The organism is Acinetobacter sp. UBA6571, from assembly GCF_002434085.1.
Taxonomy (GTDB): domain Bacteria; phylum Pseudomonadota; class Gammaproteobacteria; order Pseudomonadales; family Moraxellaceae; genus Acinetobacter; species Acinetobacter radioresistens.
Genome location: NZ_DJJJ01000052.1, coordinates 1 through 41967, shown reverse-complemented (window position 1 = coordinate 41967; position 41967 = coordinate 1). Strand labels below are relative to the sequence as shown.

At 39.1% G+C, this 41967-nt stretch carries 31 protein-coding genes and 1 pseudogene; 11 read left to right on the top strand and 21 right to left on the bottom strand.

Annotated features, from left to right (window positions below):
- Positions 1-433: 433 nt before the first annotated feature.
- On the top strand, positions 434-1768 hold the full coding sequence (locus B3X18_RS09930; RefSeq protein ID WP_034675958.1) for a PepSY-associated TM helix domain-containing protein: 1335 nt from the start codon (positions 434-436) through the stop codon (positions 1766-1768).
- A 381-nt stretch (positions 1769-2149) separates the two neighbouring features.
- On the opposite strand, the gene B3X18_RS09925 is transcribed toward B3X18_RS09930, so the two are convergent.
- Positions 2150-2662: a hypothetical protein gene (locus tag B3X18_RS09925; protein WP_005026526.1), complete on the bottom strand. Its 513-nt coding sequence runs from the start codon at positions 2660-2662 to the stop codon at positions 2150-2152.
- Positions 2663-2997: 335 nt separating this feature from the next.
- On the opposite strand from B3X18_RS09925, the gene B3X18_RS09920 reads away from it, so the two are divergent.
- Together B3X18_RS09920 and B3X18_RS09915 are read left to right on the top strand one after the other, a co-directional pair.
- On the top strand, positions 2998-3297 hold the full coding sequence (locus B3X18_RS09920) for a hypothetical protein (protein ID WP_005026535.1): 300 nt from the start codon (positions 2998-3000) through the stop codon (positions 3295-3297).
- 323 nt (positions 3298-3620) lie between these two features.
- Positions 3621-5713 (top strand): annotated as a pseudogene (locus B3X18_RS09915) (TonB-dependent siderophore receptor).
- Positions 5714-6013: 300 nt separating this feature from the next.
- Here the strand turns inward: B3X18_RS09915 and B3X18_RS09910 are convergent.
- Complete coding sequence (locus B3X18_RS09910; RefSeq protein ID WP_005026543.1) at positions 6014-6607, bottom strand: DUF4142 domain-containing protein; 594 nt, start codon at positions 6605-6607, stop codon at positions 6014-6016.
- Positions 6608-7073: 466 nt separating this feature from the next.
- Positions 7074-7988, bottom strand: a complete 915-nt coding sequence (gcvA, locus tag B3X18_RS09905) for a transcriptional regulator GcvA (RefSeq protein ID WP_005019755.1) — start codon at positions 7986-7988, stop codon at positions 7074-7076.
- A gap of 292 nt (positions 7989-8280) precedes the next feature.
- On the opposite strand from gcvA, the gene B3X18_RS09900 reads away from it, so the two are divergent.
- Both B3X18_RS09900 and B3X18_RS09895 read left to right on the top strand, forming a co-directional pair.
- Complete coding sequence (locus B3X18_RS09900) at positions 8281-8964, top strand: cupin domain-containing protein (protein ID WP_005019753.1); 684 nt, start codon at positions 8281-8283, stop codon at positions 8962-8964.
- Positions 8965-9135: 171 nt separating this feature from the next.
- The gene (locus B3X18_RS09895; RefSeq protein WP_005026545.1) at positions 9136-10317 is read left to right on the top strand and encodes an MFS transporter; all 1182 of its coding nucleotides are present in this window, start codon (positions 9136-9138) and stop codon (positions 10315-10317) included.
- Positions 10318-11075: 758 nt separating this feature from the next.
- Here B3X18_RS09895 and aliA read toward each other — a convergent pair.
- The 4 genes from aliA to B3X18_RS09875 form a co-directional block, all read right to left on the bottom strand.
- Positions 11076-12710: a cyclohexanecarboxylate-CoA ligase gene (aliA, locus tag B3X18_RS09890; protein ID WP_034675953.1), complete on the bottom strand. Its 1635-nt coding sequence runs from the start codon at positions 12708-12710 to the stop codon at positions 11076-11078.
- Between the two features lie 54 nt (positions 12711-12764).
- Positions 12765-13922 carry a cyclohexanecarboxyl-CoA dehydrogenase gene (gene aliB, locus B3X18_RS09885; RefSeq protein ID WP_034670670.1) on the bottom strand — a complete coding sequence of 386 codons (1158 nt, stop codon included), beginning with the start codon at positions 13920-13922 and terminating at the stop codon, positions 12765-12767.
- A gap of 12 nt (positions 13923-13934) precedes the next feature.
- Positions 13935-14717, bottom strand: a complete 783-nt coding sequence (gene badI, locus B3X18_RS09880) for a 2-ketocyclohexanecarboxyl-CoA hydrolase (protein WP_286935491.1) — start codon at positions 14715-14717, stop codon at positions 13935-13937.
- 75 nt (positions 14718-14792) lie between these two features.
- Entirely contained in the window at positions 14793-15557 is a 765-nt protein-coding gene (locus tag B3X18_RS09875; protein ID WP_005019745.1) for a glucose 1-dehydrogenase, read from the bottom strand.
- A 502-nt stretch (positions 15558-16059) separates the two neighbouring features.
- Between B3X18_RS09875 and B3X18_RS09870 the strand changes: the two genes are divergently transcribed.
- Positions 16060-16542: a MarR family winged helix-turn-helix transcriptional regulator gene (locus tag B3X18_RS09870; RefSeq protein WP_005026554.1), complete on the top strand. Its 483-nt coding sequence runs from the start codon at positions 16060-16062 to the stop codon at positions 16540-16542.
- 96 nt (positions 16543-16638) lie between these two features.
- Here B3X18_RS09870 and B3X18_RS09865 read toward each other — a convergent pair whose 3' ends face one another.
- The 14 genes from B3X18_RS09865 to B3X18_RS09800 all read right to left on the bottom strand — a co-directional run bounded on the left by B3X18_RS09865 (position 16639) and on the right by B3X18_RS09800 (position 35259).
- Positions 16639-16992, bottom strand: coding sequence for a hypothetical protein (locus B3X18_RS09865; protein WP_005406411.1), 354 nt, complete (start codon positions 16990-16992; stop codon positions 16639-16641).
- Positions 16989-18506 carry a PepSY-associated TM helix domain-containing protein gene (locus B3X18_RS09860; RefSeq protein ID WP_005026558.1) on the bottom strand — a complete coding sequence of 506 codons (1518 nt, stop codon included), beginning with the start codon at positions 18504-18506 and terminating at the stop codon, positions 16989-16991. Before B3X18_RS09860 ends, B3X18_RS09865 begins: the two co-directional genes overlap by 4 nt.
- A gap of 11 nt (positions 18507-18517) precedes the next feature.
- Positions 18518-18790 carry a hypothetical protein gene (locus B3X18_RS09855; protein ID WP_005019738.1) on the bottom strand — a complete coding sequence of 91 codons (273 nt, stop codon included), beginning with the start codon at positions 18788-18790 and terminating at the stop codon, positions 18518-18520.
- 83 nt (positions 18791-18873) lie between these two features.
- The gene (locus tag B3X18_RS09850; protein ID WP_017401178.1) at positions 18874-21069 is read right to left on the bottom strand and encodes a TonB-dependent receptor; all 2196 of its coding nucleotides are present in this window, start codon (positions 21067-21069) and stop codon (positions 18874-18876) included.
- A 199-nt stretch (positions 21070-21268) separates the two neighbouring features.
- The gene (locus tag B3X18_RS09845) at positions 21269-21868 is read right to left on the bottom strand and encodes a GNAT family N-acetyltransferase (protein ID WP_005026562.1); all 600 of its coding nucleotides are present in this window, start codon (positions 21866-21868) and stop codon (positions 21269-21271) included.
- Positions 21868-22518 (bottom strand): RraA family protein, encoded by a 651-nt coding sequence (locus B3X18_RS09840; protein WP_005026564.1) that lies wholly within the window; start codon positions 22516-22518, stop codon positions 21868-21870. The genes B3X18_RS09845 and B3X18_RS09840 overlap by 1 nt, the downstream gene beginning before the upstream one ends.
- A 14-nt stretch (positions 22519-22532) precedes the next feature.
- Positions 22533-23297, bottom strand: coding sequence for a (2Fe-2S)-binding protein (locus B3X18_RS09835; protein WP_005026566.1), 765 nt, complete (start codon positions 23295-23297; stop codon positions 22533-22535).
- 41 nt (positions 23298-23338) lie between these two features.
- Positions 23339-25264 carry an IucA/IucC family protein gene (locus B3X18_RS09830; RefSeq protein ID WP_005026568.1) on the bottom strand — a complete coding sequence of 642 codons (1926 nt, stop codon included), beginning with the start codon at positions 25262-25264 and terminating at the stop codon, positions 23339-23341.
- Between the two features lie 11 nt (positions 25265-25275).
- A complete protein-coding gene (locus B3X18_RS09825) occupies positions 25276-27117 on the bottom strand; it encodes an IucA/IucC family protein (RefSeq protein WP_005026570.1) in 1842 nt (613 codons plus the stop codon).
- 22 nt (positions 27118-27139) lie between these two features.
- A complete protein-coding gene (locus B3X18_RS09820) occupies positions 27140-28576 on the bottom strand; it encodes an MFS transporter (RefSeq protein ID WP_005026572.1) in 1437 nt (478 codons plus the stop codon).
- Between the two features lie 13 nt (positions 28577-28589).
- Positions 28590-29996, bottom strand: a complete 1407-nt coding sequence (locus B3X18_RS09815; protein WP_005026573.1) for a lysine N(6)-hydroxylase/L-ornithine N(5)-oxygenase family protein — start codon at positions 29994-29996, stop codon at positions 28590-28592.
- Positions 29989-31779 carry an IucA/IucC family protein gene (locus B3X18_RS09810; protein ID WP_005026574.1) on the bottom strand — a complete coding sequence of 597 codons (1791 nt, stop codon included), beginning with the start codon at positions 31777-31779 and terminating at the stop codon, positions 29989-29991. The genes B3X18_RS09815 and B3X18_RS09810 overlap by 8 nt, the downstream gene beginning before the upstream one ends.
- A 546-nt stretch (positions 31780-32325) precedes the next feature.
- On the bottom strand, positions 32326-32718 hold the full coding sequence (gene cueR, locus B3X18_RS09805) for a Cu(I)-responsive transcriptional regulator (RefSeq protein WP_034670677.1): 393 nt from the start codon (positions 32716-32718) through the stop codon (positions 32326-32328).
- Between the two features lie 63 nt (positions 32719-32781).
- Complete coding sequence (locus B3X18_RS09800; protein WP_005026577.1) at positions 32782-35259, bottom strand: heavy metal translocating P-type ATPase; 2478 nt, start codon at positions 35257-35259, stop codon at positions 32782-32784.
- A 151-nt stretch (positions 35260-35410) separates the two neighbouring features.
- Here B3X18_RS09800 and B3X18_RS09795 point away from each other — a divergent pair, with 151 nt between their 5' ends.
- From B3X18_RS09795 to B3X18_RS09775, 5 genes are all read left to right on the top strand, one after another.
- Positions 35411-35605 (top strand): heavy-metal-associated domain-containing protein, encoded by a 195-nt coding sequence (locus B3X18_RS09795; RefSeq protein ID WP_005026579.1) that lies wholly within the window; start codon positions 35411-35413, stop codon positions 35603-35605.
- Between the two features lie 907 nt (positions 35606-36512).
- Positions 36513-39164, top strand: coding sequence for a DNA mismatch repair protein MutS (gene mutS / locus B3X18_RS09790; protein ID WP_017401174.1), 2652 nt, complete (start codon positions 36513-36515; stop codon positions 39162-39164).
- A 663-nt stretch (positions 39165-39827) separates the two neighbouring features.
- Positions 39828-40151 (top strand): ferredoxin FdxA, encoded by a 324-nt coding sequence (fdxA, locus tag B3X18_RS09785; RefSeq protein ID WP_005019709.1) that lies wholly within the window; start codon positions 39828-39830, stop codon positions 40149-40151.
- A 130-nt stretch (positions 40152-40281) separates the two neighbouring features.
- Positions 40282-40998 (top strand): D-Ala-D-Ala carboxypeptidase family metallohydrolase, encoded by a 717-nt coding sequence (locus B3X18_RS09780; RefSeq protein WP_005026581.1) that lies wholly within the window; start codon positions 40282-40284, stop codon positions 40996-40998.
- Between the two features lie 146 nt (positions 40999-41144).
- On the top strand, positions 41145-41813 hold the full coding sequence (locus B3X18_RS09775) for an O-methyltransferase (protein WP_005026590.1): 669 nt from the start codon (positions 41145-41147) through the stop codon (positions 41811-41813).
- The last annotated feature ends 154 nt before the right edge of the window (positions 41814-41967 follow it).

Here is a 41967-nt window from a genome sequence, read left to right as displayed (position 1 = left end):
AATGAGATTTTTAAATTCTTTTCCTACTAATAATTTTTTAATTTTCTGCATGTTATAGTGTAGGAACTTATATTTATTCTGATTTAATCATCGTACTTATGATTTAAATCATACATGTATATGGTTATATCTAAGCAGATAGAGGGCTGGTGCATGATTTAACGAGTTATAGCGTTATAATTTGAACTGGTAATTTTAGTAACATATAACAGAGCTTAATCATCATTAGAAAAAATTTTCAAAAATAACAGTTTGATTTAAGAATTTTGAATATTACTGAATTTTTTATATAAGCCTTTAACTATACTTCTATACATCATAGCTAGCATGATTTTATTCAAGTTTTATCGCATAAAGATTATATAATTTAATATTCTTCTAGTGCTCATTTTTTGAATATAATCTATTTTTAAAGTCATATGTTGAATACCAATTGTTAAAGCTGCTTCATAATCAATTAGGGATTTTAATTGCCCCTTTTATTTTTATTGCCTCTTTAACAGGGCTACTCTATGGCTTAACGCCCCAGCTTGAGAGCTTTATTTATAAAGAGCAGCTATCCGCACTACATAGCCCAAACCATAAAACTCAACCTCTTAGTCAACAGGTTGCAGCTGCCTCAACTGTTTTACCTCATGATGCAAAGATATTTGCAGTTCGAACACCGCAGACTTCTGAACATACCACACGCATTCTTTATCAGGTGCGCGACAACCCTGATACAGTTAAGGCAATATTTATAAATCCATATACATTAAAGATCCAAGGTGAACTTCCTGTTTACGGTACCAGTGGGGTTTTACCTTTAAGAACTTTTTTAGACCAGTTACACCGCAGCTTATTACTAGGTGAGTATGGTCGTATATATAGCGAATTTGCAGCAAGCTGGTTAGGACTATTCGCTTTAACTGGCCTGATTCAATGGTGGAGCTATCGTAAAAAAAATAAATCCATTCATTCACGCCATTCACTTATCAAATGGCATTATATTTTCGGTTTAACTGTATTACCGATGCTATTTTTCTTTTCTATTACCGGTTTAACATGGTCAAAATGGAGCGGAGCAAACATTGCACAACTTCGCCATTTACTCAATAGTGATACACCAACTTTGTATCTGGCATTAAATCCAAAAACGATGAATGTGACAAATCCACATGCTGAACATTACATGCAGATGGATATTTCAGGCCAACATCTTTCAACTAAATTAAACTTCAAAGACTTTGATCGTATTGTCGAGCTTGCTCATCAAAATGGTTTAAACGCACAAGCATTACAAATTAAACCCAGTTATCAAAAAGATCGGGCCTGGTCGATAGAAGAAATGAATCATCGTTGGCCAATTCAAATCGATGCTTTAGCGGTAGATATGTCAACTCAACATATTATTGACCATTTAAGATTTAGTGATTTTCCATTATCTGCAAAATTAACACGCTGGGGAGTAGATTTACATATTGGGGTTCTGTTCGGCTGGCTAAATCAAGTTTTGCTAGTTCTGTCTGCAGCCATAATCTTATTAGTACTAATATTTTCTTATCGGGCATGGTGGACTTACCAACGACCTTTGGATACGTTACGAAAGTTTAACCAAGGCCTATGGCAACAGTGGAAAAATTGTAATCAATTCCAAAAAATTATTTATATCAGTATTTTATTTGGCTTATATTTTTTACTACCTGTATGGACGATAAGTGTAGTGCTATTACAATTAACTGCAACAGTATTCCACTATTTAAGTCTTAAAAAATCCCATAAAAATTAAATGCATAAGTGATAAATATTTAATTTATTCGTGTCCTGTAAATAGATTTATACAGCTAATTTGCTTCATAGGTTTTTCGATTAAAAATAATTGAGTAATAAGAAACCCCGGCATCCTGCCGAGGTTTCTCATATTAGGTTGCTAGATATAACTCCTGTCTTATCTCACAGTCCTGGTGCTGAAACTTATTATTATTGTTTTATGTTCTGGAACATCCTGTTCCTTCATGACTTCATCATAAAAATATTCTCATCGACTGCATAGCAGTTATAAGCGCCTATTGATGTCAGTGAAAACTTACAAAATTTTATAAGTTAGATAGCGTGTTCCAATATATGACTACTATGAAAAGCTACTTTCTTTTTTATCGTAGATACATTATTAACGTTCACTTCTACCCTCTACTATACGTAGGGGAGTCTGTTCAAATGTTCCTATTTTCACATTAGCAGGAATATAGATTTCAGCTGCTAGAGGAACTTTTAATACCGAATACCGTGTATCTACGCTCAGAGTAATTGCTTTTAATTTTTTGTTTTCATTATAGACAGGACTTGATACCCAACGTAATTGCATCACAGCATATTGCCCGTTATTAATTACTAAATTTTGAGCCAGCTGTTCAGGTCTGGTACCATTTTCCAAAGGCAAAATCTTATCTTCTGAGCCATAAATTTTAACTCGTGGACGTGCCGGGAATTGGCATTCTGGTCCTTTATTATAAATTTTAATTTCTGTACCAGAATGTGACATACCATTAAAATCACCTGCTTTATTATCGACCTGAATAGTTAACTGCTCTGCTCGGCACTCTTGTACTGCAGATGAGTCCATGACCAACTGTTGCGGAGTTGGAATGAGTAAAATGGCCAATAATGGATTGGTGAATAGCATAGAAAGCTCCTAAAAGAGATAAAATACATTGCCTGACAGTTACAGAATTTTAGGTACTCCTTTGGTATTGAATTTAAAAAGTTCTATTTTTGATTCATGGGGATGATTAATAAGCTAACAACAACTGCAAAATTATATTTTTATTTATTAAGTATTGATTAGGTTAAAATTTAATTTAAACCTTTTTAAGCCACCTCTAGAATCCTTTAAAATAGTTTCTGCTTGATATAACAAACTAAAATTAAAATACAATTCTAAGATATACCTGATTTTGGGGACTAAAGATAAAAAAGATATGGATAGATCAAGTGATCAAAAAAATAATATATTTAAATATGTTAGCACTGGTAGCGACTTATAGTTCTTTATTCTACCAGACTACTATTGATGTTGAACGTCTAGCCGTCGATACAATCGAGAAGGATGAGGTAATAGCTGGAGGAGCACCTTTCCAATTTCTTATCGATGGAGAAATTTCGCCTGTAGGTAGCATCGGTATTGATCCTTTATCCTTAGTTATAGGTTTAGACGAGTTCCACTACCTATACTTTATTCTAGACTATATATTCTGGTTATTGATTCTTCTAAGTCTTTATTTTATTTATTTAAAATATGGTCACTTAAAGCGCACTTAAAACTATTTGGTGTTTAGTTGAATTACTTTATCCAGATGGTGTTCCCAGCCGCGGTTCGGTTATTTCTTCTGCTGCTTTTAATATCATAATTTAATGAAGAGTGTTTGGCTCGGTAACTTCCTATCTATTTAATACTTATATTACTTCTCTTTTTTAGCAGAAATGAACAATCTGTTTTTGCTCTTTTATATTAAATTCAAGTTAAGCAGAGACTTATATCTAATAAAGTACTATAACGATAGATTATATTATGAAGATTATATTTACTTTTTAAAAATGTAAAATATAATCATTTTCATAAAAATCTTGTGAAACTATATTCTGTGTTAAAACGTCACCTACTTCTCGGTTTGTTACCACTTAGCTGTCCTATTTTCGTATTTGCAAATGACCAAATTAGCTCATTACCTACTATCAGTTTACAGGCAACCAGCAAAACTGATAATGCTCATCTAGCCTATAAGGTCAGTACGGCAAGCTCTGCCACACGTACTCATACCTTATTGAAAGATACTCCTCAGGCAGTCACGGTTGTCTCTGAAGCAGTCCTAAACGATATTCAAGCTACCCGCTTATCGGAAGCTCTTGATGTAGCAGGTATAGGGCGGGCAAATAACTTTGGTGGTCAGGGTTTAACCACATTTACCTCACGCGGGTTTACTAGTGGTGAATACTACCGGAATGGTTTTCCAATTAATCGTGGTTATCCCAATGCACCTGACAGTAATACCATTGAACGTATAGAAGTATTAAAAGGTGCATCCTCTAGTTTGTATGGCCGTGGTGATCCGGGAGGTACATTCAATGTCATTAGTAAAGTACCCCATGCTGAACAAAAAACAACTTTAGGTTTGAGTGTTGATCATGAGGGCCTGTTGCGGGGCACTTTAGATACAGCCGGCGCTTTAACTGAAGATGAGAGTCTTATGTACCGCTTAAATGTCATGGGAGAAAACGGAGATACTTACCGCGACCATGTTGATTCAAAGCGCTGGAATATTGCACCTGTTATTCAATGGAGTCCTTCAGACACCACTAAAGTGACCTTAGAAGCTGATCTGTTACGTAACCAGCATGCTTTAGACCGGGGTTTTACCCGCTACGAAGGACAAAAAAGATATAATTTTGACCCGGCAGAGTACTGGTGGGAAACTGGCAAGAACCGGAATCGCTTATATAATGATAATGACATGCTACAGTTACGCATTGAACATACCTTTAACGATGACTGGACACTTAATATTGGTACTCAATATTTAAATGGAAATCTGCATGGTTATGCAGTTGAGCAAATGGCATTAAAGCTGACACAGAGGGTGAACTACTTACCCGTAATTATAACTGGCGTAATTTAGATTGGATTGATAGAAACTTTCAGGCCAATATAGTCGGAAATTTTAATTTAGAGCATACTTTAATTTCAGGCATAGAACTTGAAAATTATGATTATAAATCTTTTATTATTCGTTCGAAGGATGATTTTGATTTAGATATTAATCATCCATATAAACCACAATCATTGCCAGAATTAAATAATATATCCACCCACGACCGTGAACAATTAAAAAGCCAAGCTTTATTTATTCAGGATCAAATTCATCTGACTGATCGTTTAAACACCTTGCTTGCTTTACGCTTGGAAAGCTATCAGCATGATTATCACAACTTTATTTCTAGTACATCTTGGTCTACAGATAACCATGCTGTTATTCCACGCATTGGTATGACTTATGATCTGACCGACCAACTGACAGCATATGCCAATATTAGCAAATCATTTAAGCCTAACTCCGGAGTGGATCGTAATAATCAGGGCTTTAACCCTGAAGAAGGTATTTCTTATGAAATAGGTACAAAATACACATTACTAGATGAACAGCTTTCTTTTGACACTGCCATTTATTATGTAAAAAAAGAGAATGTTTTAACTCTTGACCCAACAAACTCGTCTAAAAGTATTGCTGCTGGAGAGGTATCAAGTAAAGGTTTTGACTTAAGTCTGATAGGCAATATTATACCGGCGTGGAAAATTATAGGAAACTATTCATATGTCGATGCTAGTGTAAATAAAGACAATACCTTAGAAAAAGGAACACATCTAGCCAATATTCCTCAAAATTCATTTAATTTACTCAGCATTTATGAATTTAAATCAGGATTATTTGATGGTTTAGGCATAGGCATTAATCAGCGTTATATTGGTAACCGAAAAGGTCAGACTGCAAATAATACTTATACGATGGGCAGTTATGCAACAACTGATTTAATTTCGTACTATGACTTAAATCCTGATTTAAGATTCAGCTTTGATATTATGAATATTTTTAATAAAGAATATGATGATAGCGCTTTTAACCGCTATGTATATCCTGGACAACCACGGACTGCAAAGTTAGGTATGACATACAGTTTTTAGTTAAAGAACGCAGATATTCACTCTTAATTCTACTTTAAATAATAGGTAGCATAATAAGCCTTATTTCTGATTTTTCAAGTAAGAATAATAAGGCTTCAATTAACTAAAAAATACTGATTTATGAGAAAACATTTCTAATATACTTATAAAATATCTGTGAGCAGAAGATTTTATTAGTCACATTCTGTTTATTGTATAATTTAATCTTAATATCAAACTATATAAACTTAAAAGGTCTAGCATGATGAATGCTAGACCTATTTAAAAAATATAATATATAATATATAGATGATTTTAATATTACTTCATCATTGAAACCATTTGTTCAGCCATTTGTAAGTGTGTAGCAACCGCACTACGTGTTTGAACAAGCATGTTCTTTAAGTCAGAGTTTTTAGCATTTGGAATCAATTTTTTATCGATAACCATGAGGACTTTACGATGTACTTCCACTTGGCTCTTCATATAATCTTTATCAGTGTCAGAAGATGATCTGTTAAGTTTATCAACGATCTTATCACTGTCACGCTGTAATAACTTACTAATCTCACTGGTCTGTGGTGTTAGCATCAGACGAGTTGCCAATGCTTGACCTTTTTGCTCATTCGCTGAGTGTTCACGAATCATCATCTGAGCATATTGACGGACTTGAGCCATTTTTAACTTTGGCAAGGCCGCGTTTGCCTGCATAATCTCGCCATTGTTGGCAGTACTCAATATTTTAATAATCTGGTTATCAGATAAGTCTTCATGCTTATCATGCCACATTTTAGAATGATGTTTTCGATCATCCATAGAGTGATGGCCTTTGGTTGTACTTTGGCATGCAGTCAGGCCTAATATACTACTAAAAGCAATACAGCTGACTATCTTTTTCACTGTTATAGTTTCCACTTTGGCATCCTTTTAGAGTTTTATTATTGAAGTAACTTTTTTAAGATAGTCTAATTAAATTGGAAATAGTGTACTTTTTCAGTTGCTTTGTTAGATAAATGTATAAACATATTATAGCTTTAAGTAAATAGTTAATTTAAAAAGTTTCTTAAAGTATAAAAAATTAATTTAATAAAAAGAAACCAACTATTATTCCTCTTATTTATAAGAGTCATTATATATTTCAAAAAAATAAGAATTTATTATAAAAATAGCTTTAAAATTATAGTTAAATATCTAGTATAAAATTATTTTCAGTAAAACTTTTAAAATAAAAAAAATTCTATTATTTTTAAGTAATATTAATATAGCAAGACACTTTAATTATATATTTCAATTATTCCAATAAACTGGATATACATAATTTATTTAAATAATAGATACTGATACATCTATATTTAAAAACAATATCAAAAAATTATTTAGTTTATAACTTTACCTCGTCCATCAGCCATGTTTTAAAGGCTACGAATTTCGGCTTATTCTGACATTCCTGTCGATAAACAATATAATAGGCCAAGGCCGATGAATACTTCATATCTGGATATAAACGTATCAACTGCCCTGTTTTTAAATCATCTGCCACCATAACACTTCTTGCCAATGCGACCCCATGCCCATCAATTGCTGCCTGTAGTACAGCAGCTGAATTATTAATTTTTAATCCTCGCTGGGCCAAGCCATTGCTCACCTGATTGTACTTCAACCATGTATTCCAAGTAGTAAAGCCAGTATGGACATCCAGCGTTAAGTCATGAATTAAAGGTAGGTTTAATAAGTTCTCTACATATTTTAACAGGTGTCGATATTTCTGATAAAACCCTGGTGAACAAACAGGAAAAACCTCTTCATCCATGAGTTTTTCCGCGACTAATCCTGACCAGTTTCCCTGTCCATATCGCACGGCAATATCAATACCATGTTGAGCAAAATCTACAGGTTCCAAGTTAGTATCCAGTCGAATATCAATTTCAGGATAAGCTTGCTGAAAAGTATCAATTCTTGGCAGCAACCATTTCGATGCAAAAGCCGGGCTGATCGCAACAGTTAAAACACCTGCTGAAGTTTGTGCCTGTAGTTTTTCCAGACCAAGTAATAGCCTATTAAAACCGGCACGAATATCGGGCAATGCCATTAATGCAGCTTCAGTTACCACCAAGCGGGCTTTTCCCCCTGTACTCCGCTGAAACAATGTAATGCCTAGGTAATCTTCCAGACTTTTAACCAGTTGTCCCACGGCTGCAGGAGTTACATTCAGCTCAATAGCTGCCGTGGAAAAACTTTGATGTCTGGCACTGGCTTCAAAAGCTCTTAATGCGTTGAGATATACAGGAGTTTTCATTCTAAAGATTTTCTATCAATTACTATAAGATTAACTGGTTTGTTTGTATAGAACCATCTTTATAGAATCAATTTTTCACTTTATGGGTCAAAGCCCTTTAAATACAAAACTGGATAAGGAAGCTCTATTGGTCACAATTATATTAAATGTTCTAGCAGGCCTAACCCTATTCAGCGCGTCTGTTAAAAGACGTAAATAGTAACAATCAGTATTAACATTTTTAAGTTTCTCTTCCTATTAATCTTTATCAGATCAACAGGATATTTGACTTTTTGAATAGATGAGACAAAGCATGTGGATTAACGCTGATTTTTCCCAAGTAGCTATGGTTAGACCTAACGATTATCAATGGGTCAAATCTCCTGGTGGTGAAGTTGAACGAGTTATGCTCGATAGAATAGGTGGTGAAACAGCCCGTGCCACCAGTCTGGTTCGTTATGCACCGCAGAGCATTTTTCCAGAGCATCAACATCCATTAGGTGAAGAAATTTTAGTGCTCTCTGGAACATTTACTGAAAATGGCAACCAGCATTATCCAGCAGGCTGGTATTTACGGAATCCGGATGGATCAAAACATACTCCATCCAGTGAAGAAGGCGCACTGATTTTTGTCAAGCTCATGCAAATGACCAGAGAAGATGTACTGTCGGTGCGTATTAATACCCATGAGCCCGAAAACTGGCAAATACTTAATCAGCGTAAGATTTGCCCTTTATATGACTCTCAGGACGAACAAACCTATGTGGAAAAACTAATACCCCATCAGAGTTTTGCTGAGCACAGTGCAAACGGAATTGAACTTCTGGTGATACAAGGTGAATTGCTTGCAAATGGAGAAACTTATCCTGCAGGTTCATGGATTCGTTTACCGATTCAAAACAGCCATAACTTTCATGCTTGTTCAGCAGGAGCAATCCTTTATGTAAAGACAGGACATCTTTTATCTGCTCAAAAATTTATGGAACAGAAGCCATGATAAGGGCCAAGATTGCCACTATAAGTGCAGGTTTAAGCGATCTATTTACTAGAACAGGCTCAATAGACTTATGTACGAATGAAATCAGCTCAAGCCTGGTTCCAGGTGGTAATAATGCTACCTCAAAACACTCATTAATCACTTACTTATAAAAATTCAGGTTCCACTTTTATGCTGCAAAATACCATGCACCGCCAGGTTTTCATTCTGGCAAGTTCACAGTCTTTATTCCAGACCATTTCAGTCATGGTGATGACGATTGGCGGACTGGCAGGTGCAAATATTGCCAATACGCCTACCCTTGCCACCCTGCCAATTGCCTCGATGTTTTTAGGTACAGCCATGATGATGTTCCCTGCTTCCATGTGGATGGCAAAAGTAGGCAGGCGCAATGGCTTTTTATGTGGCGCTTTATTAGGTATTTCAGGTGGAATTATTGCAGCAGTTGGTATTATCTATAGTTCACTTTACCTATTGGCATTAGGCACATTCTGTGTGGGAGCATATCAATCCTTTGCCCAGTTCTACCGGTTTGCTGCCAGTGAAGTAGCAGATGATGCCTTTCGTTCCCGTGCAATTTCGTTTGTTATGGCGGGTGGCGTAGTTGCAGCATTGATTGGTCCGGTTTTGGCTCGCTTTGGTGGACCACTATTTAATCATCTGGAATATGTGGGTTCTTTCCTGATCATTACTATCGTTTCCCTGATTGCGATGGGAATCTTATCAAGACTGCATATTCCAGATCAGGTAGAGATTAAGACCAGTTTTAGTGCAGGACGACCTTGGCCAAAAATTGTATTTCAGCCCATGTATTTAGTGGCTTTACTGGGCGCAATTACTGGTTATGGCATCATGATTTTAGGTATGACTGCCACACCAATTGCCATGCATCATGCTCATCATGAATTAGGTACAATTACCACTGTAATTCAATTACATGTACTGGGGATGTTCCTACCATCATTTTTTACGGGTAACCTGATTGTCCGTTTTGGTGTATTGAAAGTCATGTTTGCAGGTCTCTTACTGTTTGCCTGTTATATCGCTTTTGCCCTTTCTGGTCTGCAATTCTATTCATTTGCCATTTCTCTGGTTTTATTGGGTGTAGGCTGGAATTTCCTGTTTATTGGTAGTACTTCTTTATTAACCAGAACTTATACTCACGAAGAAAAAGCCAAGGCACAGGCCATTAATGACATGACAGTTTTCGTGGTGGGATTGATCTGCTCATTTAGTGCTGGGGCATTGCTGGATATAATTGGCTGGAAGGTCATGAATATGGCCCTTATTCCATGGCTGGTTATTACAGCACTTTCTTTAGTATGGTTATCTAAGAAGACGCAGAATGATTAAGTTTCCACAATCAATAATGATAGATAGTGTATTGCAGTAATAACATATTCATCAATTCACTTATTGCTATGGTAAACAGATACAGCGCACCAGTAAAAAAGCCACAGCCTTTATGCAAGCCTATGCTTGGCCAGGAAATATCCGAAAGCTGGAAAATCTGCTGGAATGTGCTGTCTGTGAACCTAAAATCAGCCGTTAATTAAACTAAATGTTTTGTTCCCGCAAACGCAAACGCAAACGCAAACGCAAACGCAGCACGATGATAACTATACTGAATACACTGGAACAGATTTAACTACTATTTTGACAGAAGGTTTCGATCTGGAGCAGCATGAACAGCAATTAATTGGGACTACTATGTAAAAAGCCAGACCCAATAGTTCTGAAGCTGCTCGGTATTAGCCGGGCGAAACTGGATTATCGACTTAAAAAGTATAGTTTTTCTTAGCCAGATATTAGACAGTATCGAATTATTTATTGAATAACTATAGAATGACAGTTTCACCTAAAATGAAACTGTCCTGAGCTTGATAGATATTATATTTAGCGCTTAGCAAAGAAGAAAACTTGAGGCCTGTGAATATTTTAAAATTTAAACCAAGCAGCTACATTATATCGCATTTAAAGTATTCTAAAATTTATAGGTTTAAGCTTTCCTTTCCACATCAAAAATTTTCAATCCTGTTAATAGAAATTATTTTTACTGCTTAGCTTTTATTAAAAAAATAAGCTGATTTTCTAAGTTATTATTTTATAGCTTACTGCAATAACTCTCTCAATTTAAATTTCTGGATTTTTCCAGAGGGTGTCATTGGTATTTCTTCCCAGATTTCTAAACGTTCAGGAATATATTGTATGGCCAGATTATGGGTTTTAAGAAAATCAACCAGTTCATTTAAACTCAAAAGCTGTGCTGGATCTTTTAGTTTGATAATCGCACATGCACGTTCACCAAGCCTTTCATCTGCATAAGCCACCAATGCTACTAAAGCGATATTTGGATGCTTATATAATAGTGACTCAATTTCCGCAACCGGAATATTTTCTCCGCCACGGATAATCACATCTTTCTTACGTCCGCAAATCCGGATGTAACCCTGCTCATCCTGATATGCGATATCTCCGGTATCAAACCAGCCCTCAACATTTGTATCATTTAAATGTGGGCGTTTTAAATAACCTCCAAAACTGGAACATGAACGGATCATTAAACGGCCGGCTTCATTAACAGTTTTACTCTGTCCTTTTTTATCCACGATCTTGATTTCAACACCTGGCAATGCAATTCCATCAGTATTGAAAGAGCGTTCATCCTTATCTTCAGGTCTGGTTAGTGTTACAGCGCCACATTCAGTCATACCCCAAGCTGATATAACTTTAACACCCAGAGTTTCCCTGGCTTTTTGCACCAATGGACCTGGAATGGGTGCACCGGCACACAGGAAAATCTTTAGTGAATCGACTTTATCATGCTGTTCTGCCACGGTACTGGACAAATCATTCAAAAATGGTGTCGAGGCCATGGTGAAATTCACCTGATGCTGATGAATCAGGTCCACTGCTTTGGCTACATCCCAAACATCCTGCAACACCACTTTGGTATTCAGCTGAATCGGCATCATTAAGCCATACATAAAACCGGTCTGGTGTGCCATTGGTGAAGCCATTAATACCACATCATTTTCAGTTAAATGCAGTCTTTCTGCATACGGCACAATATTGGAAAATAAGGTATTGGCAGTATGCATCACGCCTTTCGGTTCACCGGTCGTGCCTGAGGTAAAAATCAGCTGGGTAATGTCATCCGGGCCAGATTCCAGTCCATCCAGCGCAGCAACTGCTGAAGCATCCTGTTTCAGACTATGATTGAGTAACAGATGATCAAAATTATTCTCACCTTCACCATTGACCACCACTACTTGCTTCAAGCTATCCAGCTTGTTTTGCAGCTGATTGGCCAGCTGTTCATGATTAAAATTGCGGAACGTTTTAGGTACAACAAAAACTTTGGATTCACCATGTTTGAGCATGAATTCCAGTTCACGTTCACGGAAGATCGGCATAAGCGGATTGAGTACTGAACCGATACGGCTACAAGCCAGATAAAGCAAGGTAAATTCCCACCAGTTCGGCAACTGGCAAGACACTACATCATTTTTTTCAACACCTAGCTGTTTCAGACCCAGTGCAATTTTATTGGTCATGTTCCAAAGCTGCTGATAGCTGAAAGTCTGTTCAGTCCGCTGTTCGAGCTTAAAGCTGACTAATGCTGTTTTGTCCGGATTCTTTTCTACGGCACTGCGTAAAAAATCGAGTATTGTCTGGTTTAACCAGTATCCCTGTTTGAGCATGGCCTCTTTTCTGGCCGGGATCAGAACCGCATCGAAATCCATTCGTTTATTCCTCATTCTTTATAATTATCGTATTCAGGTTTAGACTTATTTTCCTTAAGCCGGAACAGCCTTACGCCCTGCTTTATGCCGCGCAATAATGATTTTCATGATCTGGGCGGTTCCATCACCAATCTGGAAACCAAGTACATCACGCATCCGCTGTTCCATCACACCGCGATCGTAACCGGCATGGCCAAAGGTCAACAGACATTGATGAATTACATCATAAGCCAGTTTTGGCCCCCACCATTTACACATGCCCGCTTCAGAGGTATGGGGCAGATGATTGTCCTTGAGCCATAAGGTTTGCAGGCAAAGTAAGCGTGCCGCTTCAACCTGGGTTTCGTATTCCGCCAGTGGATGCGAAACTCCCTGAAAAGCAGTCAATGGCTGACCAAAAGCTTCACGTTGGGCTGCATATTCCCAGGCTTCATCCAGACTCACCCGGGCAACGGCCAAAACCTGTAAACCGATCAGCGCACGAGAAAAATCAAAGCCCTGCATCACCTGCACAAAACCTTTGTTTTCATCCCCTAGACGGTGATTTACGGGTACGCGAACATTGTCAAAAAAGATTGAACCGCGACCAATGGCGCGCTGACCATGACAGTCAAAACGTGTGGTACTGATGCCCGGTAAATTCATTGGAACTAAAAGCGCTGTCACGCCATGTGCGCCATTTTCATTGGCACCAGTACGACCAAACACTACAGAAGCATCTGCCTGATCGGCCGCAGAAATTGAAGTCTTTTCGCCGTTAATGACATATTCATCGCCATCACGTTCAATCTTCAAACGCAAGTTCGCTGCATCAGAACCGCCTCGCGGCTCGGTCAAAGCTATTGAAAAGATAGCTTCGCCTGCAGTGAGTTTTTTCAACCAAGGCTCAACTACTTCTGGCTGACCATGTTCGGCCAGAATCTGACCATTTAGGGAAGCAAGCAGGTTGATATAGGAGAAACTTAAATCTGCTTTGGCAATCGCTTCATGGATAATTCCAGCTGCCAGTCTGCCTATGCCCTGACCGCCGTATTGTTCCGGCAGTTCAGGTGCAATAAAGCCCATTTCACCCATCTTTTTGACCAGATCACGGTCAAAGATTCGGCTTTGGTCTCGTTCCAAAAAGCCTGGGGCGATATATTTCTGGGCAAATTTTTCTGCTGTTTCTGCCAAAAACTCGAGCTCTTCAGTGATATAAGGATTCTTTTTCATGGATCAGTCTCCTTATTTGGCATACTTACGGAATTCAGGCTGACGTTTTTCTTTCAGTGCATTGACTCCTTCACGAGACTCTTCAGTATCGTAATAAAGTTTTAGCGCATACATGCCCATGCCAGCAATACCTGCCTGATGTGCGGTATCCATATTGAAACTGCGTTTGGCAATTGCAATGGCAGTCGGACTACGCTGACAAATTTCCTCTGCCCAAGCCTGCACTTCAGCGTCCAGTTGATCAGCCGGTACGCATTTATTCGCTAGGCCCATTTCAACAGCTTCCTGACCAGAATAACGGCGGCACATATACCAGATTTCACGGGCTTTCTTTTCACCTACCACACGTGCTAAAAATGCCGTGCCATAGCCCGGATCAACCGATCCCATTTTCGGACCAACCTGACCAAAAATGGCTTTATCTGAACAGACAGTCAGGTCACAAATGGTTGCCAGCACATTGCCACCGCCAATCGCATAGCCTTGTACGCGTGCTATTACCGGTTTAGGTACATCACGGATAGCGGTATGTAATTCCTCCATTGGTAAGCCAATCGTGCCGCGGCCTGCATAGTTTCCATCATGCTCGGACAGGTCGCCACGGGTACAGAAGGCTTTTTCGCCTGCACCCGCCAGCACAATTGCGCCCACGTTACGGTCATAACCTGCTCTATTTAACGCCTTGATCAGCTCGTCACAAGTGGTGCCACGGAAGGCATTCATTTTTTCTGGACGGTTAATCGTGATCCAGGCAACACCATTTTTAACTTCATATAAGATATCTTCAAAATTCATTTTCTTTACACCCTGTACTGTTTTTATCTATCTGGTTGAACTGTGATGGTTATGAAATTAAATGATGATTTCCGTTTAACCGTTCATGGTTAAACCGCCAGAGACACTGAGTACCTGTCCGGTAATAAAGCTGGCATCATCGCTCAAGAAAAAGGCAATGGCAGAAGCCAAATCATCCGGTTGACCCAAACGACCCAGTGGAATGGCACGAATAAAAGCTTCACGTAATTTTTCCGGATTTGACGCGCCTTCAGTCACGCCTGCAAGCAAAGCCGTATCTGTAGGTCCCGGGCAAATCACATTAATTTTGATGTTATGACGTGAATGCTCACGTGCCAGCGTTTTAGAGAAAGATAAAAAGCCGCCTTTACAGGCCGCATAGACTGCTTCACCCGAAGAGCCGACCCGGGCCGCGTCAGAAGCAATATTGACAATACTGCCGGAATTGCGTTCTACCATGCCTTTTAGCACAGTAAAGTGCATATTCAGCATACCGACCAGATTGATCTGGATCAGTTTTTCCCATTCCTGCGGATTGGTTTTAACAAAAGGTTTAAAAATATCCCAGCCGGCATTGTTGACGAGTCCATTAATTGGACCGAGTTCAGTTTCGGTTTTTTGAACTGCCTGCTCAACTACATCACTTTGGGTAATATCACACTGAATTGCCAGTGCCTGACCGTATTGATTGATTTCATTCGCCAGCTTTTCAGCCGCTTCCAGATTCATATCAAAAATGGCAACTTTGGCGCCTTCCTCTGCCAGACGTTGGCAGGTGGCTGAACCAATTCCGCCTGCTCCGCCTGTCACAATCACAACCTTGTCTTTTAATCCCTTCATTGCTCATCCCTACGCTATTTTGTTGTCGAATTTAATCGGCTGTTGTTCTAATCCGGTGTGTTTTATCTAAAATAGAAAGAGATTAGAGTTATGTCAATATGTTTACATAAAATAATATTCTTAAATTATTATTTATATATCTATCAACAACTTAATAATTTTATTTATTCAATGTATTGACCTATATTAATTTTTGGCTTTAGATTAGGGATATTGAGGTTTCAACACATAGCATGCATATATTCTCTTCTAATAAAAGGATGTAAGTTTATTTTGATGACTAGTAAATGCGAGTCTGTTTAGCCAGATAAGAGTTTGACAGTAATAAAAATAAGAGAGATATTTCTTGCTGATTAAAGTGGTTAGATTAGGATTTAACAGGCAGAATCCTGCTAAAACGCTATACTTTTAAAAAACTATAAAAGAAACTGATTAAAGCGAAAAAGTGATAGGCTATACTCTGCGCGGCTCGGCTATTTCAGTTTTGAGGATATCCAATATTGTGAGTGATGCTTTGTTAAAAAAATATGATCAATCCTTATATTCTGCGCATAACCGGCTTTTTTTCCGGCTGTTTCAGGTGGGCAACAGCCTGGACCGCAAATGCCTCAATGAGCTGAAAATATCTCCAGTACATTGGGCTGTGCTGGGTGCTTTGTCCCGTCCAAAAGTTAAATCAGGAATGTCCTTTTCTGATCTGACTGAATATTTGGGCGTGAGCCGGCAAAATCTGGACGCAGTATTAAAACGGCTAGAACGTGACGGTCTGGTGGAGCGGGTCATTAGTGAACAGGACCGCCGTGCTAAAATTGTTGCGCTGACGGCTGAAGGCTTGGAGACATGGGATAACTTGCAAGCTGATTTCTTTGAGTTTTATGGTCAGGCCCTAAATAAGCTCACCTTTGATGATGTAATTACCCTGATTCATTTGCTAAATAAGGTGAATGATGGACTTAAAAGCATTAAAATTCAAAATCACACCTAAAATATTTTAAGTAATTATAATGCACTTACTTAACAATGTCTTTTTAAAAGTTTGCTCTCCTTAATTAGTAGGTTACTACTAAACTCTCAGTGAGATTTAAACTATAATATTATTAAATATATGAGTTAACAGATAATAAACTACCAGAAGAAATAAAAAGATCCAGATTAAAAAAAACCATTTTTTAAAATGATAGAAAAATAAAATCTGTAAAAAAAATGCTGAAGTTATAATCAAGAAAAACCAGCTGATAATTCCTACAGAAACACCATTATCCAGACAGTTCAGATATAAAGAAACGCCCATAAAAATAAACGATAATATTTTTAAAGAAGAACGAGCATGATTAAAAGCCAGGAAGTTATTATTAAGTTTTTTCATTCCAATTTGACTGGTCATACAAAGCTGCATCATTGCAACAACTGCCCATAATATTGCAACCAAACTCATTTATTCACCTTACTCATTTGTATTTTTCTAAAATAATAACAAGCAGAAATATATCCTATAGCAATAAATATAAATACGAGGTCAACGCCTGCTATAGGCCATTGCTGATGTAACCATGTATTGAGGATGAAAGCTTGTGGAGAAAGAAATACAGGACTTAATACTGTTATCAATAAAATAAAAGCAGTGAATATAAAGGCTAAAATAATAGCTTTTTGCATTTTGATCAGCATCGGAATGATTAGAATTCCAATCCAGCTTATAAAAAATGTCAGTAACTCGTACTGAACTCGATGTTCAAGATTGGTTGGTAAAACACGGTTGGCCAAAAAATACATGGCTGTTGCAAATGGCAAGCCCAAGAAAGTGAAATAGTTAAGGTAACTCAGTATCTTATAACTTAATGTATGTTGCTGTTTAATCCGTTTCTTTTGCCATAATAAAGCTCCGGCGACCAGCATGATGCAACCAGCAAAACCTAAACTCGCCAACACCCATCTCATTGATTGACTGGCGTAATAACCCAAATGAATCCCATAGGTTGCCGAGCTGATTTGAGCGACAGGATGAAGATTCCTTTCATTATTTAGTTGCCTTCCAGTATTTGCTAAAAAAATAAATTGTGGATTATTGAAAGTAATTAATTTTTTATATCCATAGTCAAACGTAATTAAGGCTTCTGTAGTATTTGGATTTTTAACTTCAAATTTCTCCAGAGTAGTACCATTACTGCCCTGTTGAGGTAATTGACTGGAGAAGGTAGAGAATTCTTTTAAATGAATACCTGAATCTGCTGCCAGTTTTGGCGGATTGATATATTGTATTTCGTTATAAAATTTTTTTATTCCATTTTCGCCATATTGTTGATTGATTCCCCAAGGCATAAGCAGGTAAAAGAAAATCATGATGCCAGTAAAGGCCATAATTAAATAAAAAGGAAGTGTTACTACACCAGTAATATGATGTAAATCTAACAAGGTCCGCTGTCCCTTAAAACTCCGAAAGACAAAGAAATCTTTAAATATTTTTTTATGGGTCAATATCCCGCTGATCAATGCAATGAGAAATAGAATGCCTATAATGACTACGAGCGTTCTACCTACTACATCTGGTAAGGGATAAAGACTGTAATGTAATTTAAAAAAGAAGTCGCCTCCCAAACTTTCTCGGACCTCTTTTAAGATTAATCCTGTATTCGGATCTTGTATTTTATGGTACTTATTTGTTTTATCTTGCCACTCTAAAGTGTTAAAGGGCATTCGGGAATTCGCAAGATTCACCCGCCATCTTTTTGCTTCCAGGGCATGCATATTTAAATAATCATAAGCGACTTGGGCCGATTCAAAAGAAGGAGGAGGCTTTTTTAAATATAAAAAGATTTCAGGTTTAGACCAGAGGTTAATTTCAGTTCTAAAGTAGGCAATGGAGCCGGTAAAAAAGATTAAGAAACCTGACCATAGTACAACTATACCCAACCAGCTGTGCAAAGTTGCCTGTACCTGGCGAAACTGCATTTAATGTTCTCCTATTTTTTTATTATCCAATAGCCTAGCAACAAGACATAACTCAGATAATTTATTCTCTTTTGCCATCGCTTAGAGCGCAGACCAGGAACTAATACAATATAAAAAATGAGAAAAATAAAACCCAGGAGGGCAGAAAAATAGATATTTTCAGCTTTTGCGAAAGGTAAATAATCAGGTAAAACCCAAGATATCCATACGCTATAGGCATAAGCTGCCAAGCAGATATAAAAAATCTCTCTAATAGATAACCATTCTGATTTCTTTTTATCCATTGACGTTATCTTTCATGACATCTCAAGAAATGAAGAACTATCTGTTCTGCTATAGACTGCTACAGATAGTTCCTGGATAAGTATTAATAATTAATGGTATAGCTTAAGCCGAAAGTACGACCTTCAGCAGGAATCGCCAGTATAGGGTTATCATTAGTAACTGCTGCTTGTTGAGCAAATACGGTTTTGTATTGACGGTCCCACAGATTATAAAGACCAAAATCTACACGACCTTTAGCCATAGGAAAATGAGCCAAAACATCCATCGTGGTATAGCCTTTAATTTCGGCCGCACTATTGCTATCTGTTAGACCCGCCGCTTTTAATGCCTGGTCATCTTTATATGCTTTATCTGTACCTTTAATAGCTTGTATTTGTGCGCGCACACCATAGCCTTGCTCATTGCTCCACTCAGCAAATAGAGTACCTTTCGTCGGGGAAACTGCAAAAGCATTAAGTTCATGCCAGTTATTTGCAACATCTTTATATTGTCCCCGCGTATAACCCAAAGTACCACCGACCTTATAATTTTCTATAAATGGATAATTCACAGTTGCTTCTGCTCCATAAATGCGCTGATCGGTATCGACTACATTTACTGAACGGTCAGAATTGAACTGTACTACTTTATCAGAAGTGTTATAAAACCCCGTTAGAGCCAAGTTTATGCCATTATCCTGATTTAAGCGCCAACCCAGTTCATAGCTGTTAACTGTAATCGGTGCAATACCTGACGTCGTTAAGGTATAGGCAGCTACATCACGCAGTACCCGTTGTACATCAGGATAACTATAACCTTGTGAAAAGTTGGCATACACTTGCTGTATGTCCGTTAACTCATAAACTGCACCTAAATTGAACAGGAGCTTGTCAGAATCGGTAGAGTCAGCTGCCATTAATGTAATAGGTTTACGTGCAGTAAAATAACTGTCAGTATCCGCCTGAACATATTGATAACGTACACCTGCCTGAATATTTAAACGATCCGTAATGGCATAATCACCTTGTACAAATGTTCCAATATTCTGGATTCTTGTATCAGGTCCCGCACTTTCTTTTTTACCTGTAGGGGTATAAACCAAGCCATTATTACTAGGTTTATAGTAATCGGCCCACTGGTGGTCTTTTTCCCTGTCATAGTCCAGGCCATAGGTCAGCCTTAAAGCCCGGTCGGCTACCTGCAGATCAGATTGAACGGTAGAGCGAATTCCTGCATAGTCCACATTGGATTGACTTTGCTTTACGTCAACACCATCTTTTGAATAACCATATGGTACAAAACGTGCTTTTTCATTACGGTAATACGCTTCAATATTCAAAGTTTGTCCCAGGAAATCCTGATTTTGATATTGGGTATTAAAGGCATAGCGTTCTGTGAAAGGTTGTTTATCTAAACTCCATCCTTTAATGGCTTTATATGAAGGCTGTGTACCTTTTTGCAGATAGGAATAGTCAGGGCCATATTCGGTATCCTGTTCATCATTATAATATTGTGTACCAAAACTTAAGCTTTGCTGATCGGTTAAATTAAAGTTTAAACGGCCATTCACATCAAGCGTGTTAGTATCCATCGTGCTGCCCTGCCAAGGGCTTAACGGGATACGATTGCCTTTACCATCAAACTGCGAACCTCGGCTGGTATAATCTATACCTAAAAAACCGTCCATCTTGTCATTATTAAATGAAGCAGTTTGCCCCACTTGATAAGCTAGGCTATCGCGACGGAAATTGTCAGCCGATGTCAGGCCCAACTTGGTCTGAAAACTGAAATTTTTCGATTTATCTGCACGTTTAGTAATAATATTAATGATCCCGCCCGTTGCACCTGAACCATAAATACTGGTCGCACCTGAAACTACCTCAATATGATCAATCATATTTGGACTGATGCTGTTGAGCTGACGCGCTACGTCACGCGAACCTGTTTGTGAAACTCCATCGATCATGACCAATACATTACGACCACGCATGGTTTGTCCATAATTACTGGTTGTTCCACTACTTGGTGCCAGTGAGGGTACGAGTTGCGCTAAAACATCTGCAACTTTCCGGCTCGCTCCCGCCTGTTGAGCAATATCCTCACCCTGAATAGTCTGTACTGTACCCGCAATCTCAGCAATTGTTTTAGGTGTACGGGTAGCTGTGACCACAATAGGAGAAAGTTTCATTGTTTTATCTGAATTTTTCAGCTCTTTTAATTCAGAACCAGAATCTTCCGCATATAAAAGTGAGGAAATTGCTACAGTAAGAAAACACAGACTAAATTGAGATAGTCGCATTCTTAATCCCTTTATAAGAATATTAATATTGATGCAAATAATAATAATTATTATTATCAATGTAAATTTTTTGTTGCAATATTTACTATTTTTTCACTCAACTTTTTGAAGTTACTTTATCAACTAACCTGAATCGCTAAATTTTAGAATCCGGATTTTAAAAATGGTGAAAAAATAAATTGATAAGCCCAGTTAACAATTATTTATTTAAAAAAGATTTATATTCCCCACATTTTTCATAAAATTCTTCTCTGAAACAATAGTATAGAATGGCATTTTTCTCTGGCATCCTGATTTTTTTCTGCGCTTTAAAAGCAATATCTTGTGCAATGTATTCATAAGATCTGACACGCTCATCAGGTTCGCCAACAATTTTTTCTGCAGGCGAATTTTCAAAAATGAAATAAATTATCAGACGCATAACGGCTCTAAAATGCCCTTTTCCGACCACTTTTTTTTCACCTAATAGAATATGCCAACCTAAATCGTGATCTAATGCAGAGTAATACAATGATAATCTGTCTCGCTTGGCTTCATAAATCTCCAGATAGCCAATGTCCTCCCCTTCGATCTGAATAATGTAGAGCCGCTGATGGTCATCTACCTGCATTTTTTCAAAATATGCTGCCAGTTCCGATTCTGGCTTATTGAGTTGCCATTGTGGAATAACATGTAGTTCATGCATCCATTTATACAGGAGTGGAAAATCATCCGGTAAGCTTAAGGCCCGCAGTGCATAGCTGATACCTTTTTCCTGATAATTAAAGTGGTTTGGTAAGCAGGAGGATAAGGTCTTCATTAGATTATGTCTCTTTCTGAATTATTTCTGTGGTTTAGCTGGTGATAATAATCTTCAGGAGGATGTTGTTTAAAAAATTGATCACGTTTTTGCTGTTCGAGTAACTCTATATTTTGAAATTGGGCCACATATCTTTCTGCCATGTCAGGCTTTAAAATAAACACACCATCAGCATCTCCAACTATAAGGTCACCAGTGGAGATAACAGCATCAAAATAATAAATGGCCTGATCAAAATCGACCAGGCTTTCCCCTTCGGCTCTGGTAGTTAAACAACTGACCGCCTGGGCAAAAACCGGAACTTTCATGGTACGTAAGGCGCTGATATCGGTAACTGCACCCAACACCACAATTGCAGCCAGTTGATGGTAAATGGCAGCTCGATGACGCTGTTCGCCCCAACAGGCGCGATTACCGATGTTGCGCGCATCGATCACCAAGACATCACCCGCTTTACTGGCTAAGAGAGCCTCACGAATCTGCATAGCGTTAACAGAGTTTAAGGTGACTGTTCTGACCCTACCTGCTATCTGCTGAATTGAATTTACAGCATGAATACCAGGTAAATAGCCGGTATCTAAAATATGGCCGATCGTTGAACTGGAAATAGCGGAATAAGATTTTAATAAATTATCGGATAGTTCTAACATGAAGGTTGATCACTTTATGGGTGTTTATTTGCTAATGGGCAACTGCCGCAGTATTCATTTTCAGCTTCAGGAAGTTGAAAATAAAAGCAGCATTTTTTACGCTGATAATTTTCGAGACTGGATTGACTGCTGTGTTGCAAGAGTAAAAACGGATTGTGTTTTAAACCAAACCGTTCAGCCTCCAGATCGAGTAGAAACTGACGTTGCATGTCGCTCTTGTAAATGTCATCGGGATTTTTGCGCTGCATCAGGTCATAGAACTGTAAAATACGCAGAGCGGTATTTTCCCAAAGCAGAAACCGTTGTACTTTTGCTACCTGACCGATCACCTGAAAAATCTGATTGAGGTCATGAAAAATCTTCAACATAAATGCTTCATAACCAGAATTTTGAGTACTTAGAGCCGTTAGAGATAAACTTGAAGCCTTAAAATTCAAATGCTGGTCCCAAGACCACGTCGGTGCCATTTGCACTGAAAGTGCTGACAGCTGCCAAGATAAATTTAGCTGTTCAGTGAGCAGGGCATATAGATAAGGAAATAGCAGCGGAACAGCCCAATATTTTATGAACATTGAACCTGAACAGGTCAGGTTTAAGGCCTGAATACGGGACTGAAATTCACCCAATACCATTGCACAATGCCGGGGCTCTAATAAATCTGCAAAGCTCAATTCATTGTGCTCATGTAAATTTATGTGGATGTTAAGTTTTTCAGCCAATATCTTTCTGGCCTGTGCTAAACCTGGCTGTTCAAATTCCAGTGCAAAATCAATATTCATGACAGAGATATGGGAACGCACGTTTTAGAGACCCGTTTTATTCACTGTAATGAAAAGTGCGAAACTTTTTTTAAAATATTACAGGTTTCGCCGATGCTGCTGGGCATGCTCCCTACTCGATTCTGCTGCTCCAGCAATGGACGAATGAGCTGTTTATACGGCCACTGTGCTTTTTCGAATAGAAGGTTCTGTAACTCAGCCCTCGCCTCTGCACACAATGGGGTATGATTCAAAGCCTGCTGTAATTGTTGAGCTAATACGCGCCACAGTTTAAGTTCATCAATATGATAATATTCAGCAACTGCTTCTAAAATACTGGCCAGATTGACCTGTATGCCCAAGGTCTGTAAATACAGGATCAAGTCTTCGACAGCATCATGATAAAGCGTAATTCTAAAATCATGCGGGCTTAAATAGCATGGATCTTCCAGGCCGTGTTCTAGCAACCAAGGTAAATAGATCCGCACCGAATCATGGTCACGCAGCATAAAGCCTGAGAACTGCCCTTGATTAAGGACTATGCAGATATTTTGGCCATGAATTTCTCCCATGAGGCCTAAGCGGAATAAACGTAAATTCACCTCAAAAAAATCTTTGCACAAGGTTTTAAATGCATCAATGACATTAGTCTGGTTCGACTCAAGCTGTTGAGCCTTGAGAATCAGCTCAAACGGATAGATTTCTCCTTCAATGCAATGCCCTAAACTGGCCATTGGAATAAGCTGGTAGGGATGCTGCAATAATTCGGAAGGAATACGGCGCCGCTGAGCTGCCAGATGCATCGGCCGCTCTTCAAATAAAATAAGATTATCTGGTGTTAGATTTTCAGGTTGATGAGGTAAATACGCCCACCACTGGTTCTCATCACACAACCACAAGCGTTTTTTCAGTACATCATCTTTTTGTTTGGCAACCTGCAAAATTTTCTGGTTTTTTTGTCCATTAATCATTTTGACAATCGGTAAAAACCGTAGCGAGCCTAAAGATTTTACTGCTAATGGAAGCTTCAAACTATCTTGTGGTTTGGTCTCAGAAAGCAAACTTCTTAGCGAAGAACTGGCATACAGGTCAGCAGACTGAAATTGCAAGGGCACAATCACCTGCTCGTCAAGTTCTGGCTTAAACTGATCTGCCAGTACATGCTCAAACTGCCAGGCATGCATAGGTAAAACCAGATAATCATCACTCACCCCCTTCTGATTTAGCTCCTGCTGTAACTGTAAATTTTCTTCACTGCTCAAGAAAATTTTGGAGGGTTGATGAATTTTAAGCTGGGTCACGTCCTGTCCAAAGACCAGCTTTTCTTTTTTAATTGCTACCCAGTTCAAACGGATGGGCTGTGAAAATTCTGGGCTAAATTGCCGGTACTCATCATTGGAAAAACCCTCTTTGAGCTTGGCCAGTGGATGATAAGGACGGTCTCGAAGTGCAGCATACTGTTCTAGCTGAATAAATAATTCAGCAGGTTGATCTGATAACCATGTTTCAGAACATATCTGATGATGGTTACTGAGCTGGGTTTGTAGCAAGGTTAATTCCAGTTCGGCGCTTAAGTTTGCTAGCTTTGATTCCTCACAGCCTGAAAAATACTCCAAACGCCGCATAGCATTAAATAAGTCCAAAGCATTGCATAGACAAGTTTGAAAGCCTTGATCTGTCAGAACCTCTACCCGAAAACAGCACGCCAAGGGCTGAATTTGCCAGTCCTGTTTAATGGCTTTACGTACGGGCAACAGAATAAATTCGGCTACATGTGAGTTGAACAGAACAGCAAAATAGCTCTGATCTGTATACCCTTCAAATAATGAATCAAAACACTGGCCAAAACGGGCTTTTAATCGGGTTTTAGCCTGCTGCCGGGTGAAAATAGCCTGCTCGGAAATATAGCCTTCTACCAAAAAACTGTTTACCAGATCGACCAGAACCATTTGTGTGCTAACAGTAGGTGAAAACAACATCGTATTCATCTGATACACTCTTAAACTGATAGTTGACGAAATGCATGTAGTGGATTATTCACCAGACGTAGCTGTACTTTGCTATCACCAAACAGCCGTCTTTTGGTTAAAGATTCAATGCAAAACTGCGCTGCAAATACATCAAATTTTTCATATCTACTTTGATGCTGCGGGTATTTTTTCTGGAAGTGATGAATAATATCGGCCGCCTTTTGCCAGAATTGCTGTTCAGCTAACCCAATTTGCTGTTGCAGGGTGATCGCAATATCACTTAAAGCGACAAAAAATAGACAGGCACAACTAAAATCCCGAACTGCATTTAAATCATCGGTCAAAATAAAGGACATGCGATTGGCTTTGGCATGCTCTGCCGGCAAGGCATGTAATTTAGGACACTCATCTGGATGGGTGAGTTGGTCCGGATGAAAACGAACACCGTCATGAAAATCTTTTAAAATAATGCGGGTTGGCCAGCCATTCTGATGTAGCAGAATGATGTTTTGTCCATGTGACTCAGAGCCGATTCCTTCAGCATGCAATAAAAACAGAATAGGCTGGATCACCACGGAGAGGAATTGGGTCAGCCAGGCTTCAGTTCCATGTGCATCTAACCAGGGCTGAATCAGAAGTTGGCCATCGTTCTGGACATGACTGATGCCGTTCAGCGGAATGGCATCTTCCCCCGGCTTCAAATAGTGGTGAACGCTTTCACGCCACAGACTTCCAATCGTGCCATAAGCCTGTCTGGCATGAGATGTGGGAAGCTTGGTAAAGTCAACAGCAGTCGCATGTACTTCTCTTAAAATTGCAAAATCTAAAGAATGGGCAATCTCGCTCTTTTCGATCAGGCCTTGCAACCAGTCGGTAATTAACGGGCCATTCATAGCGGCATGCGAAGCCAGAATTCGTGAGCTTGAAGTATTGGTTAAACTCATCGAAAGTTTGATATAAGGCTTTTCTGGATGCTGTAAGTTGGTTAAGGTTCTTAATGATTGCTGCGCAATATAGGCATCAGTACCACGGCCTAAATACACCATTTTTTGTGCGGTTATTTCTTCAAAAAATGTATGGGCCAGGGTATTTTCCCACTGCCAGGGATGTACAGGCAGCCAAGTATATTCAGTAGCATCCAAGCCCTGCCTTACCAAAACCTGATTAAATATTTCTGTCTCTCCTTTAGTCAGCTGTTCATGTAAAAACTGATCTGCATCAATTGAGTGAGAGACATTCTCTGAACATAAAGAAGAATGTACAGCCAGCCAGACCAGATGGACCGGTTGTGCATACTCTACGCCATATTTCAAGTTATCTTGCAGGCTGAAGCCAACCCGGGACTTATAACACGGGTGATAGGGATGCCCCGCCATCAAATAGGTTTCAAGAACGTCATAGCTGTGCTGGACAGCAGGAAGCGAAAACGCATTTTGATACTGCTGCGATTGCACATCATGAATAAAAGTCCGTTTTAATTCATGAATAAAATCTTCTAGTTTTGCCCCATTTGGAATAGCCCGAACAATTTCATCAATCACCTGATTTAATTGTGCAACCGTTCTTTGCCCGGTATGGTCTTGGCGCATGACATCCTGATCATCCATACGCACCAAACCAAAACTCAAATAGTGTTTACCCGAGGCAATATACTCTACCGCCTGCTGGTTTCGATCCTGAGCACTAATGATAAAACATTCATTTTCTATTGTGGCTGCAATTACCTCTTCATAAATCAGTGCCTGAAATAACTGTTTAATAACTCGTTGCTCTACCTTTTTAATAGCAGCCTGATCGGGTTGTTGCCAAGCCAAGGTAGGTGTAAAAGTGGAATGGTTATTTTGTGCGAATGCTGTAGCTAAGTGACCCATAATTTTTCCTTGATTATTAATTTTAAACATGAAGTGTGGACTGTTTTGAATGTGGAAATTTCCATGCATAGGGCAAGCCTAATAGCATCATGCCGGCACAGAAGAAAAACAGTTCGCGAATTGCATACAGTTGTGCAATAGGCAGTTCATGGTTCAATAACAAATGCTGTGTACGAATTTGTAAATAAAGTGCAGCCATCACCACGGCGACAGCCGAACAGAGGCGCCGAAACAGATTATTGACAGCAGCCCCTTGCGTGACCAGCTCTGGATTATGTAGATGATTAAGCCCTGCGGTGGTCGCAGGCATATATGACAAGCCAAAACCCAGACCATGAATGATCATGCAAAAGATGAGCAAACTAATAGATAGACCGGCAGCCAGGCCCAGCCCTATAAAGGCGATTGCAGTTAGCAACAGGCCAAAACTGATCAGCCGTTTTGCACCGTGCTGATCTAGATATTTACCTGCGTGTCTGCTGCATAGACTGGTGGCTAAGGCACTACTCATCAGCAATAGGCCTGTCCAGATTGGACTTAGCTGAAGTGTATTCTGGACCAGTAATGGAATCAGTAGCAGGCTCATAAACAAGCCAACAGTATGTACAATCGAAATGATCAGACTGTAATTAAACTCACGGCTTTGAAATAAGGGCCAAGCAATAATCGTGCTGGTTCTTTTTCGGCTGAACCAAATAAAACCAAACCCGCTTAATCCACTTAAACCGAAGAGCCACCAGAATAAAGACTGGGAAAAATCTGCCCATTGCTTAATTGTGCTTAGCCCCAACAGTAACGAAATGATTGAAACCGCCAGCAAGCTAAAACCGAACCAGTCAAATTTCAAATTGCGAATAAGTGACTGCTTGGGCAAATATAACCATCCGATGGCCAATGCTGCTATAGCCAAGGGAACATTTAGCAGAAAAAGTACTTGCCAACTGAACCAGACCAGAAGCAGTGCACCCAACATCGGGCCACAGGCCAGAGTCAGCATGATCATTGCGCCCCATAGTCCCGTTGCACTACCACGTTGCTGTTTCGGTGTCACTGAAAAAATAATGCCCAGCGACAATGGAATCATCAATCCACTTGCAAAACCCTGTAAGGCCCGTACAGCCAATACTGTTTCAAAGCCAGAGGCAAATACACCGCAGACTGAACTCAACATAAAAATACTTAATGCAGATAAGTAGACTTGGCGCTGACCAAAGCGCTGGCTTAAAAAACCAGTTAACAGCAGGCTGAGGCTCATGGTTAAAAGAAAAACTACCACCACCCAGCTTACTGCTACTTCTGCAATCTGAAAATCCTGCATCAACTGGGGAATTGCCGGGTTAAAGCTACTATTATTGAGACTCACCGTTCCTGTTCCCAACATAACAGACAGCATGACCCAGCGTTGGGACAGGTCAGGATCCGAAACAGAACGGGAATCTGAATTTGATATTTCAGCCATGACAATTCCCCATTTATTTCATTGAATATTGAGGAAATAAATCTGCTACTTTTTTTGAAATCGGTGATGAAATCACATCTGTCCGAAAATTACTTTTGGCTATAGCAGGCATAGCAAACGAAGCTTCAGTTTCCTTAATCTGAAAATCCTGAAAACTTTGTCGGCCTTCAATTTCAAAATAAGTTTTACCTAAAATTTGATTAGCTATTTTTGCAGAACGAAAAGCTCCTAAACCCAAGTCAGGCGTCCCGACACCATGATGCTGCAAGTCCGTGTTCTGAACATAAATTTCCCCATCACCCTGATAATTGAGTTGATGGTTTTCATTAATTTCCCATTGATGCTGTGGATTTAAACCAATCTTAGAGCCAAGCTTATTTAAAAAGTCTAAAGATGGATATTGATAGCCCGTTGCAGCAATAACCGTACTGGCTTGTATATTTAAATTCTGCTGTTTCTGTATCTGTAAAAATTTAAGCTGAATATTTTTTCCATGAACCAGCTGGGCATTTTCAAGATGATAATGACCTGCCAGAGTGACATGTGTATCTACTGCTCCAATACTGCGCTGATAAAGCCGTTCATAAATGTCCCGGATAGTTTTGGCACTAATACCCTTGTACAGGTTGGCCTGAGTTGCAGGTAATGTCGTTTTTAAGTCTTGGGATAAATGATAAAAATAAGACATATAATCTGGACTAAAACTTTCCAGACCGAGCGGCGTATTTTCCATGGGAAAAAAGCCTGCTGAACGGGTGAGCCAATATAAATGAAATTTTGCTTGCCCGGTTTCAGGGTTAATCTGCCTGTCAAATAAGTCAATAAAGATTTCAGCAGCTGATTGACCCGAACCAATGAGCACCACATTGCCCGATAACTGCTGATCACCCTGATGTAGATAATTCGAGGAGTGCAGACAGTGTGGATGTTGCTCGGCTATCCGCTGTAATGGCTGGGGTAACTTGGGTGTTGTCCCTGTTCCCAACACCAGTTTTCGAGTTTGATGCACAGATAGCCGGCCTTTTTGTTCGGTAATAACCTGAAAACCACCTAAAATTGGCGCGATGTCGGTTACTCGGCTACCAAACTGCAAATGCTCTAATTGTTGAACGACCCACTGACAATAATGATTGTATTCTTGGCGTGGAATATATAAATTTTCCCGAAAATAGAACTTATATAGACGTTGATGGGCTTTTAAATAATTTAAAAAGCTATACGGGCTGGTCGGCTCGACCAGACTAACCAGATCCGCCATAAAAGGTACTTGCATCATGGCATTAGGTAGCTGTATGCCAGCATGCCAGTCAAAATCCTGACGTTTCTCGAAAAATTGGTATTTGAGTGAGCTCTGCTGATGAAGCAAGGCTGCCAGACTTAAATTGAAGGGTCCTAAGCCGATCCCGATAAAATCAAGCATATTCAGCCTCCACTACAGTCTGTACAACATACAGCGGGTTTTTAAGGTTGATGTAAATGGATTGCTGAGAAATATGGGCTTGTAATTCATCTAACTCATACAAACGCGTCATCAAATTACCTTTATAGGGGAAGGTTTCTTGATATAAAACAGTTTTTAATAAATTACTTTCCGGATATTTCTGGTAGGCCTGCATCAGACAGGATTGCAGCATTTCAATCAGTTTTTGCTCTTCAACTACTCCTGTTATACCAATGGCATTGATCAGACCGAATAAAGTATTACCAATAAAGTAATAACGGAAACGCTCATCCACTAAAGCTATTGGACAGACTGCTTGGCCATCTGTTGCCAGTGTCGGGAAACGTTCTAAAATTTCGCTGGCCAGTTCCTTGATATAATAGAATCCCTGATTGTCTCTAAACCAGACATTTTTAGGCATACCCTCTTCAAGCTCAATTAAAGTATTTTGCTGATGGGCCTCAAATGCCATACCAAATTCATGATACAACTCCATTAGTGGCAAAATCGTGATTTCCAGAAAACGCTCAAACCACTGCAAAGCAATATTGGCTTGGCTTTGACCAGTTTTTCGGGAAAGATTCGCAAAGATTTCGCTAAAACGGTTTCTAGCTTCAAAAGGATGGTCTTGGCAGAGTGAAGCAATACAGGTCACATTAGCATTTTCCTGGAATGGGTTTTCGCGCAAAATACAAATGGTTTCATCTAAAACCTGGCCGTTAACTTTTAAAGCCATCCAGGCCGGATCACTGATAGTTTTTAAATGTGGATGACGCTGCCTGAAACCGGAAAGACACTCATCATTCCACAATTTGTAGCTCAGCAAACCACGATGACATTCTTTATAAAGATTGATACGAATAGAGTTGGTTACGGCGACTGTCAGAGATGTTTTAAACATCCAGGGCGCCTGTTCGCTATATAAAGTACGTACCGAGGTGGTCGCTTTCATCTCCCAACCCAAGGCACCAAAATCAACCAGTCTGCCTTGATGTAAAAGCTGTTGATACCAGTCTTTATCTTTTAAGTAGCGGGCTTGCCATGGATGTAATGGTAATAACACATAATCAGGATACTCATCCATTTTGGCTTGATGATAGGCATTAAAAAATGGTGCAAGGTCCTGTTTTAATTGGTTAGAAATATCAGTTTTATGTGCATTGTCATGTACTACCTGATCTGGATGGATATACAGGAAATGCATCTTAAAAGTACTTTGGGTTTCTGGAGAATAAAGCTGCCAGTCATTTTGAACAAAACCCTGACGGCTCTTTGGTGAGGGATGCATACTATGCCCGAGAACCAGAGCTTGCTCACTTTGAATAAAGTTTTGCTGGACCTTAATTACGGCATCGATCTGCTCTTCACGGTAACTCAGAAATTGTTGCAGAGCCCCGCGGCTTTGAATCCAGCATTCAAGCAAAGATGAGGAATCTAATGCTTCATCATTTTTTTGAAAAATTAAATTTTCCAACAAGTTTGCTGCCAAATTGACCGGGCTCAGCTTCAGTATTTTCCCGCCTTGTTCTACCCACGGTAAAGCAGCGAAACGATGTCTGCCTACTTTGCTCACATAGGCAAGTGGCGCATATAAAAACCCGGAAACTGTTTGCAAAGGAATACACAATACGGTATTTCCCTGACTCTGATTTTGTAACTGTTGCGATTGTTCTGCGCTAGGAATAAAACGACCATTACCTGTTTCTTGTAGATATGCATTGACTAAATGTTGTAAAGCGATCTTATCCGTGAACGATCTCATCTTCATCACTCTATTAAGTAAAAATAGTGTGATGAGTAAAATATACTTATATAAATTAATTGTAAATGATAATTACTATTATTTACATTTTCATTTAATAGGGTACTAGTAATCAATATTGCATACATAGCTTTAAAAAAAGCTTCATTAAATTAAATATTTAAATAAAAATTTCTCTATAGATAAAAGAACAGATAAACTTATTGAGGAGTTATAGTGAAATAATTTAGGTTGGGATGACTAGCTGCTTTAGTATCCGAATATATTAATTTAGATGTTGAGTATGTAGCTGAAATCGACGTGAAAACAGCGGCAGCCTTAAGTCATAGTCAGCTCAATACAGAAGATTTGTCCCTATCAGTTACAAAGTTTTTATATTTTTTAGATGATAGTTTTTCTAGAAAATTACCTTATACCGCAAATGAATAAATATAAATTTATATATTAATTAAAAAAAAATCAAAAAATTATCAGAACATCTGTCTCTCGTATTGTATATAGCTTTAGGTATATTTTCCTGTAGCATGAATAACCATCCTCGCTATTTTATTTCCCTTTTTCAATATGATTTAAAATTGCACAATCTGCACTATTATCGCCAGTACAATAATTTGCTGATGTCTGTAAAAGATTAACCATTTCCTGAAATCTGGCGATTCTTTGTTTTAATTCATCGATATGTTTTAAAGCCAGTTGCTTAACCTCAGCACTTTGACGATCTGTATTTTTCCATAAGGAAACTAGTACTTTCATTTGCTCTGAGGAAAAGCCTAAATCTCTGGCATGTTTTATAAAAACCAAGGTTTTTAGATCACGTTCTGAATAAATCCGATAGCCAGAATCCGATCTTTTAGCAGGCTCAAGCAGACCAATCTGTTCATAATAACGGATCATTTTGGTTGAAATGCCTGATTGTTTCGAAGCTTGACCAATATTCATTTATTACCTCTGGCCTAAACAGGGTTTCAACCTTAATTTGATTTCCACCCTTATCAATATAGTTTATGTACTCACTTGCGGCGCATTGAAATATTTTAGGCGTAAGGCATTACCCAATACAAAAACAGAAGATAATGCCATGGCACCCGCTGCAAAGATGGGTGACAGTAAAATACCAAATGCAGGATACAATACCCCCGCCGCAATAGGGATCAAGGCAATATTATAAACAAACGCCCAAAACAGGTTTTGTCGAATGTTACTAATGGTTGCCTTACTTAATGCGATTGCATTGGGTACACCCTGTAAATTACCTGACATCAATATAACTTCTGCTGCCTCAATCGCCACATCGGTACCTGTGCCTATTGCCAAGCCAACATCAGCTTGGGCCAAGGCTGGCGCATCATTAATACCGTCTCCAACAAATGCTACCCGACCATATTGCTGTTGCAACTGACGTACTACCTCAACTTTTCCATCAGGCAGAACTTCAGCCACGACCTGATCTATATGTAAACGCGCAGCAATCGCCTGAGCAGTATGGCGATTATCACCTGTAATCATGGCTACCTTCAAACCCAACTGGTGTAAGGCATTAATGGCAGCATATGTGGTTTCCTTGATGGGGTCAGCAACAGCAATAATGGCTGCTAATTTATGGTTAATTGCCACATAGATTGGGGTTTTACCCTCTTGTCCCAAACGTGCTGCTTCCTGCTCAAAAGATGTAACATTAAGGTCCAACTGCTGCATGTAACGGTCAGCACCAATCTGGACACTCTGTCCTTCAACCTCTGCCTTAATGCCTGATCCTGTAACTGAATCAAAAGCTGTTACAGGCAACAGATTGATTTTTTGCTGCTCTGCAGCCTGAACAATTGCCAGTGCAATCGGGTGTTCAGATTTTGCTTCAACCGAGGCCACAATCTGTAGAACTTTCTTATGTTCAAAACTTTGCTGAACATGAAAATCGGTCAATAGTGGCTTACCTTCAGTCAGTGTACCTGTTTTATCTAATGCAACAACCTTAACTTCCTGTACAAGCTGAAGAGCCTCACCTTTACGGAATAACACACCCATTTCTGCACCGCGTCCTGTACCTACCATAATTGAGGTCGGGGTCGCTAGTCCCATTGCACAAGGGCAGGCAATAATCAATACTGCCACTGCATTCACCAAACTAAAAGTTAAGGCAGGTTCTGGACCGAAAATAAACCAGACAATAAAAGTCAGCGTAGCTAACAGCATTACCATTGGAACAAACCACATCGTGACTTTATCAACCAACATCTGAATAGGGAGTTTGGAGCCTTGAGCCTGCTCAACCATACGAATGATTTGTGCCAATACAGACGACTCGCCAATCGCAGTTGCCCGAATATTTAATGTTCCGTTCTGGTTGATTGTCCCGCCTACCACCTGATCTCCCGAATGTTTTTCTACAGGAACAGGCTCACCTGTAATCATGGACTCATCAATATAGCTTCGGCCTTCCACTACTTCCCCATCAACAGGCACACGTTCGCCAGGACGAATCTCAACAATCGTGTCAGTAGTCACCTCTGCAACTGGTACTTCTATCACCTGCCCATCACGGTAAATACGCGCTGTTTTAGCCTGCATTCCTATTAAATGTTGAATAGCCTGTGAAGTACGTCCTTTAGCCTTTGCCTCTAAATAGCGTCCTAATAAAATCAAGCTCACAATCACGGCTGCTGCCTCATAATAGACATGCACTGTGCCTTGAGGCAGTATTTCTGGAATAAAGGTTGCAACCAGTGAGAAACTATATGCAGCCAGCGTTCCAACAGCAACTAGAGAATTCATGTCTGGTGCCAAACGGAACAGGGCCGGAATTCCTTTCTGGTAAAAACGTCGGCCTGGAAATATGAGTACTAGTGTGGTTAGAACAAATTGAATCAGCCAGTTCGGTTGATGACCAATATATTCCATTACCCACATGTGAAAGGCTGGAATCATATGCGAACCCATTTCCAAAATGAAAACAGGCAGAGCTAAAATCAGGGAAAGAATTAAATCACGTTTAAGCTGTTGCTGTTCTGAGGCCTTTTTGCCCTGTTGTTCATTTTGATCTTGCTCAACCAGCTTGGCAGTGTAGCCAGCCTTTTGTACAGCCTGAATCAGATCATTAATCTGTAATTGAGTATTGCCTTGTACCCAAGCCCGTTCAGTTGCAAGATTGACATTGGCCTGTTGTACACCTATCACCTTTTTTAAGGCTTTTTCTACTCTTGCTACACAAGAGGCACAAGTCATCCCATCAATTTCAAGTTCTATGGGCTGCGTAGCACTAACTTCATAGCCAGCTCGCTCTACGGCTTTAGTCAATACCATAAGGTCTAAAGGCTCAGAAGAAGAAACCACGGCCTTTTCAGTGGCCAGATTAACCTGGGCACTTTCAACGCCCTCCACTTTCTTCAATGCCTTTTCCACACGCCCAACACAGGAAGCACAGGTCATACCGGTGATGGATAATGTTTCACGATAGGGAGAGGGTTTTATATTTTTTGAATCCATAACAACCTCTGTCATGACAATCTTTAAGGTGCAGCATACAGATTGACATCATGGTAAGGTCAAGCAAATTTTTTAAAAGAATACACTTGACCTTACCATCATGGAAAGGTTTAAACTTTGCTTGAAGTGATGTTCTATTTGGAGAAAATCCATGAAATTATTGATTGAAAATATGACTTGTGGGGGCTGCGCCCGTGGTGTGACTGCAACCATTCATGAAATAGACCCTAGTGCCAAAGTTGATATTGATTTAGCGACCAAGGTCGTCAGTGTAGAATCAACCGAAAGTATCGACAAGATTACAAATGCTTTAGCAGAAGATGGTTTTCCAGCAAAATCTCAATAAAATATTTGCTCACTTATCGCCTTATTTTTAGAAAAATAGGGCGATAAGGCCTAATAAAAACAAATATTTTTTATACTAAACAATAGATAAAGCAGTATCACGTCAATCAAGTTAATTTAGCGCTCAGGTTGTTTCCTGTTGTTTTTATTTATACTCCAATCAATACTTATATTGCGCAGTGTTTATTCTCTCTTCATTTTATCAAAAGATTTTTCAGCTTATCCAGATCAAATTCTTTAGTTGAATTAAGATATAACGTTCCTTTTGCTTCCTATCATCTTTTCAGAACTTGTAATCTTTTTTATTGCCTTAACTTTCCTGTTCTTTTATCAAAAATAACCTAGTCTTCAATTATTTTTATTAAATAAAACTTAATTACATCATTTAAGACAAATATTTTACTATTAGCTTTTAACATTTATTTTTACTCATCAATCATTTAATTTAGGAACAGTAAGCGCCTTGGAAATATAATCCCTTTACTCACTATACGCCTATGCGCACTTTGACTAGAGATATATTTACAAAGTTATATAAATTATTATTTTTATAGCATTAAATCAAAATTTTAACTCTCATCTTTCCTTAAATAACTCTTCACCCATCTTCACCAAGACTTTTTATTAGTATCACTCAATTTCATGTTATTTATGATACAAACTGACAGAGCATACTTTTTGTTGTTAATTTACGCACTCATATGAGCAATCCTTTTTGTGAATCTATATGGATTTGTTAATATGACACCCGTAGAGTGCCTTCGTACTCTCACATACTGTTGACTCAATTTTAATATAGAAGAAGATATACTTTTCTCTTCGTTCAGGTCAGGTACGCATCGAATTGGTTAGACAGCCAAAATTCCTAGAAAACTAAATTTATTTTATAAATTTAAGGATTTACATACATGAATAGCACAGAAATAATGGCTGACCTCTCCACCCATACACCTATGATGCAGCAGTACTTAAAAGTCAAAATGCAACATAACCATGCCTTGTTATTTTATCGTATGGGTGATTTTTATGAATTATTCTTTGATGATGCTCATAAGGCCACCAAACTTCTTGGAATTACCTTAACCCATCGCGGTAAAGCTAACGGCAACCCTATACCGATGGCGGGCGTACCTTATCATTCTGCAGAGGGCTATCTGGCGCGTCTGGTTAAAGCTGGCGAAACAGTCGCCATCTGTGAACAGGTGGGTGAAGTTACAGGCAAGGGTCCTGTAGAGCGTAAGGTTGTACGTATTTTAACACCAGGTACACTAACTGATGATGCTCTGTTAAGTTCTTATCAAAGCTCTAATCTGGTCGCCTTATATTTTCAGCAGAACCAAGTGGGTATCGCCTTACTGGATTTAAGCGCGGGTATCTTTAAAGTTCAACAGCAGGAATACAGAGCAGAACAATTGGCAATTGAACTTTCCCGTTTAATGCCAAGCGAAATTCTGGTCGATGAAGATCTCGTCGATGCCAATATTATTGAGCAAATCAAGAAACAGATTGATTGTCCAGTCACTAAACGTCCAAATGTTGATTTTAATTTAAATAATGCGCAAAAAACGTTATGCGACCAGTTTGCTGTGTCCACTTTGTCCGGTTTTGGTATTGATCATCTACCTCTAGCGAAGGCCGCCGCCGCCGCCCTCATTCACTATGCGAAAGAGACACAAAAAACGGCTCTGCCGCATATTCGGTCTATCCGTCTGGAACAGAGCAGTGATTTTATTGCGCTTGACCCGGTTACACGGCGCAATCTGGAAATTATTGATCCGTTGTTTGAGCATGGTACGTCATTATTTCATCTCATTAATGAGTGTCAGACTGCAATGGGCTCACGGTTACTCAGCCGCACCTTAATGCAGCCCATACGTGATACAGTCATTTTAGAAGCCCGGCTTGATGCCATTGAGCAACTGGTTAAGGGCTATCATGAAGCTCCTGTAAGGTTGGTTTTAAAAGAAATCAGTGATATCGAACGGGTATTAAGCCGTATTGCCTTAGGCACTGCACGTCCCCGTGATCTGGTACAGTTGCGTCAGGCATGTAGCCAAATCCCTTTTTTACGTCATGCATTACAGCCAGTAATTGATAGTAAAAAATCAAAAATGCTTCATCAGCTTTATCAGGAGCTCGGTGATTTTAAGGTCTTATCTGAACGCCTAAGTTCAGCAATTGTTGAAAATCCGCCAGTATTATTACGTGACGGCAATGTAATAGCCGAAGGGTTTGATCATGAGTTAGATGAGCTACGTAAAATTCGTGACCATGCCGGCCAGTTTCTGATCGACCTGGAAATTCAGGAACGTGAGCAGACAGGTATTTCTACGCTTAAGATTGGTTATAACCGGGTCAGCGGCTATTACATTGAACTTACCCGTGCACAGGCAGAGCAGGCACCCGAGCATTATATTCGTCGTCAGACCCTAAAGAATGCTGAGCGTTACATCACCCCAGAACTTAAAAGCTTTGAAGATAAAGTACTTTCTAGCGAATCGCGTGCTTTGGCACGTGAGAAACTCCTGTTTGAATTAATACTTGAAGAACTGCGTCAGGATATTGCCAGTCTGCAAGTTATGAGCAGTGCTATAGCCCAGATAGACCTGCTGGCCAACTTTGCCTATCAGGCCCGCTTAAAAAGCTGGAACCGCCCGGAGTTTTCACCTGAAGTTGGGATCAAGATTATAGCTGGACGTCATCCAGTCGTAGAAAGTTTAAGTAAAACCCCTTATACCCCAAATGATACTTCTCTGGATTTTAATCATCGCATGGCGATTATTACTGGTCCGAATATGGGAGGTAAATCAACTTTCATGCGCCAAACTGCGCTAATCAGCCTGTTGGCATATTGCGGCAGTTTCGTACCGGCACAGTCTGCACGACTCGGACCAATTGACCGGATTTTTACTCGCATCGGTTCAGCAGATGATTTGTCATCGGGTAAATCCACTTTCATGGTAGAGATGACAGAAACCTCTCAGATTCTGCATCACGCTACCAGTCAGTCTTTAGTGCTTATGGACGAAGTTGGCCGTGGAACCAGCACTTATGATGGACTGTCTTTAGCATGGGCCTGTGTACTGGACTTAACCAAACGTATTAAATGCCTGTGTCTGTTTGCTACCCACTATTTTGAGTTAACCGAGCTTGGCCAGGAAGCTGGTATAGATAACTATCATGTAACAGCCAAAGAAATGAATGGCAATCTGATTCTTCTACACAAGGTACAGCCTGGACCAGCAAGCCAGAGTCACGGTTTACAAGTAGCTAAACTTGCGGGTATCCCCGCCAGTGTAATTAAAGAAGCACAAAAACGCCTCAAAATTCTGGAAAAGCAGCAGCAACAGCATTTACAGACAGTGGTACAAAATGATCTGTTTGATGTAATTCCCCTCGTAGTTTCTCCTGTCACGGAGACGATAACTGAGGTTGAAAAAACTTCTCCTGTACTAGAGTCTTTAGAACAGCTTGATATCGATAGTCTTTCTCCACGGGAAGCTTTGGCTCAGCTCTATAAACTCAAAGATCAGCTTGAGCAGACGATGAGTAAAGGCTAAAAACAGGCCACAAATCTGAATATAAAAATCGCACTATTCAGTGCGATTTTTATATATTGCTGTTTCTACCTGCATTCTGTACAGCTTATCTATTTTCAAGTCTATAATTTATAAAATTAAATTTATCTTTATCTCGTTATAAGATAAATGCAGACATCTTTATGCAGATAAGACCAAGAATCTTGGGTTCTATTTCCAGATTATTTTTTTACACTCCTTGAGTTGACCACTTAAACAGTATAATTGATCAGGAATTTAAACTTCTCTCATAAATCTTAACTTCTATTACAACAATCAATCCTGAGCTTGGAATCAGTAATAGATTTTCAAGCTACAATAAAGTAACTCGGCCAAGAATTAATCTTAAAAAATATTGGTATAAATAAGGCATTATTTTTTATAGATCTTACTGTTCATTTTTAGACGAAATTTACTCCTGTACTCTTTATTGGTAGTTATGCTCTTGTTTTTGAATTGCTATTTTTATGAAATTTTTCAAGAAATATAGAACTGTTTTGCTTAGTACTGTTTAAATATCAATATTCTAATTGTATTTCATGCATATAAATAACAAATATCAATAAAAGGAATTGTTAGTAGAGTAGATTTTTGCCTAAAATAGCGCATTACTCATTAGAACCGTATTTTTAGGTAGCTGTCGCCATGACCTTTGTTGTCACTGAAAACTGTATTAAATGTAAATATCAAGACTGTGTAGAAGTTTGCCCGGTAGACTGCTTCTATGAAGGTCCGAATTTCCTGGTTATTAATCCTGATGAATGTATTGACTGTGCTCTGTGTGAACCAGAATGCCCAGCTAATGCAATTTTCTCTGAGGATGAACTTCCAGAAGGTCAGGAAGTGTTTATCGAACTTAATGCAGACCTTTCACAAAAATGGCCAAACATTACTCAAATTGGTGAACAGCCAGCAGACCGTGAAGAGTGGAATGGCAAACCGGACAAGCTCCAGTATCTTGAGAAATAAAATGAGAAAAGATCAGCATAAGCTGATCTTTTTTTATACTCAAATTAAACATTAGATTGCAATTTTTCCCATTTTTCCCGACATTTTTGAATTAGAATAGATATCCAATTTATAAGTAATTGATTTTTCGATGAAGCATTTATTGAAAGGTATAATGGCAATTGGCATTATGCCTTTGGTGATGAGTGGTTGTGTTACTGCGCCGCAACAAGGCAATATGGCCCATCCACAAGGAAAACGTATTTTTATACCACAGGAACGCGTGATTATTGAACGTCCGATTCCACCTAAAGTTGTTCCTAATTCTTACCAAACCTGGCTTGCTTCAGGCGATAATCTTAGACGTGTGCGCGAGTATGAACAGTTTCTGGAACGCAATAACGTCGGCAATATTATCCCCAGCTTTGAACTCATGCGTACTGCCCGTGACTGGCAAAAATGTGGCCGCTCACAATATGCCATCCCAAATCGTGAATTATGGAATAACCAGCTGGCAACCATACGTATATTTAAATACCTGGTAGCGTCTAAAATTCTGACCGATTTTGAAGTGACTTCAGTCTATCGGGATTTACCTTTAAATCAATGTGCTGGTGGGGCCAATTCTTCACGCCATTTGTTCAATTCAGCTATAGATTTTCGTATAGGGCCAGAGTTTCCTCAACCTGAAGATTATGCTTTCATTGAAAATACCAAATTTAAATTATGCCAATTCTGGTCTCAGCATGGGCAAAGCTTTAATATGGGTCTTGGCCTGTATGCCTCTGGACAAATTCACATTGATACTCATGGTTACCGTACTTGGGGACCAGATCTGACCCGTAACAGTTCAATGTGTCATTTCTAATTGAATTTCTGTCAGATACAGGAGGCTTATGCCTCCTTTTTTACAATCAGAAATTGTAGAAAAAACCAGCGAATCTTTTTAGGGTAAATTGAACTCTGACTAGAAAGGCTTACAATTGCCTCAATGAAAATACAGGTGATCAAATTATGCAGCAGATGTGGACAGAGGTTGACCAATTTATTGATTCACATTTAATTCCCGATGATCGATGTTTAGGACGAACTGTAGATAATACAGCACGTCGAGGTCTGCCTGAACATCTGGCAGTTGCCCCTAATCAGGGAATGCTTCTGCAAATGTTGATCCAGATGAACAATTGCAAGCGAATTCTGGAACTGGGTACTTTTGCTGCTTATAGTACAGTCTGGTTAGCCAGAGCACTGGGTGATGAAGGTTATGTGCTTACTATCGAAGGCCGTGAAGCTCATGCTGCTGTCGCACAGGAAAATATCGAGCATTCCGGACTGGCTGCTCAAATTGATTTAAAAGTTGGACGTGCTGCTGATATTTTAAATGAATTAATTAAACAGAATGCCGAACCTTTTGATTTTATTTTTATCGATGCCGACAAACAGAGTTATTCTGAATACCTGGAATTAAGCTTGAACCTTTCACGTTCAGGAACTTTAATTTTCATGGACAATGTCATACGTGCCGGTGAAATCATCAATCCTGAAAATAAAAAACCAAGTATTGAGGGTATCCGCGATTTGTTTGAGGCCTTAAAAGGTCATCCTCGACTTCTATCTTCTACAGCTCTACAAACAGTCGGAAGTAAAGGTCACGATGGGTTTGCATTAGCTATTGTAAAATAAAAACTCAAAAGCATAAAAAACAATCACTATAAAAATATTTTTAAATTTCATTATTTTACATATACTGTCCATATAGTTATCCACAGTAATTGCGGATAACTATATGGACTTTTTTAATACTATTTAAAACTTTACAACTTATTCTAAATATATT

Bases quoted from the DNA above. Each gene is read 5' to 3' on its own strand.
- B3X18_RS09925 (WP_005026526.1), bottom strand. From the start codon at position 2,662: ATGCTATTCACCAATCCATTATTGGCCATTTTACTCATTCCAACTCCG.
- B3X18_RS09920 (WP_005026535.1), top strand. From the start codon at position 2,998: ATGTTAGCACTGGTAGCGACTTATAGTTCTTTATTCTACCAGACTACT.
- gcvA (WP_005019755.1), bottom strand. From the start codon at position 7,988: ATGAAAACTCCTGTATATCTCAACGCATTAAGAGCTTTTGAAGCCAGT.
- B3X18_RS09900 (WP_005019753.1), top strand. From the start codon at position 8,281: ATGTGGATTAACGCTGATTTTTCCCAAGTAGCTATGGTTAGACCTAAC.
- B3X18_RS09895 (WP_005026545.1), top strand. From the start codon at position 9,136: ATGCTGCAAAATACCATGCACCGCCAGGTTTTCATTCTGGCAAGTTCA.
- aliA (WP_034675953.1), bottom strand. From the start codon at position 12,710: ATGGATTTCGATGCGGTTCTGATCCCGGCCAGAAAAGAGGCCATGCTC.
- aliB (WP_034670670.1), bottom strand. From the start codon at position 13,922: ATGAAAAAGAATCCTTATATCACTGAAGAGCTCGAGTTTTTGGCAGAA.
- badI (WP_286935491.1), bottom strand. From the start codon at position 14,717: ATGAATTTTGAAGATATCTTATATGAAGTTAAAAATGGTGTTGCCTGG.
- B3X18_RS09875 (WP_005019745.1), bottom strand. From the start codon at position 15,557: ATGAAGGGATTAAAAGACAAGGTTGTGATTGTGACAGGCGGAGCAGGC.
- B3X18_RS09865 (WP_005406411.1), bottom strand. From the start codon at position 16,992: ATGAGTTTGGTTGCAATATTATGGGCAGTTGTTGCAATGATGCAGCTT.
- B3X18_RS09860 (WP_005026558.1), bottom strand. From the start codon at position 18,506: ATGCAGTTTCGCCAGGTACAGGCAACTTTGCACAGCTGGTTGGGTATA.
- B3X18_RS09855 (WP_005019738.1), bottom strand. From the start codon at position 18,790: ATGGATAAAAAGAAATCAGAATGGTTATCTATTAGAGAGATTTTTTAT.
- B3X18_RS09850 (WP_017401178.1), bottom strand. From the start codon at position 21,069: ATGCGACTATCTCAATTTAGTCTGTGTTTTCTTACTGTAGCAATTTCC.
- B3X18_RS09845 (WP_005026562.1), bottom strand. From the start codon at position 21,868: ATGAAGACCTTATCCTCCTGCTTACCAAACCACTTTAATTATCAGGAA.
- B3X18_RS09840 (WP_005026564.1), bottom strand. From the start codon at position 22,518: ATGTTAGAACTATCCGATAATTTATTAAAATCTTATTCCGCTATTTCC.
- B3X18_RS09835 (WP_005026566.1), bottom strand. From the start codon at position 23,297: ATGAATATTGATTTTGCACTGGAATTTGAACAGCCAGGTTTAGCACAG.
- B3X18_RS09830 (WP_005026568.1), bottom strand. From the start codon at position 25,264: ATGAATACGATGTTGTTTTCACCTACTGTTAGCACACAAATGGTTCTG.
- B3X18_RS09825 (WP_005026570.1), bottom strand. From the start codon at position 27,117: ATGGGTCACTTAGCTACAGCATTCGCACAAAATAACCATTCCACTTTT.
- B3X18_RS09820 (WP_005026572.1), bottom strand. From the start codon at position 28,576: ATGGCTGAAATATCAAATTCAGATTCCCGTTCTGTTTCGGATCCTGAC.
- B3X18_RS09815 (WP_005026573.1), bottom strand. From the start codon at position 29,996: ATGCTTGATTTTATCGGGATCGGCTTAGGACCCTTCAATTTAAGTCTG.
- B3X18_RS09810 (WP_005026574.1), bottom strand. From the start codon at position 31,779: ATGAGATCGTTCACGGATAAGATCGCTTTACAACATTTAGTCAATGCA.
- cueR (WP_034670677.1), bottom strand. From the start codon at position 32,718: ATGAATATTGGTCAAGCTTCGAAACAATCAGGCATTTCAACCAAAATG.
- B3X18_RS09800 (WP_005026577.1), bottom strand. From the start codon at position 35,259: ATGGATTCAAAAAATATAAAACCCTCTCCCTATCGTGAAACATTATCC.
- B3X18_RS09795 (WP_005026579.1), top strand. From the start codon at position 35,411: ATGAAATTATTGATTGAAAATATGACTTGTGGGGGCTGCGCCCGTGGT.
- mutS (WP_017401174.1), top strand. From the start codon at position 36,513: ATGAATAGCACAGAAATAATGGCTGACCTCTCCACCCATACACCTATG.
- fdxA (WP_005019709.1), top strand. From the start codon at position 39,828: ATGACCTTTGTTGTCACTGAAAACTGTATTAAATGTAAATATCAAGAC.
- B3X18_RS09780 (WP_005026581.1), top strand. From the start codon at position 40,282: ATGAAGCATTTATTGAAAGGTATAATGGCAATTGGCATTATGCCTTTG.
- B3X18_RS09775 (WP_005026590.1), top strand. From the start codon at position 41,145: ATGCAGCAGATGTGGACAGAGGTTGACCAATTTATTGATTCACATTTA.